Source organism: Streptomyces sp. NPDC001663, from assembly GCF_042893105.1.
Taxonomy (GTDB): domain Bacteria; phylum Actinomycetota; class Actinomycetes; order Streptomycetales; family Streptomycetaceae; genus Streptomyces.
On the sequence record NZ_JBIAUR010000013.1, the window covers coordinates 56,621 to 111,443 of the forward strand.

67 protein-coding genes and 1 pseudogene (2 of these 68 cut by a window edge) are annotated in these 54,823 nt (G+C 70.6%); 25 read left to right on the forward strand and 43 right to left on the reverse strand.

What is annotated here, in order from left to right:
- From ACFY1L_RS36095 to ACFY1L_RS36185, 19 genes are all read right to left on the reverse strand, one after another.
- A protein-coding gene (locus tag ACFY1L_RS36095; protein WP_388833831.1) for a hypothetical protein crosses the window boundary here: on the reverse strand, nt 1–368 show its 5' end (the start). The gene continues 415 nt to the left of window position 1, outside the view; the window shows 368 of its 783 coding nt (coding positions 1–368); the start codon lies at nt 366–368; its stop codon lies beyond the left edge, outside the window.
- Between the two features lie 11 nt (nt 369–379).
- The gene (locus ACFY1L_RS36100; RefSeq protein WP_388833834.1) at nt 380–760 is read right to left on the reverse strand and encodes a hypothetical protein; all 381 of its coding nucleotides are present in this window, start codon (nt 758–760) and stop codon (nt 380–382) included.
- 23 nt (nt 761–783) lie between these two features.
- Nucleotides 784–1,302, reverse strand: a complete 519-nt coding sequence (locus ACFY1L_RS36105) for a hypothetical protein (RefSeq protein ID WP_388833837.1) — start codon at nt 1,300–1,302, stop codon at nt 784–786.
- The gene (locus ACFY1L_RS36110; RefSeq protein WP_388834732.1) at nt 1,302–1,991 is read right to left on the reverse strand and encodes a glycosyltransferase; all 690 of its coding nucleotides are present in this window, start codon (nt 1,989–1,991) and stop codon (nt 1,302–1,304) included. The genes ACFY1L_RS36105 and ACFY1L_RS36110 overlap by 1 nt, the downstream gene beginning before the upstream one ends.
- Before the next feature lie 131 nt (nt 1,992–2,122).
- Entirely contained in the window at nt 2,123–2,665 is a 543-nt protein-coding gene (locus tag ACFY1L_RS36115; protein WP_388833840.1) for a hypothetical protein, read from the reverse strand.
- Nucleotides 2,662–3,417, reverse strand: coding sequence for a hypothetical protein (locus tag ACFY1L_RS36120; RefSeq protein WP_388833843.1), 756 nt, complete (start codon nt 3,415–3,417; stop codon nt 2,662–2,664). Before ACFY1L_RS36120 ends, ACFY1L_RS36115 begins: the two co-directional genes overlap by 4 nt.
- On the reverse strand, nt 3,410–4,399 hold the full coding sequence (locus tag ACFY1L_RS36125; protein WP_388833846.1) for a hypothetical protein: 990 nt from the start codon (nt 4,397–4,399) through the stop codon (nt 3,410–3,412). Before ACFY1L_RS36125 ends, ACFY1L_RS36120 begins: the two co-directional genes overlap by 8 nt.
- A gap of 69 nt (nt 4,400–4,468) precedes the next feature.
- The gene (locus tag ACFY1L_RS36130) at nt 4,469–5,104 is read right to left on the reverse strand and encodes a hypothetical protein (protein WP_388833849.1); all 636 of its coding nucleotides are present in this window, start codon (nt 5,102–5,104) and stop codon (nt 4,469–4,471) included.
- Nucleotides 5,044–5,826 carry a hypothetical protein gene (locus ACFY1L_RS36135; RefSeq protein ID WP_388833852.1) on the reverse strand — a complete coding sequence of 261 codons (783 nt, stop codon included), beginning with the start codon at nt 5,824–5,826 and terminating at the stop codon, nt 5,044–5,046. Before ACFY1L_RS36135 ends, ACFY1L_RS36130 begins: the two co-directional genes overlap by 61 nt.
- A 670-nt stretch (nt 5,827–6,496) precedes the next feature.
- The gene (locus ACFY1L_RS36140) at nt 6,497–7,105 is read right to left on the reverse strand and encodes a hypothetical protein (protein ID WP_388833855.1); all 609 of its coding nucleotides are present in this window, start codon (nt 7,103–7,105) and stop codon (nt 6,497–6,499) included.
- A gap of 43 nt (nt 7,106–7,148) precedes the next feature.
- On the reverse strand, nt 7,149–8,663 hold the full coding sequence (locus ACFY1L_RS36145) for an ATP-binding protein (protein WP_388833858.1): 1,515 nt from the start codon (nt 8,661–8,663) through the stop codon (nt 7,149–7,151).
- 46 nt (nt 8,664–8,709) lie between these two features.
- Entirely contained in the window at nt 8,710–9,249 is a 540-nt protein-coding gene (locus tag ACFY1L_RS36150; RefSeq protein WP_388833860.1) for a hypothetical protein, read from the reverse strand.
- A 26-nt stretch (nt 9,250–9,275) separates the two neighbouring features.
- On the reverse strand, nt 9,276–9,746 hold the full coding sequence (locus tag ACFY1L_RS36155; protein ID WP_388833863.1) for a DUF6238 family protein: 471 nt from the start codon (nt 9,744–9,746) through the stop codon (nt 9,276–9,278).
- 58 nt (nt 9,747–9,804) lie between these two features.
- The gene (locus ACFY1L_RS36160) at nt 9,805–11,274 is read right to left on the reverse strand and encodes an SCO6880 family protein (RefSeq protein ID WP_388833866.1); all 1,470 of its coding nucleotides are present in this window, start codon (nt 11,272–11,274) and stop codon (nt 9,805–9,807) included.
- A gap of 85 nt (nt 11,275–11,359) precedes the next feature.
- Nucleotides 11,360–12,721: an ATP-binding protein gene (locus ACFY1L_RS36165; RefSeq protein WP_388833869.1), complete on the reverse strand. Its 1,362-nt coding sequence runs from the start codon at nt 12,719–12,721 to the stop codon at nt 11,360–11,362.
- 33 nt (nt 12,722–12,754) lie between these two features.
- Nucleotides 12,755–13,441, reverse strand: a complete 687-nt coding sequence (locus ACFY1L_RS36170) for a hypothetical protein (protein ID WP_388833872.1) — start codon at nt 13,439–13,441, stop codon at nt 12,755–12,757.
- Nucleotides 13,441–13,749: a DUF6112 family protein gene (locus ACFY1L_RS36175; RefSeq protein WP_171143247.1), complete on the reverse strand. Its 309-nt coding sequence runs from the start codon at nt 13,747–13,749 to the stop codon at nt 13,441–13,443. The genes ACFY1L_RS36170 and ACFY1L_RS36175 overlap by 1 nt, the downstream gene beginning before the upstream one ends.
- A gap of 243 nt (nt 13,750–13,992) precedes the next feature.
- Nucleotides 13,993–14,358: a hypothetical protein gene (locus ACFY1L_RS36180; RefSeq protein ID WP_388833875.1), complete on the reverse strand. Its 366-nt coding sequence runs from the start codon at nt 14,356–14,358 to the stop codon at nt 13,993–13,995.
- A gap of 128 nt (nt 14,359–14,486) precedes the next feature.
- On the reverse strand, nt 14,487–15,602 hold the full coding sequence (locus ACFY1L_RS36185) for a C40 family peptidase (RefSeq protein WP_388833877.1): 1,116 nt from the start codon (nt 15,600–15,602) through the stop codon (nt 14,487–14,489).
- Nucleotides 15,603–16,132: 530 nt separating this feature from the next.
- Between ACFY1L_RS36185 and ACFY1L_RS36190 the strand changes: the two genes are divergently transcribed.
- The 23 genes and pseudogenes from ACFY1L_RS36190 (at nt 16,133) to ACFY1L_RS36300 (ending at nt 32,792) form a co-directional block, all read left to right on the forward strand.
- Complete coding sequence (locus ACFY1L_RS36190; protein WP_388833880.1) at nt 16,133–16,888, forward strand: DNA-methyltransferase; 756 nt, start codon at nt 16,133–16,135, stop codon at nt 16,886–16,888.
- A gap of 249 nt (nt 16,889–17,137) precedes the next feature.
- Nucleotides 17,138–17,692, forward strand: a complete 555-nt coding sequence (locus ACFY1L_RS36195; RefSeq protein WP_388834740.1) for a DUF4913 domain-containing protein — start codon at nt 17,138–17,140, stop codon at nt 17,690–17,692.
- Nucleotides 17,689–18,171: a hypothetical protein gene (locus ACFY1L_RS36200; protein WP_388833883.1), complete on the forward strand. Its 483-nt coding sequence runs from the start codon at nt 17,689–17,691 to the stop codon at nt 18,169–18,171. The genes ACFY1L_RS36195 and ACFY1L_RS36200 overlap by 4 nt, the downstream gene beginning before the upstream one ends.
- A 20-nt stretch (nt 18,172–18,191) precedes the next feature.
- Entirely contained in the window at nt 18,192–18,893 is a 702-nt protein-coding gene (locus ACFY1L_RS36205) for a hypothetical protein (protein ID WP_388833892.1), read from the forward strand.
- Between the two features lie 56 nt (nt 18,894–18,949).
- A complete protein-coding gene (locus ACFY1L_RS36210) occupies nt 18,950–19,660 on the forward strand; it encodes a hypothetical protein (RefSeq protein WP_388833895.1) in 711 nt (236 codons plus the stop codon).
- A gap of 152 nt (nt 19,661–19,812) precedes the next feature.
- Nucleotides 19,813–20,172 (forward strand): SH3 domain-containing protein, encoded by a 360-nt coding sequence (locus ACFY1L_RS36215; RefSeq protein ID WP_388833898.1) that lies wholly within the window; start codon nt 19,813–19,815, stop codon nt 20,170–20,172.
- 106 nt (nt 20,173–20,278) lie between these two features.
- On the forward strand, nt 20,279–20,749 hold the full coding sequence (locus ACFY1L_RS36220) for a hypothetical protein (RefSeq protein WP_388833901.1): 471 nt from the start codon (nt 20,279–20,281) through the stop codon (nt 20,747–20,749).
- On the forward strand, nt 20,746–21,174 hold the full coding sequence (locus ACFY1L_RS36225; protein WP_388833904.1) for a hypothetical protein: 429 nt from the start codon (nt 20,746–20,748) through the stop codon (nt 21,172–21,174). Before ACFY1L_RS36220 ends, ACFY1L_RS36225 begins: the two co-directional genes overlap by 4 nt.
- 16 nt (nt 21,175–21,190) lie before the next feature.
- Nucleotides 21,191–21,601, forward strand: a complete 411-nt coding sequence (locus ACFY1L_RS36230; RefSeq protein ID WP_388833907.1) for a hypothetical protein — start codon at nt 21,191–21,193, stop codon at nt 21,599–21,601.
- A gap of 51 nt (nt 21,602–21,652) precedes the next feature.
- Complete coding sequence (locus ACFY1L_RS36235) at nt 21,653–22,504, forward strand: winged helix-turn-helix transcriptional regulator (RefSeq protein ID WP_388833910.1); 852 nt, start codon at nt 21,653–21,655, stop codon at nt 22,502–22,504.
- Nucleotides 22,501–23,016, forward strand: a complete 516-nt coding sequence (locus ACFY1L_RS36240; protein ID WP_388833913.1) for a hypothetical protein — start codon at nt 22,501–22,503, stop codon at nt 23,014–23,016. The genes ACFY1L_RS36235 and ACFY1L_RS36240 overlap by 4 nt, the downstream gene beginning before the upstream one ends.
- Nucleotides 23,013–24,236, forward strand: a complete 1,224-nt coding sequence (locus ACFY1L_RS36245; protein WP_388833916.1) for an MFS transporter — start codon at nt 23,013–23,015, stop codon at nt 24,234–24,236. The genes ACFY1L_RS36240 and ACFY1L_RS36245 overlap by 4 nt, the downstream gene beginning before the upstream one ends.
- A 200-nt stretch (nt 24,237–24,436) precedes the next feature.
- Complete coding sequence (locus ACFY1L_RS36250) at nt 24,437–24,589, forward strand: hypothetical protein (protein ID WP_388833919.1); 153 nt, start codon at nt 24,437–24,439, stop codon at nt 24,587–24,589.
- Between the two features lie 51 nt (nt 24,590–24,640).
- Nucleotides 24,641–25,903: an ATP-grasp domain-containing protein gene (locus tag ACFY1L_RS36255; RefSeq protein WP_388833923.1), complete on the forward strand. Its 1,263-nt coding sequence runs from the start codon at nt 24,641–24,643 to the stop codon at nt 25,901–25,903.
- Entirely contained in the window at nt 25,900–27,057 is a 1,158-nt protein-coding gene (locus tag ACFY1L_RS36260; protein WP_388833926.1) for an MFS transporter, read from the forward strand. The genes ACFY1L_RS36255 and ACFY1L_RS36260 overlap by 4 nt, the downstream gene beginning before the upstream one ends.
- Complete coding sequence (locus tag ACFY1L_RS36265) at nt 27,054–27,686, forward strand: HAD-IA family hydrolase (protein WP_388833932.1); 633 nt, start codon at nt 27,054–27,056, stop codon at nt 27,684–27,686. The genes ACFY1L_RS36260 and ACFY1L_RS36265 overlap by 4 nt, the downstream gene beginning before the upstream one ends.
- A gap of 36 nt (nt 27,687–27,722) precedes the next feature.
- Nucleotides 27,723–28,559 (forward strand): DUF317 domain-containing protein, encoded by an 837-nt coding sequence (locus ACFY1L_RS36270; protein ID WP_388833935.1) that lies wholly within the window; start codon nt 27,723–27,725, stop codon nt 28,557–28,559.
- 33 nt (nt 28,560–28,592) lie between these two features.
- Nucleotides 28,593–29,081, forward strand: a complete 489-nt coding sequence (locus ACFY1L_RS36275) for a hypothetical protein (protein WP_388834746.1) — start codon at nt 28,593–28,595, stop codon at nt 29,079–29,081.
- 188 nt (nt 29,082–29,269) lie between these two features.
- The gene (locus ACFY1L_RS36280; RefSeq protein WP_388834749.1) at nt 29,270–29,926 is read left to right on the forward strand and encodes a DUF317 domain-containing protein; all 657 of its coding nucleotides are present in this window, start codon (nt 29,270–29,272) and stop codon (nt 29,924–29,926) included.
- Nucleotides 29,927–29,960: 34 nt separating this feature from the next.
- Complete coding sequence (locus tag ACFY1L_RS36285; protein ID WP_388833938.1) at nt 29,961–30,980, forward strand: SpaA isopeptide-forming pilin-related protein; 1,020 nt, start codon at nt 29,961–29,963, stop codon at nt 30,978–30,980.
- 273 nt (nt 30,981–31,253) lie between these two features.
- Nucleotides 31,254–31,605: pseudogene (locus ACFY1L_RS36290) on the forward strand (DUF317 domain-containing protein).
- 59 nt (nt 31,606–31,664) lie between these two features.
- Nucleotides 31,665–31,955 carry a hypothetical protein gene (locus ACFY1L_RS36295; protein ID WP_388833941.1) on the forward strand — a complete coding sequence of 97 codons (291 nt, stop codon included), beginning with the start codon at nt 31,665–31,667 and terminating at the stop codon, nt 31,953–31,955.
- Between the two features lie 15 nt (nt 31,956–31,970).
- The gene (locus ACFY1L_RS36300) at nt 31,971–32,792 is read left to right on the forward strand and encodes a DUF317 domain-containing protein (protein WP_388833943.1); all 822 of its coding nucleotides are present in this window, start codon (nt 31,971–31,973) and stop codon (nt 32,790–32,792) included.
- A 1,104-nt stretch (nt 32,793–33,896) separates the two neighbouring features.
- On the opposite strand, the gene ACFY1L_RS36305 is transcribed toward ACFY1L_RS36300, so the two are convergent.
- From ACFY1L_RS36305 to ACFY1L_RS36320, 4 genes are all read right to left on the reverse strand, one after another.
- Nucleotides 33,897–34,601, reverse strand: a complete 705-nt coding sequence (locus ACFY1L_RS36305; protein ID WP_388833945.1) for a hypothetical protein — start codon at nt 34,599–34,601, stop codon at nt 33,897–33,899.
- 78 nt (nt 34,602–34,679) lie between these two features.
- On the reverse strand, nt 34,680–35,126 hold the full coding sequence (locus ACFY1L_RS36310) for a hypothetical protein (RefSeq protein WP_388834752.1): 447 nt from the start codon (nt 35,124–35,126) through the stop codon (nt 34,680–34,682).
- Nucleotides 35,127–35,209: 83 nt separating this feature from the next.
- Nucleotides 35,210–36,931 (reverse strand): mobilization protein, encoded by a 1,722-nt coding sequence (locus ACFY1L_RS36315; RefSeq protein WP_388833948.1) that lies wholly within the window; start codon nt 36,929–36,931, stop codon nt 35,210–35,212.
- Nucleotides 36,928–37,554, reverse strand: a complete 627-nt coding sequence (locus tag ACFY1L_RS36320; protein ID WP_388833951.1) for a plasmid mobilization protein — start codon at nt 37,552–37,554, stop codon at nt 36,928–36,930. Before ACFY1L_RS36320 ends, ACFY1L_RS36315 begins: the two co-directional genes overlap by 4 nt.
- A gap of 29 nt (nt 37,555–37,583) precedes the next feature.
- Here ACFY1L_RS36320 and ACFY1L_RS36325 point away from each other — a divergent pair, with 29 nt between their 5' ends.
- A complete protein-coding gene (locus ACFY1L_RS36325) occupies nt 37,584–37,766 on the forward strand; it encodes a hypothetical protein (protein ID WP_388833954.1) in 183 nt (60 codons plus the stop codon).
- A gap of 109 nt (nt 37,767–37,875) precedes the next feature.
- On the opposite strand, the gene ACFY1L_RS36330 is transcribed toward ACFY1L_RS36325, so the two are convergent.
- The 7 genes from ACFY1L_RS36330 to fabG all read right to left on the reverse strand — a co-directional run bounded on the left by ACFY1L_RS36330 (nt 37,876) and on the right by fabG (nt 43,054).
- Nucleotides 37,876–38,067: a hypothetical protein gene (locus tag ACFY1L_RS36330; RefSeq protein WP_388833957.1), complete on the reverse strand. Its 192-nt coding sequence runs from the start codon at nt 38,065–38,067 to the stop codon at nt 37,876–37,878.
- Complete coding sequence (locus ACFY1L_RS36335; RefSeq protein ID WP_388833960.1) at nt 38,067–39,404, reverse strand: DUF2637 domain-containing protein; 1,338 nt, start codon at nt 39,402–39,404, stop codon at nt 38,067–38,069. Before ACFY1L_RS36335 ends, ACFY1L_RS36330 begins: the two co-directional genes overlap by 1 nt.
- Nucleotides 39,401–40,042, reverse strand: coding sequence for a WhiB family transcriptional regulator (locus ACFY1L_RS36340; protein ID WP_388833963.1), 642 nt, complete (start codon nt 40,040–40,042; stop codon nt 39,401–39,403). The genes ACFY1L_RS36335 and ACFY1L_RS36340 overlap by 4 nt, the downstream gene beginning before the upstream one ends.
- A 158-nt stretch (nt 40,043–40,200) precedes the next feature.
- The gene (locus ACFY1L_RS36345) at nt 40,201–40,917 is read right to left on the reverse strand and encodes a hypothetical protein (RefSeq protein WP_388833966.1); all 717 of its coding nucleotides are present in this window, start codon (nt 40,915–40,917) and stop codon (nt 40,201–40,203) included.
- Nucleotides 40,918–40,919: 2 nt separating this feature from the next.
- Complete coding sequence (locus tag ACFY1L_RS36350; RefSeq protein ID WP_388833969.1) at nt 40,920–41,804, reverse strand: helix-turn-helix domain-containing protein; 885 nt, start codon at nt 41,802–41,804, stop codon at nt 40,920–40,922.
- Nucleotides 41,801–41,947 (reverse strand): hypothetical protein, encoded by a 147-nt coding sequence (locus ACFY1L_RS36355; RefSeq protein ID WP_388833972.1) that lies wholly within the window; start codon nt 41,945–41,947, stop codon nt 41,801–41,803. The genes ACFY1L_RS36350 and ACFY1L_RS36355 overlap by 4 nt, the downstream gene beginning before the upstream one ends.
- 384 nt (nt 41,948–42,331) lie before the next feature.
- Nucleotides 42,332–43,054: a 3-oxoacyl-ACP reductase FabG gene (gene fabG / locus ACFY1L_RS36360; RefSeq protein WP_388833975.1), complete on the reverse strand. Its 723-nt coding sequence runs from the start codon at nt 43,052–43,054 to the stop codon at nt 42,332–42,334.
- Nucleotides 43,055–43,296: 242 nt separating this feature from the next.
- Between fabG and ACFY1L_RS36365 the strand changes: the two genes are divergently transcribed.
- Nucleotides 43,297–44,178: a helix-turn-helix domain-containing protein gene (locus ACFY1L_RS36365; protein ID WP_388833978.1), complete on the forward strand. Its 882-nt coding sequence runs from the start codon at nt 43,297–43,299 to the stop codon at nt 44,176–44,178.
- A 342-nt stretch (nt 44,179–44,520) separates the two neighbouring features.
- Here ACFY1L_RS36365 and ACFY1L_RS36370 read toward each other — a convergent pair whose 3' ends face one another.
- The 13 genes from ACFY1L_RS36370 to ACFY1L_RS36430 form a co-directional block, all read right to left on the reverse strand.
- Nucleotides 44,521–44,967, reverse strand: coding sequence for an NUDIX domain-containing protein (locus ACFY1L_RS36370; RefSeq protein WP_388833981.1), 447 nt, complete (start codon nt 44,965–44,967; stop codon nt 44,521–44,523).
- Nucleotides 44,964–45,617, reverse strand: a complete 654-nt coding sequence (tmk, locus tag ACFY1L_RS36375) for a dTMP kinase (RefSeq protein ID WP_388833983.1) — start codon at nt 45,615–45,617, stop codon at nt 44,964–44,966. The genes ACFY1L_RS36370 and tmk overlap by 4 nt, the downstream gene beginning before the upstream one ends.
- A complete protein-coding gene (locus tag ACFY1L_RS36380) occupies nt 45,614–47,140 on the reverse strand; it encodes a B12-binding domain-containing radical SAM protein (RefSeq protein WP_388833986.1) in 1,527 nt (508 codons plus the stop codon). The genes tmk and ACFY1L_RS36380 overlap by 4 nt, the downstream gene beginning before the upstream one ends.
- 12 nt (nt 47,141–47,152) lie before the next feature.
- Entirely contained in the window at nt 47,153–47,956 is an 804-nt protein-coding gene (locus ACFY1L_RS36385) for a hypothetical protein (RefSeq protein ID WP_388833990.1), read from the reverse strand.
- Between the two features lie 92 nt (nt 47,957–48,048).
- Nucleotides 48,049–48,711: a hypothetical protein gene (locus ACFY1L_RS36390; RefSeq protein ID WP_388833993.1), complete on the reverse strand. Its 663-nt coding sequence runs from the start codon at nt 48,709–48,711 to the stop codon at nt 48,049–48,051.
- Nucleotides 48,708–49,286, reverse strand: a complete 579-nt coding sequence (locus ACFY1L_RS36395) for a hypothetical protein (protein ID WP_388833996.1) — start codon at nt 49,284–49,286, stop codon at nt 48,708–48,710. Before ACFY1L_RS36395 ends, ACFY1L_RS36390 begins: the two co-directional genes overlap by 4 nt.
- A 206-nt stretch (nt 49,287–49,492) precedes the next feature.
- Nucleotides 49,493–50,440, reverse strand: coding sequence for an endonuclease/exonuclease/phosphatase family protein (locus ACFY1L_RS36400; RefSeq protein ID WP_388833999.1), 948 nt, complete (start codon nt 50,438–50,440; stop codon nt 49,493–49,495).
- Between the two features lie 133 nt (nt 50,441–50,573).
- Entirely contained in the window at nt 50,574–51,830 is a 1,257-nt protein-coding gene (locus ACFY1L_RS36405) for an acyl-CoA dehydrogenase family protein (RefSeq protein WP_388834002.1), read from the reverse strand.
- Nucleotides 51,831–51,917: 87 nt separating this feature from the next.
- The gene (locus ACFY1L_RS36410; RefSeq protein WP_388834009.1) at nt 51,918–52,508 is read right to left on the reverse strand and encodes a GAF domain-containing protein; all 591 of its coding nucleotides are present in this window, start codon (nt 52,506–52,508) and stop codon (nt 51,918–51,920) included.
- Nucleotides 52,505–53,101: an ATP/GTP-binding protein gene (locus ACFY1L_RS36415; RefSeq protein ID WP_388834012.1), complete on the reverse strand. Its 597-nt coding sequence runs from the start codon at nt 53,099–53,101 to the stop codon at nt 52,505–52,507. Before ACFY1L_RS36415 ends, ACFY1L_RS36410 begins: the two co-directional genes overlap by 4 nt.
- 7 nt (nt 53,102–53,108) lie before the next feature.
- Nucleotides 53,109–53,504, reverse strand: coding sequence for a DUF742 domain-containing protein (locus ACFY1L_RS36420; protein ID WP_388834019.1), 396 nt, complete (start codon nt 53,502–53,504; stop codon nt 53,109–53,111).
- Complete coding sequence (locus ACFY1L_RS36425; RefSeq protein ID WP_388834023.1) at nt 53,501–53,983, reverse strand: roadblock/LC7 domain-containing protein; 483 nt, start codon at nt 53,981–53,983, stop codon at nt 53,501–53,503. The genes ACFY1L_RS36420 and ACFY1L_RS36425 overlap by 4 nt, the downstream gene beginning before the upstream one ends.
- 19 nt (nt 53,984–54,002) lie before the next feature.
- On the reverse strand, nt 54,003–54,823 hold the 3' portion of the coding sequence (locus ACFY1L_RS36430; RefSeq protein WP_388834025.1) for an ATP-binding protein. It continues 652 nt past the right edge of the window; 821 of the gene's 1,473 nt are visible here — the last part of the coding sequence; its start codon lies off the right edge, out of view — the gene reads right to left on this strand; its stop codon occupies nt 54,003–54,005.

Here is a 54,823-nt window from a genome sequence, read left to right on the forward strand (position 1 = left end):
GCCTCCGTCAGCGCCGTGGGAGAGCGCAGGGGCACGCCGTCGCTGATGCGCCCGGAATCACGCATCGCCTGGAGGATGTCGTACTCGGCGCGGATCGCGTCGAGGGCCGCCAGGACGGCGCCCGTACGGCGTTCGTGGAGGGCGCGGTGGTAGGCGGGCAGGAGCGTGTCCCTGATGACCTGCGCGGCCGGGCCCGGCTCTGCGGGAAGGGTGATGCTGGCGGGCGCGTGGGGGTTGTCGTAGCTGTCCTCGAACTCCTCGTAGGAGGCGAACGCCCCGATCAGATAGCCGCGTTCGGGATCCGGGCCGTGCTCGGCGAGCAGCAGCTCGATGCCCGTGTCGCTGTCGAGCTTCGCCGCGTACGGCACGCGCCGATCCGTCACGGCTCGGGCGAGGTCGCCCCGGTCCCACAGGTAGGGCAGGAGGTCTTCCTGCCAGAGGGGATTGCTGTAGATCTCGATCTGAGCGGTCCACCGTCCGGGCGCCGTGCGGCGATCTGGTCGGCGATATCGCCGAGGTACGGACGGCCGCTCACCCGGACGGTGGCCCGGTGACGGCGGGCGATCGGCAGCAGCGTCGCCATCGCCACCGGCACGCTGTCGCCGGGAGTGTGGAAGCTGCCATCGTCCCGCTTGGTGAAGCCGGCCTGCTCCAGGGCGGTGTGCGCCCATGGCCACTGATCGCCGTGGGCGATGGCGATCAGACCGTCGAAGTGGCGGCCGAAGGCCACGGTGATCTGGGCGGGAGGGTTCGGCGACAACGCGGCTTTCCTCGAAGGGGAGTTCAGGAACGGGTCCGCTGCGGTGCGGCGGTGGTCCGGGCGACCGGGCGGGTCGCGCGTGGCGCGGGAGTACCGGCCGGGGGCGAGGCGGTGCGCAGGTCGGCGGCGGTATTCCGGAGCCGGGCTCGGGCCGCGACGTACTTCTCGGCCGTCAGCATCCGCAGAACCTGGGGGTCGTTGCGCAGATGCGTGTGGCCAAGGTCGCGTACGGCCGCGCGCTGGAAGCCGGTCGTGGCGTAGGTGAGTGCCTCGGCCAGGGTGTCCAGAGCGTGCGCCATGCCCGCGGTCGCCTGGGCAAGCCGGACCAGGACGAGACGTTCCGGTGCGTGGACCGTGGCCGGGGCGGCGAACCGTTCCCGGGCGCGTTCAACGGCGTGTTGCAGATAGTGGGAGAGCGTGGCGATGTCGTCGGCGAGCGTGACCAGGTTGACGGCCTCGGGCCGGGTGGGGAATTCGGCGGCCAGTTCGTCCAGACGCCGGGCCAGGTGATCGAGCGTGGTCTGGGAGACGGCGGAGGCCATCACACCACCCCGGCCGCATCGCTCGTCGCCGGGGCGGAGAGGGCGGCTCGCAGGCTGCGCCCGTAGTTCCACGCATGCCGGCGGGGGGCTGGCTCCAGGACGTCGTAGGTGTCCTGGCGGGTCATCTGGCCTGGGTGTTTGCGGTAGCGGTAGACCGGCACGGGCAGCAGGACGCCGGACGCGAGGCAGGTGACGCCGATCGCGGCCATGTAGTCCTCGCCCTGGACCAGGCCGCCCATCGGTGCAGCGCGCACCAGATCGGTGCGCGCGAGGATCGTGGTCGGCCCGACCGGGATGGTGGCGCACGGGTCCTTCCAGTACGTCCACACGTCGCCGGCCGCGTGCCGGCCGGGCGGAGCCGGGCAGCGCCACAAGGAAGTCGTGCCGTCCGGGTAGAGGTTCTCGCCGTAGCCCGCGCACCAGCCCAGGCCGGTGGCCTCCAGCACGCACAGCCGTACGGCCATCGCGTCGTCGGTGAACAGGTCGTCGTCGTCCGCCCAGTTCACGTAGGCGGTGCGTACCTCGTTCAGCGCGAGGTTGCGAGCGCAGGCTGCTCCCACCCGGGGCAGCGGCAGGACGCGTACGCGGGCATCGTCGGCGAGCGAGGCCGGCAGCCGCCGCGGATCGGCGCCGTCGAGGGCGATCACCGCTTCCCAGGGCACGCTCTGCCGGTCGAGGCTGGCGTGCATGGCCCCCAGGCGGCCGATCCGGTCTTCGCTGAGACGAGTGGCGATGACGACCGTGACCGGGGGCAGGTGGGGCATGGACAGGAGATTCCTTCGGGAGTTGAAGAGACAGCGGTTAGGTGATGCCGGTGCCGTCAGGGCCGTCGGCGGGTGGGCTGGATGCTGCCGGTGTCAGTGGCCCGGCTGTGCTGCCCGACGACGGGTGCCGAGGAGGGGCCCGAGCTCTGCTCCGGCCCGGCGAGCGGGCGGGTGACGGCCTCAAGCGCGCGGTGGAGGCTGCGCAGGGCGGCGGCGTGACCGAGGGTGACGGCCAGCTGGCTCTCGGCGGGGGCGGCGGTGCCCGGGCGGGGCGTGAGGCGATGGGTGTCGGTAAGCCCGATCACCGTCGTACTCAGGTGGGCGGCGGCACGGTTGGTGTGGGCGAGGGCGGCGGCGAGCTGGGCGAGGTAGTCGCGTCCCGCCCTGGTAGCACCGAGGGAGCTGTCCGTGGTTTGCCGCAGATCCGCGACGAGCACATGGGAGAGGTCGTTCACCGTGATCAGCTGCTCCAGCATGGGCGCGAGTGCGGCCAGCGCGCTGCCGGTCTGTGGTGGAACCAGGCGGGTGGCGGACTCGCTGATGTGGCGCTGCCAGCTGGCCAGGCGGGCGCGGACGACGGCGTCGTTGGCCAGGCTCATCGGCGCTGCCCCCTGCGCGGTGCGGCGGGCGCATGGGGCGGATAGGTGCGCGGGCCGTCGGGTGAGGGGATGGCGATGTGGAAGCCCTTCAGCCGGAGGCGGTGCACGCTGATGGTCAGCTGGCGCCGGGCCGCCGTGTCGGTGAGAGAGTCCGGCAAGTGGCATTCGCCGGTGGCCGGGTCGAGGAGGAATCCGCCGCGGGCGAGCAGTTCGCTGACGGCGCCGAGGTAACCGGTGCGGATCCGCGGACGGCGGCGTTCGTCGAGGGCGACGTGGACCTGGAGGTGGCCCAGGCTGCTGCGCCGGATCGGGGTGGGCGAGGCGAGGCGGTAGTCGGTCAGCAGCCGCCGGTGCAGCCGCGCCGCGGCGCGGACGGGGTCGGCTGGGACGGCGATCCCGCGTGGGGCGCGCAGGCCCGTCACGTGCTGGTGGCTGGTGTTGGCGGGCAGCATCGGCAGCGCCAGGTACTCGCCGGTGCGGTGGGGGCGGGGCATGACGTACAGCTGCAGGCCCCAGTGGTGGGTGAGCACGCTGCGCTGGATGTTGTCCGTCTGGAACGCGGCGTACGGCAGGGGGCCGCTGTCCCAGATCCGGTCGCTGGCCGGGTCGGTGGCGATGGGCACCGCAGTCGGGTCGGCCTGCCAGCCGGGCAGGCGGTCGGCGAGCGCTCGGGTGAACTCCGATATGGGCAAGGCCGGTTCCTCGACCGGCGAGGCGCCGGGGCGGCCGGTCACGACGGGGCGCTCAGGCATGGGCGTCGGTTTGCTGGCAGGTGTAGCCGATCAGCGTCGACTGGCCCGGCGTGGTCGGGACGGTGGCGGCGTCGGAGCAGGTGAACGTGTAGGTGAAGGAGGGGGAGCGGGTGGTGCCGAGCCAGGCACGGTCGTCCTTGCCCGGGATGATCTCGTAGCCGGCGAAGACCATGTCGCGCTGGGTGTGCGTGTGGGAGAAGACGACGAGGGCCTGGCCGTCGGTGGTCTTGAGCGCGTAGCTGTCGGCGTACTGGGTGGCGGCCAGGGAGAAGCGGGTGGTGCCGCGGGTGCCGAACTTGGTGCCGGTCTCGTCGTGGACCTTGATCTGACGGGCCGATGCCTTGGAGGAGGCGAAGACCCTCTTGCCGGACAGACCGCCGCCGGTGGCGAAGTTGTCGCCGATGGCGGTGCGCAGCACGTCGACGGGGGCGGCCACGTTCTGGGTGGAGGTGGCGTCCACGGCGGTGGCGTAGCCCTGGGCGTCCAGGGCGATCTTCGGCAGCTTCCTGGGGTCGGTGAGGTCGACGGTGGCGACCATCTCCCACCGCTTCGTCTTCGCCTGCTCGGCCATGACCAGCACGCGGGTGTACTGCTTCTTCTTGCCGCTGAGGCTGACGGCGGCGAACCACTTCTGCTGGCCGGCGGCGATCCGGGGGATGTAGACGTCGGTGGCGTCCAGGTCGTACGACCACGGCTTGTACGTCTCGCGGTCGGCCTTGGGCAGGCCCTCGTTCTCCTTGTAGTCCGCGACCGACTGCGCGTACAACGCGCCGTCCTCGACGGTGTCGAGGATGCTGCGGCTGGAGTGCGCATTGGCCTCGTTGTTGATCTTGGAGTAGCGGGAGATCTGGGAGAGGGCCTCGTTCTTCGTCAGCGCCGGCTCTGGGGTCGGGGTCGGCGAGGCGGCGCGGGTGGCCTTGGCCGGGGTGCTCGTGCCGGAGGAGGTGGTGCTGCATGCGGACGCGGTGAGCGCGATGGACACAGCGGTGAGCAGGAGGGCGGCCTGGCGGGCGGTGGTGTGCGACGGGATGTGAGTGCTCCGGGGGCGGGATCAGCGGGAACGGGACGGGGAGGCGGCTGCAGCGGCCGACGGCACGGTCGCGGCCGGTGGTGTGCGGGTGTCGGCGGCTGTGCGCAGTTGCTTGGCGGCGCGGGCGAGGTGGATGCGGCTGTCGCCGAGGCGGTCCACGAGCCGTTGCTGCTCGATGGCGATCGCCCGGGTGCGGGCAGGGCCGGGTGCCTGGTGAGCGAGGTCGGCGAGCTGGCCGAGGTGGCGGACGGCGGCACCGAGGGCGGCGAGCGCGAGCCCGGCGGGTTCGGCGGCACTCGCGAGCGCGAGGGTCGTACGGCGCACCGTGGCCGTGGCCGTGGCCGTGGGCCGGGCCGGGTAGCGGGTGGCGGCCCGGTGACGGAAGGCGCTCTCCCCGGCCAGGAATGCCAGCAGGCGGGCCAGGTGGCGGACTTCGTCGTCCAGGATCTCGCTCAGCGCCGGATCCAGGCGGATCTGGTCGGGAAGCGGAAGCTGGTCGGAGACGGCGTTGAACTTGTCGGCCATGTCGTGCAGCAGCATCCGCTGGTCGGGATCGGACGCGGACAGCGGTAACTCCTTGATGCCGAGGCGGTGTTCTACCGCCGGGAGGGGGACGTCGCCCCCGTGGCCACCGGCGTCCTGCTGGCGGCTGCCCATGCTGCGACGGGAGGCGGGAGGGGTGCGGCACGGCGGAAGTTGACCCCGATGCCCTCGGCCATCAGTCGCTGGGCGGCGAGCTGGACCAGCAGGGCACGCTCCTTGGCGCTGTAGGAGGCCGGCAGTACGAAGGCGAACTCGTTCGAGCGGTACTGGAAGCGGCAGCCGAACAGCGTCATGCGCGCCTGCTCGGGCACCGCGTCGTACGGTGCCCCCACCACGCCGTCCGGGTACCAGACCAGCGTGAGGGTCTGCGCGACCTCGGGCGCGGGCCGGCGGTACGGCGGCTCGGGCTGGACCAGGACGTTGTCGCGGACCGTGTCCAGGGCGGCCCGGTAACGGGGCAGCAGGCGGCGGGTGACTGCCGCGGCGGCGCGCACCGGGTCGCTGGGGACGGCGATGCCGTTCGGCTCGCGCACCGGGGAGATCTGATGTGTCTTGAAGCCCTCGGGCTCCAGGGCCGCCACCACGAACTGGTGGCGGTAGCGGGGCCGGTCGACGAGGTAGAGCTGTTGTCCGTCGGGGCCGTTCAGGACGGCGCCATGGTCTGTGCCCTGGCTGACGATGTAGTCGACATGTCCGGCATCCCAGAGCCGTTCGATGATCGGGAGCTGGTCCTCGTAGGTGGGGTGACGGTGGTACTCGCTCGACCACGTGCCGGGCAGACGTTCGGCGAGCGCGGCGGCGAAGGCGGACAAGAAGGTCGTGCGGGGCGTGGGCATCGGGTCCTGAGGTGCTGCGGCGGGTGGTGGGGCCATGGGAGATCAGCGCCGTGGTCCTGGGGACCCGGGCTGCGGACCGGGCGGGGCCGGGGGGACGCCCGGTGTGGTGCCGGTCTTCAGGAGCGTGTCGAGGTTCGGGGGCGGGTCGTAGTGCGCGCGGAGGATCTGGAGATCCGCTTCGGTGGCCATGGCGAGCGCAGACGCTATGCTGCTGGCGGCGCCGCGCAGCAGCCAGGGCGGTGATCCGGGTTCGCCTCCGCGGTTTTGGCCCTTCCACTGGGCGGTGACGGCCAGGTGGTCGATGACCTCGTTCAGGAACGGCTCGACCGCGTCCAGGAAGGTGTTGAGCGCGGCGTGGAACTCGGCCGGGGTCTCGGCCGCCTCCAGAGCTGTCCGGTAGGGGCTCAGGTCCGGGGCAGGGAAGGGCTCGGGCGGCAGGGGGTGCCGGACGCGGAAGGGCTCGGCGTCGCGATCGGCCCAGCGGTGCAGGTCCGCCTTCGTGGCGGAGCGGGTGTGGTAGGCGTGGATCTGCTCGGCGGTGCGGCCGACGTTGTCGTACAGCTCGAAGTCCGGGTTGCTCAGGGGTGCTCCAGGTCTCGCGCGTCAGAGGTGTCGTCGAGCGTGCTGCCGGGTGTAACGGGGTTGGTCCGGCCGTGAGTTGGTCCACTCTTCACCGGGCAGGCCCGGCGTGCCCGGCAGTTGCGGGTGCTTGCGGCAGGCGGGGTTGAGTGTCCGATCCGCGCCTGCGGGGAGGGGTATCGGGAGCCGCCGCAGACGGCGTACCGGACGTGAACCGCGCAGTACGGGTCCGGGAGAGTTCCTCGGAGGCGGTGCGCAGTTGCCCGGCCCCAGCGCGCACCAGCTCGGCGACCTGGTAGAGATGGCCCTGGAGCGGCTCACGCACGGAGGCCGGAATCGGAGTCCGTGGGCCGTTGGCCGGCTGGAGGACGTGCTGGTGGAGGAAGCCGAGCCGCTCGACGACCTGCCCGAGGTGGCCGAGGGAAGCGCCCAGAGACGGCGCGCACTGGGCGAGTGCGAAGGTCCCGTAGCGCTCGGCGGGGCCGTGCGCCGGCCGGTCGTACACCTCGTGCCGGTAACTGGTCTCCAGCTCCTCGCTGATTTCCGTCAGGATGAAGCCGAGGTCGCTGATCAGGGTGCGGATGGCCGGGCTGATGTCGTCACCGCGCCGTAGCTGTTCAGCCCTCGGCAGCTCCGCGGTGATCCGGTCGAGAGTGCGGGCCAGTTGTTGGAAGTAGCGGGGGTCGGCAATGTCGGGCATCAGGAAGTGACGGTCTTTCAGTCGGAGTGAACCCGCAGGGGTTTCAGTGCATGCGGGCGTCGGTGTCGAAGAGCGCCAGCTCGTGCGGGTGGAGTTGATGCTGGACGATGAAAGATCGTCCGGCGACCCGCCAGAGCCCCCGTCCCCGGTTGAGGTGGGAGACCGCGCCGGTCTCCACCGTGGTCAGCCCCAGGAGGGCTGCGGCGGCGTGGAGTTGGTCGGTCTCCTGGCGGTAGATGATGCGGGTGGAACAGTCGGCGAGGAGGCCCTCGGCGAGCGCGCGCCCGCGGGATCCGGCGTCGCCGGCGGTGAGCAGGTCGGACAGCCGGTGGATCACCATCAGGTTGGCGATGCCCAGGCCGCGGCTCAGCTTCCACTGGGACTGCATGCGCTGCAGGAGGCCGGGGTGGCGCATCAGGCGCCAGGCTTCGTCGTAGACGATCCAGCGCCTGCCGCCGTTCGGGTCGGTGAGCGCGGATTCCATCCAGGCGGAGGCGCAGGTCATGGCGAGGACGAGGGCGGTGTCGTCGCCGGAGCCGCCCAGGCGGGACAGGTCGATGGTGAGCATTGGTGAGTGGGGGTCGAATGTGACGGTGCTGGGGGCGTCGAACATGCCGGCGAGGTCGCCGTGGACGAGGCGGCGCATGGCGTGGGCGAGGTCGCGGGAGGCGTCGCCGAGGCGTCCGGACATCAGGTCGGCGGCCCGGTCGAGTTCGTCGGGGTTGTTGAGGGTGGCGGCGATGTCGCCGAGCAGCGGGGTGCGTCCGGTGGCGGTGGCGCGGGTGACGACGGCGTCCAGGGCGACGTCGAGGCCGGTGTGTTCCATCGGCAGCAGGTCCCGCCCGAGCACGGTGCGGGCCAGTGAGCCGAGCAGCAGCAGGCGGCGTTTGCGGATCTCGCCCGCCCAGTCGGCCTCCGAGACGCCGGTGGGCCGGGGAGCTGCGTCCAGGGGGTTCAGCTTGCCGGGCAGGCCCGGCCCGAGCGCGATGGAGGTGCCGCCCAGCGCCTGGGCCACCGGCGTCCACTCCCCCTTCGGGTCGCAGGGGACGTAGACCCGGTAGCCGAAGGCGATCGACCGCAGCGCGAAGGACTTGGCCAGCGCCGACTTGCCCTGGCCGATCACCCCGGCCAGCAGGATGTTCGGGTTGGTGAAGCCCTCGATCTTGCCGTACAGGGTGAACGGGTCGAAGCAGAAGCTGGCTTCGGCGTGGACGTCGCGGCCGATGTAGATGCCCTCGGCGCCGAGGCCGCCTTCGGCGAGGAACGGGTAGGCCCCGCTCGCGGTGGCGGTGGTCATACGGTGGGCGGGGAGCTTGAGCCTGCTGTGGCGGGCGGACGCGGGGCCGGGCCGACCGGCGGGCGGGAAGAGGGGCGCCGGCATGGCCTGTTCTTCCACGTCGGGGCCGCTGGTGTGGGCGGCGGCCTCGGCGCGCGCTTTCGCGGCGGCCTCGGCGAGCTGCCGACGGGCGGCCTTGCGGGAAGCACGGTCGGCGTGGTGTGGGGTGAACAGGGGGCTGGCGCTGGCGCGGCGGGCTCGGCGCGCAGGCCGGTGACTCATGGCGGGGCGGCTTTCACGTGACGGCGGTGGGACGGCGGAGCGGCGGTCAGACGGCCGGCGAGGCGGTGAAGAGAATCGGAGCCCGGTAGCTCTTGCCGTCGCCCGACCAGTCCAGCTGGATGTAGCCGTCGGCGAGGTAACGCCCGGAGCCCGCCTTGTACTTGAGGGTGCCGGTCGAGTACGAGCCGTTGCCGTTGCTGCTGCTGTGTTCGAGCGCGTGCTCAAGTCCGGTGTAGGCGCCCGACTTCACGACCGGGTCCGTGCCCTTGACGCTCTTCTTGGTCTGGAGGACGAACCGGGCCTTGTTGAAGGTCAGGGTCGAGCGGTTCTTCGCCGTGTACGGGCCGTCCCAGTAGACGGTGGCGGTGGTGTAGATGTAGCCGCCGGAGCGCATGGCGCACAGCGTGACGTCGAAGTCCCAGTTGTCCGAGTCGGGACCGGTGTAGCTCGGGTCGTCGACCGAGTGGCTGCTGGTCTTGCAGTGGTAGCTGGCGGCGGATGCCGGAGTGGCGGTGGCCAGGGCGGCGGTGCCGGCGAGCGTGGCGAGGGCGATGGCGGCGGAGGTGGAGCGCTTCAGGGCGCGCAAGTGCGGGGCCTTTCGGTGGTACGGGGTTATCGGCTGCAGGCGGTGGTGTGGCCGTGCAGCGGGGTGTTGAGGTCGCTCGGGGTGGTCTTGCGGCGGACGATGTGACCGGCGGCGAGGTGGCGCTGGCAGATGGTCAGGACGGGTGGTCCCTCGGGCAGCCGCTCGGGGTGGCATTCCGTGTCCGTCGGCGTCGTGTCCGCGACGGGCAGGAGGTGGAAGGCGTCGTGTACCGCGGCGGCGGCCTGGAACAGCCGGGTGTGCGCGGTGGCCAGATGCCGTCCGGCGGCCGGGTACGGGGGCCGTGTGGTTGCGGCGAGCTGGTCGAGCAGGTGGTGCAGCGCGGTCAGGTGGGCGTGCAGCACGTCGAGGTGCACGCGGTTGGCGGGTGCAGTGGTGTGCTGGGTGCGTGGGGCGAGGGCGCGGGCGTGGTGGCGGATGCCGGCGCTGGCGGCCCGCAGATACGGGTACGCGTCGTCGACGGGAAGAGCAGAGGTCAAAGGGGAAGAGTTCCTTCCTGCCGCGGCGGCAGGACGTCGGCCGGCACGGGGGCGGGGGTCACAGGGCCGAGCGGGCGAGCGGAAGGGCGCCGAGCGTGAAGGCGTCGGGCTGCTGGTAGTAGAGCCGTCTCAGGTCGACCTGGGCGGTGACGGCGGCGGTCTCGATCTGCGCGCACGCGGCATCCAGGAGCGCGTCGGTTGCAGCGGACACGGTGAGCAGCCCGGTCAGCGCCACGTCGGCGTGCCCGGCGATCAGCTGCCGTTCCCGCATCTTGACGTCGGCGTATTCGACGGAGTCTGCTTCGGAGTCGACCTGTCCGCGGCGCGAGCGTTCGGTGGCGTCCGCGATGATCGCCGCCTTCGTGCGCTGCACGTCGCGCATCGCGGACTCGAGCCCCTGCGGCACGTAGATAAGGGAGAGGGCACGGCGGACCCCGGCGGTGAACATCAGGCCGTGCAGAAAGCCCGCCGAGGTTTCGGTGCGGGGCCAGTCCTCGACCCAGTAGGTGGCGTGCCGGGCTGTATCGGTGGCGAGCCGGTCGTACTCCTCGACCTGGACCACGGGCCCGGCGGCGGCCGGATCGGCTTCCGCCCGGCCGGCGGGAGACCACTGCTGCAGCGCGGACAGCGCCGCCGGGTCGTAGGCGGTGCGGATGACGGCGGCGATCTCCCGCGCGGTCAGCCAGCCGGTCACCATCAGTCCGGCGCTGCGCGCGGCCTGGGCGATGGCTGAGGTGGTCTGCTCCATCACGGTGAAGCTGCCGGGCAGTCCGCCTCCTGCCTGGGAGATCAGGCGCTTGGCGGCCTTGAGGTCGAGAGAGATCGCCAGGTACGTCTCGTGTGGGGCGGCGGCCGGTCCCGCGGAGGCGACCAGGTCGCTGTAGACCTGTCCGGCGACCGGGGTTTCGGGGCGGCCATAGTGGGTCCAGTGGCGGGCGAGGGTGTCGCCGCTGTCGGGGACGGTGCGCTCCAGGACCTGCACGGTGGCGACGTGCCCGGTGCGGGCGATGCCCGCCAGGGCCCGCCCCCATCCGGCGACGTTGTGGTTCTGGCTGGCCGGGTCCAAGAGCGCGAACGCGCGTGAGGTGACGCGGGCGACGGCGGTGAGGGTCTGGCTGTGGGGGTCGTGCACGGCGGCGGCTCCGTTGGCGGAGTCGCCGGGCGTGACCACCTTCAACGAGGCGGCGGTGCCGGGCAGGTGCAGGATGCCGTCCTGGCGGGGCCGGGTGACGGGCCGGGCCAGCCACAGGGTCTGGCCGGTGCGGCGGCGGTGGGCGTAGCGGGTGACGATCGGCGCCCAGTCGATCAGGGAGCGGCCGTTGCGGCGCACCGCCACCAGGGCGGCGGCGACGGCCCAGACGGGGGTCAGGACGAGCGCGCCGAGCAGCCCGCTGGTCACCACCGTAATCAGGAGTAGCGCCAACGCCGTGGAGACGAGCATGAGTTGGGGGAGGGAGAGGCCCAGGAGAATGCCGCGCCGGGATCGGTGCGGGAATTTGACCGTGATCGGGGAAGCGAGTTCAGACAAGGAGCCGGTTTCCGATGGAGCGCGGGGCCGGGACGGCACCCCCACGGGTGCGGGTGCGCGGTGCCGCCCCGGCGCGAAGGGCAGGTCAGAGGCCGGTAGGCGAAGGCGGTGGCGTGCCGTTCCCGGTCGAACTGCTGGAGTTCGGGGACGGCGGGGCGCCCTGCGGCGGCGGAGCCGTGGTCGGCGGAGAGGACTGCCATCCACCAGCCGGGCCGGCCGCGGTGCCGGACCCCGAGCCGCCTGGGCTGGGGGTTCCGCCCATCTGGCTGCTGGTGTCGTCGGCGACATGAGTCGGCGGGGGCTGCACGGCCTTGTCCGGACCGCTCTTGGTCTCCTCGCTGCCGGACGACGAGGTTCCTGAGTTGCTGCCTTCGGTGCCGGCGCTCGGGGTGGGGTGGGAGGCGATATCGCCCGGGAAGCCGCCGGGGACGGCGTCTGGACCCTGGGGTGCGCCTCCTGCTGCTGCGGCGGCTCCGCCGGTTCCGGCGGTGGCGACCGCGGCACCGGCCTTGCGTCCGGCACGTTCGGCGTGCTGGCGGGCCATCTGCGCGCCGGCCCCGCCGGAGCGGTGCAACGTTTCCGCGTCGGAGCCTTCGGAGGCGGCCCAGTGCACGAACTTGAACGTGGCGTACGGGCACAGCAGGACCAGGGCCATGATGACGATGCCGGCCATGACGTCGGCGAGGGCGGCGATACCGTCCTTGGCCTCGGTCTTGCCCATCGCCGCGATGCCGAGCACGAAGATCACGGTCATGAGGAGCTTGCTGACCACGAGGGTGGCGGTGGCTTCGATCCAGCCCTTGCGCCAGCGTCGGGCGGCTTCCCAGCCGCCGCCGGCTCCGGCGAAGACGGCGAGGGTGACCATGACGAGGATGCCGACCTTGCGGACCATCATCACGCACCAGTAGAGCATGGCGCCGATCGCGGCGCCGATGCCGACGAAGACGGTGACGAGCCAGCCCAGGCCGGACAACTCGGCGATCTGTCCTACCTTGACGATGCGCCGTACTGCCGTGGCGATGTCGAGGTTGGCGGCTTTGAGGAGGCCGTCGGAGAGGGCGTCGACGACTTCGATGGCGACGGTGGTGAAGGCAATCGCGGTGAACGCGAAGATCACGCCGGTGGCGGTGCCGGTGAATGCCTGGGTGAGCGCTTGGCCGTCGCGGCGGATCGCGGCGCGTACGAGCTGGGCGCAGAACGTGGCGACGAGGCAGATCAGGCCGATCGGCAGGATCATCTCGTAGTTGTCTCGGAACCACCCGGCATTCAGGTCGACCTTGGTGGTGGTGTTGACCGCCTCGGCGGCCAAGTCGGCTGCGGCGGCGGCGAGTTCGCCTGTGCTCTTGGCCATCCAGTTGCCGATGGCCGTGCCGGGGTCGGAGGCGAAGTCCACGGCGTCGCCGACGGCACAGAGCTGGGACGCGACGGGCAGGTCGCAGAAGCCCAAAGGGGAGTCCCTCCTTTCTCAGGTGAGGGTGTGTCAGGGCACGACGCTCGGGGCGATGGAGACCAGGGAGCAGCTCGCGTTGGGGCGGCACTGCACGGCGAGGGTGATGGAGCGGTCCTCGGCGCCGGCTCCGCCCTTCGTCCAGGCGATCTGCTGCTTGCCGGTGACGGTGACGGCGTAGATGTACGCCTCGGTGATCGCCGACGGGTCGTCCGCCAGTGCTTCCTTGAAGGCCGAGGGGTAGTGGGCCTCGGTGACGGTGGCGGTGGCGTACTGGTCCTGGTCGGCCATCCGCGACCACAGCACCGGATCCGGCACCTGCGCGGCGGTCGAGGACCAGTCGGCGTACTTCGTCTCCGACGTCAGCCACGCCCGCATCCCGGCGAGCTGCTCATCGCGGCTGGTGGTGCGGGTGTCGTACGACCAGAGCATCGCGGCGGCGGTCTTGGCGAAGGCGACCGGGTCTGACAGCTGCGGAGGCTTCGCCACCGAACCGGTCCCGGCCGACGCCGACGGGCCGGCGGACGTGGCGGTGCTGCTGCTCGGCCCGGTGGACGGAGCGGCGGTCTGGTTGTCGCTGGCTGTGGTGCGCCCGGTGAGCAGGGCGACGACGGCGGCGAGGACCAGCAGGACGGCCAGGCCGATCGCGATGACGCTGACCCGTTGCCGGGTCGACCAGCCGAGGCCGTAGCCGGACAGGGAGAGGGGTTGTTTCGGCATCAGTGGACTTGCGACCCCAGGGCGGAGAAGAACGCCACGATCCCGTTGGCGGCGCCGAGGCCGAGGGCGGCGCCCGCCGAGACGACGGCGCCCTTCTTGCCGTTGGCCTCGGCCTGGTGGCCGCCGGTGTGGTGGCCCCAGGCCCACACACCGAGGGAGACGGCGAGCGCGCCGACGACGGCGACGATTGCGAACAGGTTGATCGAGTTGACGACGTTCTTCAGCACCGCGAGGCCGGGAAGCCCGCCGCCGGAGGGCGTGATGCCGGGGTCGTAGGCCAGGTACTGCACAGTTGAAAGCAGGTGCAACAAGGCTCCTTGGGCACGCCGAAACCGGCGCGCGGGGGATCACGGAATGAGAGGAAGGGCGGGGCGACTGCCTCGGAGACGGATGGCCGGCCAGCGGGGCGGCAGGCAGCCGGCCCGGCCTGGGCCGCGAGGGGGCGGAGCGGACACGGAAGGCGTCGCGCCGAAGCTGGTGGCGGGGCCGCGTATCGGGCACTGCTGCCGGCGGCGCTGCGGCTCAGACTCCGAACAGGCCGCCGGGGCGCGTTACTTCGGGATCGACGGGGTGGGCGCGCCGTTGGTGCCGTACGGGTTGGCGCACTTGTAGATCACGTAGCCGCGCAGCTTCTTTCCGTCGGACTTGCGGGTCACGGTGCCCCGGGTCCACCAGGTCTTGGTGGCCTTGCGGTAGACCCACTGGTCGTAGGTGATCTTGTCGCCTCGGTAGGCGACGCCGACGGCGGTGGCCGTCGTCGACGGCGACTTGCGGACCTTGACCGCGCTGCACGAGATCTTGGTTGTGTCGGTGTCGTACGCCTGCGCGGTGGAGGCGGTGGCCAGGCCGCCGGCGGCGACGGCCAGACCCACAGAGGCTGCCGCGAGGGCACGCTGGGCGCGGTGACGGGATATCAAAGAGGTGCTCCGTGGTGTCAGGGGAAAGTGGGCGGGCAGGACGCCGGGTCCCGCGGGCCCCGCCCGCGGGGGCGGTCGGGGTCCCGGTCAGGAGTGGTGGGCCCGGGCTGCCGCGCCCGGAACAGGGATCAGATGACGCGGCGCGCGGCGAGGATGGACCAGTCCGCGAGGGGCGTTATTCGAACTGGTTTTCCAGTCCTTGGTGCCTCGATCGCGAGTCCAGAGCCGATGTACATGCCGACGTGTTCGGGGCGGGCGGCGCTGCCGCGGGAGAAGATCAGGTCGCCCGGCTCAAGTGCCTTGGGCGAGACGGCCTTGCCCTGGTTGATCTGCGTGTACGTGGTGCGGGTGAGGGTGATGCCGGCGTGCTTGTACGCCTGCTGGGTCAGGGAGCTGCAGTCGCAGCGGCCCATCGGGTCGGGGCCGTGCGGCGCGGTGCAGGTGCCGCCCCACTGGTACATCGTGCCGAGCTGTGCCATCGCCCAGGCGATGGCCTTGCGCGCCGTGGGATCGGCGTCCTTGGGGATCGAGTAGCCCTTGGGCACGGACCCTTCCGGGATGGTGCCGTACCCGGAGCCGTCTTCGGTCGCCGAGCAGGACGTGGTGCCGGAGGCGGTGTCCGTCTCGCTGGTGTCCTGGTCGGCGTCGGGGAACGTCGCGGCGATCGCCTTCTGGAGGGCGGTCGCCAGGTCCTCCCAGTCGGCGTATGCGTCGGGGTATGCCGAGCGTTGGACCTTCTGGGCGGCCTGGGTGACGGTCAGCTGCTGCCAGCCGGCCACCGCGAGCAGGTGCTTGTAGAACTGGGTGGAGGCGTAAACGGGGTCGCGGATCTGGGTAGGGGTGCCCCAGCCCTGGCTCGGCCGTTGCTGGAACAGCCCGAGGCTGTCGCGGTCGCCGGAGTTCAGGTTGCGCAGCCGGGATTCCTGCATCGCGGTGGCGAGCGCGATGATCTGCCCCTTCTTCGGCACGTTCAGACTGATCCCGGTGGCCACGATGGTGCGGGCGTTGGGGATCTGCTCCTCGGGCAGGGACAGACCGTCGACATGGACGGTCTTGGCGTCCGCGCCGTTGAGGATCTTGGTGACCTGCTCCACGACGGCGTCGGTGTCGACGTCGCCCACACAGCCGAACGATGAGTAGGTGGTCTGGGCGGCCTCGCTGCTGGTGGCCATCAGCATGGCCGTGCCGGCGAGGAGGAGAGGGGAGAGGACGAAGACGCCGATGCCGGCGGCCAGGCCCTTCAACCGGAGGAGCCTCCCCGGTGGCGGTCGCGGTCCGGGGGCCTGGGCAGGGGCGGGTAACGAGGCGTCATCAAGGGGCCTTTGGATGCGGTGTCCGGCGTGCCGCGTGCGCGTGGCGTCGTGGAAGGAGGCGCGGCGGCCGGGGTGGGCGATCGGGTGCGTCGGCCGGCCGTGGGCGAGTTACCGCTCGCTCGACGGGGCCGAAAGGCGCTAGGTGTGCCGTGGCAGAGGGAACCTCCAGGAGGCAAAGAGGGGAGAAAGCCAGCGGCGGTGTGCGCCGGGCGGTTCAAAAACAGTAGGCCCGAATCGGCCGTTGACCAAAAAGTCGGCGGGAGGTGCCGGATTCCGGTACCCAGGACGAGTACTTCTTGGTCGTCGGCCGATTCGGGCCTACAGTTTTAGGACTCCCTCGCCCTCCCCGGTCTGCGGCCTCGGGCTTCTGCATGCCCATTTTCGGTTCCGCGGGGACGCCATTGTGCGAGGCGGTCATTCCCTGCGCATGCGCATTCACCGACCCGAATCGGGGTTCCTCTTTGCCTTTTTCCCTGCATCAGGGCGACGCCTTGAGCATCCTTTCCAAGCTTCCGGACGACTGCGTCGATTCCGTGATCACCGATCCGCCCTACAACTCGGGCGGCCGGACCGCGAAGGAACGCACGAGCCGGTCGGCCAAGCAGAAGTACACCTCCGCCGACGCCCAGCACACGTTGCCGGACTTCACCGGCGAGAACATGGACCAGCGCTCGTACGGCTTCTGGCTCACCCAGATCATGACCGAGGCGCACCGTCTCACCAAGACCGGCGGCACCGCGCTGCTGTTCACCGACTGGCGCCAGCTGCCCGTCACCACGGACGCGATCCAGGCGGCCGGCTGGCTGTGGCGCGGCGTGCTGGCCTGGCACAAGCCGCAGGCCCGCCCGCAGAAGGGGCGCTTCACACAGAACTGCGAGTTCGTCGTCTGGGCCTCCAATGGGGCGATCGACGGCTCGGCCAACCCGGTCTACCTGCCGGGCATGTACTCCGCCTCGCAGCCGTCCGGTTCGGCCCGGCGGCACATCACGCAAAAGCCCGTCGAGGTGATGCGCGAGCTGGTCAAGATCTGCCCGGACGGCGGCACGGTGCTCGACTTCTGCGCCGGTTCGGGCTCGACCGGTGTCGCCGCACTTCTCGAAGGCCGTGACTTTATCGGCGTGGAGAAGACCGAGCAGTACGCCGCCGTCGCGGCCGACCGGCTCACCGAGACCCTCCGCGCAACCCTCGCCCAGGACGACCTGATCCTCACCGCCTGACTCACCAACAGGGTTCATTCCAGCGAGAGTTGGCACCTTTCGCAATCCAAGCCGGTATCCCGGGCGGACCTCGCCCTTCCTACGAGTCGGCCTGTTCGCCACCGCTTCGCGTGTCCTGCCATTCCCACGGCTGAGGAGGCCATTGCTTTCATGCCTGAATCCGTAGAACCCCCGGATGAGGGGGAGTTGGAACCGGTCCGTCTCCCCGATGCCCAATTGGAGGGGATCGAGGCCAGTGTGCGTCGGCTGATGGAGGAGTCGGCGCAGCAGGCCCGCCAGCTCGACCATCTGGCCGCTGCCCCGGCACTCGGCGGATCGCCGTTCGCCGCCTTTGGTCTGCCAGGTTTCGGAGGACCGTCCCCGGCACCGCCCCCGGAGCCGCGGCCGATCCTGGAGTTGGAGGGCGAGGCGTACGAGGACGAACTCGACGCGTTGTCGGACTGGGTGGACGACTGGCTCCTTCCCGTTTACGGGGCCGAGGTCACCACAGCGGCGCCCTGGTGCCCGCAGTGGCAGGAGCACCAGGACGTGGTCGCCTGGCTGCACGCCCTGTGGATGGCCTACCAGCAGCACAAGGATCCCGAGGCGGGCCTGTCCGGTATGGCGGTGTGGCACCGGGACTTCCTCACCCACACGATCGCCGCCGTCCGCGCGCCAGGCGGTCCGCTGTCGGCCTGCATGACCTCCCCGGAGCGGCCCGCGCACCGGATCCTGCCCGGTCCGCCCCCGTCCGCGCGCCCGCAGAAGACGGCCACGCCGCCCGAGTCGCCGGACTCCGGTGGACCGTACGAGCTGACGGCATGAGCGGGGGACGGCCACGGTCGGCCTTCGGCTTGAGTTTTGATCCCCGCGCCCTGACCGACCTGCTTCAGGCCCCCGGCGACATCCGTGACCTCACCTTGGCCTGCCTGCAGGACGTCGTGAACGGCCGGCGCTTCGGGCTGCGGCTGACGGGCGACCTGGAGGGCTATCGCAAGTTGGTCGTGGACGCCCGCAAGGAGTGGCGGGTCGTCTACGGCCTACGGCCGGCCCCGGAGAACGCGGTGCACCAGCGGGAGATCTACGTGGTGGCCGTCCGGCCCCGGGCCGGCAACGACGTGTACGACGAGGTCGGGCGGCGCCTGGGCATGTCGCGCCGCCCGCTGAGCGCGCGCACGCACGCGGCGCGCTCGGCGCCGCCGCAGCTCGCGGCCCGAGGCCCGGCACCGAGGCCCGGCCCTCTGCCCTCCGCGATGCCCGGCCTGCCCCGCGCCGCGCAGAGCCCCTCGCGTCACACCCTTTGAGTACACGGAAGTCCCCGCTCATGTCCCGTGATTCCGCGTCGGCAGCAGCCCGGCGCGCGTTGTCCTCGCTCGACTCCCGGATCGAGGCCGCCACCGGTCACGACGTCGACACCCTGTGGGCCCACCGCGACCGCGGCGTCCTCGACGCACCGCACACCGGCCTGGTCGACCGGCACCGTGAGCTGGTCCAGGCCGAGACGGGCGTGACCTTCTACCGCACCCTGCTGAACCGCCTGTCCAGCGGCGAGTTCCCGATCGATACCGCCCTGTTCAGCCGGATCGAGCGCACCGTGAAGCAGCTGCGGGACGCCGCCGATGTCCGGGACGCCGCCGTACGACAGGTGCTCACCGCCCTGGAACCGATCGAGGCCACCGCCCGCACGGCTCCCGGAGCGGCGGCCGAGGAGATCTCCATTGCCGATCAGGCGGCTCTGCTTGCCATCGCTGGTGGCGCCAAGCTCTACGAGCACCTGATGACCGGCCGTCTCGCGGTCACCGCGGCCTCCGGCACCCGCATCCCCTACGCCGAACTGCAGTGCCTGGTATCCGGCGGGCTCGTGTCCGTCGACACCAGCCACCCGGTCCACGCCGGACAACCCGTCAGCCTCACCGACGCCGGCCGGGCTGCACTCGCCGCCGGACGCCGTCCCCCGTCGGCCGGGGCACAGACGGTGGCGGCGCGGCCCGGAGCGTGGCCGTCCACCCCAGCACCCCGGCGCTGACCGCCCCCGAAAGGCTCTTGTTGCCCTCCTCTGCACCACCGCCCGCCCCGGACGGCATGCCTGAAGTCGACTTCGGCGTTGATGAACTCGACGCCGATGAGCAGATCTCCCGTGACTTCTACCGGCAGGTCCAAGTCAACGAGGACATGCTCGTCCCGCTCGCCGAGCACCACACCGCCGGCCGTGGGCACAGCTACTACGTCCTGTTCGACCGCACCGCCACCTTGGGCCACCCCGGCGTCCCCCGGTACATCGCCGTCCACCTGCACCGGCACCACGAGAAGCGGACGTTCGACTTCGAGAAGGCCACCCTGCCGCTGCCCTCGATGGCCCAGTCCTGGCTGATCCACCGCGGCTGTCCCGCCGACGCCATCACCCTCGACCTCGAGCAGGGGCCGCCGGCGGCGGACGAGACGACGCGGGCGCTGGAACAACGCCTCGCGGGCGACGGCGACCACTACGCCCTCGGCTACTCCTACACCTGCGACGACCCGGACGACATGGTCACCGTGGTGGCCCTGCGCGCCCTGGACGAGCGGGCCACCTCGCCGTTCCGCGTCGTGGTCGAGGAGGTCGACACCGTCGCGTGGACGCACACCCTGCGCGAGGGCGGCTTCGCCACGGTCGAAGAGGCCCTGGCGTGGTGCGACGACCGGCTCACCGGCACGGCCAGCCCCCTCCCGCCGGTCCGGCCGGTCACGTCAGCGACCCGCCCGGCACTCCCGCCAACAGCGTCCATTCCGCGCCCGCCTGGCAAATCACGCTGAGCAACAACGCCGACGGGCGCGGCGCAACATAGCCGACGATCGCCGGTTGGCCAAACCGGCGATTCTCCGGACTCTATTTACGGCCGACGGGACAACAACCCCGGCCGATTCTCCTCACCCTCTTTCTTTTCCTGCATGGAGGTTTCTTCCGCATGCGTTCCACCCGAATAGCGATATCCGCAGCCGTGCTCGGGGCGCTCGCGCTGCCGGTTGCGTCGGCTTCGGCGGCCACCGCGGCCCCGGTATCCGCCGCCATGGTGCTGCCCGCATCGTCGTGCACCAGCAACCCGTACTTGCCGTGGGCGGTGCACGGCACCAGCGCTGTGACCATCCGCTCGAAGGCCACGACCGCGTCCACGGCCGTCGGCATCCTCTACAAGTCGCACCGGTTCACGGTGCACAAGACCACCAAGGGCGCGAAGTGGGTGTACATCACCGACAAGACCACCAAGGTCACCGGCTGGGTATCCGGCACGTACGTCTACCGCGACGTACGCATGTGCCTCGACTGACGAGCACGCGGCACCAACCGGCCGCCTTTTAAGCCGAGTTGGCCACTCTTTCGCATTCTCACGCCCATGGGGGCCGATAGGCCCCTTGCCGCCAAGGAGTTCTTTCTTGTCCGACGAGATATCCGACGGCACGGTCGATGTCGTGGACGTGCTCACCGAACAGATCGAAGCCCGTTTCGGACTCAGCATGGAGCAGTTGAAGGTCGCCGTCGCCGCGGCGCCGGACGCCAATCCGGACGCCACCGACATCGTCCGCTGGCACGGGCTTCTCCTGGAGTCCCAGACGGTCCTCGACCGTGCGGAGCACGACCTGATGGTGGTGCTGGAGACCCAGCCCGACCCTGTCGCCGACCGGACACATGCCCTGGTCCGCCGTGTCGAGGCAGCCGTGGTCGGGCGCGACGGGCGGGCCCAGACGCTGCGGTGGTATCTGGATCCGACGGCCCCGGGCAAGCAGGGCCTTGCCGCCGAACGGCTGGCCCGCCTCCGCGCCACCCGCCCGGGTCCGGCGGTGCCGACCAGCGCCCCGTCCCGGCCGGCCAGCGCGCCGCAGGCCGCACAGGGCGTGACACGGTGAGCACCCGGCGCAAGCCCAGTTCCGTGGACGCCCGACTGCACCAGGTCTTCGAGGCTCCGATCGATGAGCTGTACGTGCTGGCGGTGCTGCCCGATGCCTCCCCGGCCCTGACCCGCGTGTTGGAGTTGCGGTCCTTCCTCGCCCTGGCCGAGGAGCAGGTCGCCCGGGTCCGTGACCGCGTGCACGCCGCCACGGCGGCCGACCTCGACATGGGCGAACTGTCATCTGACGTCCTTCGGTTTGACGCCGAGTGGCTTGAGGCGGCACTCGATGCCCGCAACGGGTACCTCGCCGCGGTCGACAAGCTGTTGCGCAGGATGCCGCCGACTGGCCACCGCACGGCGCAAGCCCAGGTCACCACCGCTCGCCCGACGGCCGTCGCCGCCCCGGCACCGCAGCGTGCCGGGGCGGCCCGGGCCCGGTAACCGTGAAAGCCCCTGAATGCCCCACCTGACGTCCACCGTCATCGCCGGACGCATCGAGGACCTCTACGGCGCCCCGCTCGCCGATCTCGCCACCCATGCGCAGGACCTGCCGCCTGGCATGCTCTCCGCTCTCTTCGGCCTGTACCACGGCCTCGCTCTTGCCGAGCAGAGCATCGCTTCGAACCGCGACCGGCTCGCCCAACTCGCCGATGGAGAAGGGCAGATCGGACCGCACGAGGTGTCGCACATTCTCGACTGCGCCCGACGGCTCGCCGAAGCGGTCGCCGTCCGCGACGTCCAGGCCACCACGGGACTCGCCGTACTCCAGAGCCTGGGGCGCGTCGCCGCCCCCGAGCCGTCCCCGGCGCCCGCGTCCGCCGTGCCCGCGCCTCCCGTGGCGGCGGCGAGCGCCGCTCCGAGCCGCTGACCCCTCGCGGGCATCCCCCTTCTTTTCTTCCTTCACTCAGGAGTTGCTCCCTTGGCCCTCACCGGTCTGCCTCCCGACGCCGGCACCGATATCGCCCGGGTCTCCCAGGCCCTCGCCATGATCACTCCGCGCTGGAACGCGAGGATCCTGCTCGCCCTCGACGGGAAGCCGCTGCGCTACAAGGAGATCGCGCGCAAGGTGTCCTGGCTGCTCAATGGTCAACTGCACCTGAAGCTGAAGCAGTTGTGCGATGCCGGCCTTGTCCAGCGCACCGAGCACACGATCCGGCACGTCACCTACGGCCACACCGACCGCGCCGCCGCTCTGCTGCCGGTTCTGCCGCTGATCGTCACCTGGGCGGAGAAGAACCTGGAGACGCCGGAGAGGCCGCTGCCCGCGATCGAGCAGATCGAGGACGGTCTCACCCTCCTGACCCGGCGGCACGCCGTCGCACTTTTGTGGGTGTTGAAGGTCCGCGGGGAGAGCAGCGGCCGGACGCTGGCCCGGATGGTCATGCCCGACTGTGACTGGACCAACGTCTACCCGCCGTTGCGCCAGCTCGTGGCCGACGGCCTGGTCGACACCGACGGCGTCGGGCACCCCTACCGGCTGTCCGCCGCCGGCGACGCTCTCGGGTCCGTCCTGGGCGCGCTGTCCGCATGGTCCGCGGGACAGCCCGTGCGGCAGGCCGCCCACCACCCGGTCTGGGGACGGCCGGACGCCCTGCCCGCGCCACAGAAGTGGGTCAGCAACCCGGCGCGGCTTCCCGCCCCGATCGCCACGCCCGCGCCGGCCAACACCCGCACGAACGCGTCCCCGGCCTGGCAGCACGGCGGACTCTTCTCCCACGCCACCCCCGCCCGCCCGACGGCGGTCCTTCCGGCGGGAGGACCGCGCCGATGACCACCCTCTCCACCACCGGCGTCCAGCGCGCCCAGGCGCTCCTGTCCTCGCCGGCCTTGATCCGCCTGGTCACCGAGATCGACGACAACGGCCCCATCCCGCCCCGCGCGCTGACCCGCACCCTCACCGACGTCCCCGCGGACCACCTGCGCCACAGCGCCGACCAGGCCCGCGTGCTCGGCCTTGTCCACGTGCAGCCCGGCGCCGGCCTGAGCCTGACCACGGCCGGCGTGGAGCTGGCCGACGTGTACGACGCGCTGGCCCGCTGGGCTCGCCGCCACGAGCGTCCGGCGCCGGTCTGCGCCTTCACCGGCCGGATCCAGCACACCCTCGCGCTCCTGGCCCAGCCACCGGTACGCCCCTCGCCCGGCGGACCCCGGCGACGTGCCGACGTTGCCCCGGCGGACCCGGAGGCCGACACGGAGTTCGCCCGGCTGCGCCGCCTCCTTCAGGAGTGGCTGCACACCAATCCACAGGTCGTCGGGGTCGCCGATCCCGAGATCGCCGCGTGAGGGCAGGCTCCGCCTGGCATGCCCGCCGCCCCGGCTCGTCCCTCGTGCGCGGCGTCTACCTGCCCCGTACTGCCGACGGTGCCGCGTTCGCCATGGCCACCTACGGCATCCCGCTCATCGTGGTGGCGACGACGGGGTCGGCGACGCTGACCGGACTGGCCTTCGCGCTGGAGTGGCTGCCCCGGCTGGGTGCGTTCACGGTGGCAGGCACCCTCGTCGACCGTCACGGGATCGCCCGTGTCTTCCGCACCGCGTGTGCCCTGCGGGCCCTGGTCGTTGTGGTGGCCGCGCTCCTGCTGACCGTGCACGGTACGGGAGTTGGGGCGGTGGTGACGGTGATGACGCTCGCCCCGCTGACCGGCTTCCTCACCGAGTTTAGCTATGTCGCGGCGGAGACCGCGGGCGGCGAGGCGAGCCGGGCGGCCGGAGCCGGGGCGCACCGGGTGCAGTCCGTGCTGCTGGGGATCGACCAGACAGCCATGCTCGCCGGACCCCTGGTGGCGGGCCTGCTGCTGGAACACGGCGGACCGGCCGTCATGCTCGGCACGCTCGCCGCGTTCTCCGTCCTCGCCGCCGTCCTCGCCCCCGGTCACCGGACCGCGGCGAGGGCCGTGGTGAGCAGCAAGGGCGGATTGCGCACCGGGTGGCGCACGCTGCGGGGACTTCCCGCGCTCGCCTGGCTGGTGGGCGGCCTGGTCGTCTCCAACGCGGCCGTCGCCCTGCTCCAGGCGGCCCTGCCGGTCATCGTGGTCGGCGAACTGGGCCGCTCCAGCGCCCAGGCCGGACTCGTCTGGTCCGCTGCGGCCCTCGTCTCCCTGCTCGCGATCACCATCGCCCGCCGGGCGATCGATCGGTGGGGCCTGTGGCCAGTCGGCGCCACCGCCGCCGCGATCGCCGCCTCAGCGACCCTCGCGGTCGCCCACACCCACACCTACGGCGGATACCTCCTGCTCATCGCCGTCCTGATGGCCGGCGAAGGCGGCCTCACCGTCGTCCTGCGCACCCTGCGCTCCCACCTCATCCCAGCCGACGTGTTCGCCAGCACCCTCGCCGTGACGATCCTGCTGCTCCTGCTGCCCTACCCCGTCGCGGGACTGCTCGTCGCCGCCGTCCCGGTCGCTCAGCTCGGGCACGCCCTCACCGCCGCCGCCCTCCTGCAGGCCCTCGGCCTGGCGACCGCCTTCGCCCGGCTGCGCACCCTGACCGCCCGATCCGCCTGACCTTCCGGTACGAGAGGACCCCTCGCCGCACATGCCCACCATCACCCAGGACGGACTTCCCGGCCTCGGCCTCCCGCACCGGGGACGGCCCCTCCATCACCGACCATTTCCGCGCGTTCAACGCACAGCACCCCTGGGTCTACCGCGCCGTGGAGTAGCTCGTCACCGAACGCCTCGGGCAGGGAGCGACCCAGGTCGGGATGAAGGCACTGTTCGAGGCCCTGCGCTGGCGCCACCCCCACGGCGTCAAGGGCCTCAACAACAACTACACGGCCCTGTACGCACGCCAGTTGATCGCCGCGCACCCGCACGGGGCCTCCGCGATTGAGACGCGCCGCCGACGCAGCCCGTGAACCGGGCACCGTTCCGCCGACCGTCCTTTCAGATCATCGAGGAGCCTGTTCTTGTCCGACCGCCCCATCGTCCTGGTCGTCGCAGCCGATCGGGAAGCCGAGGGATACCGCGGAACCTGCCTTAAGGCCGTGGCCGCCGCCTACGACGTCGTCCTCATCACCGGCGAGGAGCCCTTGTGGGAGGTGCCCTACATCCGCGACTGCGTGGTCGTCGCCGACCCGACCGACCAGGCAGCGCTGTCCGCCGCGGGCCGGGTGCTGGCCGAGCGCCACCGGCTGGCCGGGGCGTTCACCTGGACCGAGTGGTGTCTCGTCCCGGTCGCCCGCCTCGCCCGCCAGCTAGGCCTGCCCACCACAGGGCCGGAAGTGATGCAGGCGTGCCGCAACAAGGCCACCGCACGCACCCTGTTCGCCTGGCACGGCGTCCCTTCCGCCGCCTCCGTCAGCGTCCGCAGCCTGTCGGAGGCGCAGGACGCCGCCAGGCGGATCGGCTACCCGGTCGTCCTCAAGCCCGCCGCACACGCAGCCAGCATCGGCGTCATCCGGGCCGACACCCCCGAACAGCTCGGCGCGGCCTACGCGTTCACGAACCGGGCGGCTGGGCTGGGACGCGAGAGCCGCAGCGTCCTGGTCGAGGAGTACCTCGATGGGCCCGAGGTCTCCGTCGAGTGCGTCACGCACCGAGGCGAGACCACCGTGGTCGCCCTCACCCGCAAGACGGTTGGGATGCCGCCGTACTTCGAAGAGACGGCGCACTCGGTCGACGCGTCCGACCCCCTGCTCGCCACGGTGGCACCCGCCGCGCGAGCGGCGATCCGCGCGCTCGGTATCACCGACGGCGTCAGCCACGTCGAACTCCGCCTGGTCAACGGCCGCCCCCGCCTCATCGAGGTCAACGGCCGCATCGCCGGCGACATGATCAGCCACCTGGTGAGCCTCGCCACCGGCATCGATCTGCCGCGCGCCGCCGCCGACATCGCCTGCGACCGCGCCCCCGATCTCACCCCCACCCGCGCCTCGGCCGCCGCGATCCGCCTCCTTTACCCGACCACCTCCGGCACCCTCGACCGCCTGGCGTACGAGGGCGAGAGGCCGTCGTGGCTGGAGCGGATCCACTTCCAGCACCACGTCGGCGACGACCTGCTGCTGCCCGCCGACGGGGGCGACATGTTCACCGCCCGCATCGGCTACCTGATCACCACCGCGCCCACCTCCGCCGTGGCGCAGGCTCGCGCCGAACAGGCCCTGGGCAGCCTCGACATCCACATCACACCCCGCACCCCCCATGCGCTCGCCGACGGCAGGGTCGCATGAGCCATCTGCTCGCCTCCGCCCGCCGCGAGCGGGTCGTGCTGACCGGCTACTTCCTGGGACTCGGCGCGGTGATGGCCCTCTGGGGTGCACGGATGCCCGCGGTCCAGCACGCCGCCCACCTGAGCACCGGACGCCTGTCGTTGGTGCTGCTGGCCGCCGCCCTCGGCATGGTCGCCGGACTCACCACCGGCGGCCGGCTCGCCCGGCCCGAGCTGCTGCCCGCCCTCACCATTAGCGGCGGGGCCGGACTCGCCGGATGTCTCGCCGTCCTGGGCCAGTGCACCACCCTCGCCTCGCTGCTTGTGGCCGCGCTGCTCTTCGGGGCTGCGCACGGAATCCTGGATGTCGCCCTCAACACGGCGGCCGTGCGCTGCCAGAACGCCGTCGGCCGGCCCATCATGGCGTCCCTGCACGCCGCTTACTCCGGCGGCGCCCTCGCCGGCGCCGGCCTCGCCGCCGCGACAGCCCGTATGCCGCACACCGCCATCTTCCTGGTGACCGGCCTGGCCCTGGTCGTCCTCGTGGTCGCCAACGCATCACGCACCCTCGCCCTGACGGGGACCGGGCAACCGGCAGCGTTCACTGGGCCCGGGGCCGACCAGGGCGGCCGGGCGTTGTCGGCAGCGAAGCTGTGGCTGCTGGGCGCCCTGGCCGCCGCGATCCTGCTCGGAGAGGGTGCCGCCGCCGACTGGGCCGCCGTCCACCTGCACAGCCTGCACGCCACAACGGCCGTCAGCGCCACAGCGTTTGCCCTCTATAGCGGCGCCATGATGACGGGACGGTTGATCGGCGACAAGCTCACCGCCGCCGTCGGCGCCCCCACCGTGGTCCGGGCCGGCGCGCTGCTGGCCGCGGCCGGGCTGGCCATCGGCGCGTCGGCCGACAGCGTGCCGCTCGCCCTGGCCGGGTGGGCGGTCTTCGGCCTCGGGCTGTCCACCACCATCCCCTCGCTCATCACCGCCGCCGGGGCCGGCGGACCCACCGCGGTGGCCACGGTCTCCGTCACCGGCTACCTCGGCCTGCTCGCCGGACCCGCCCTCATCGGCGCCTTCGCCAGCGCCACCTCCTTGTCCACGGCTCTGCTGCTGCCCGCCCTGCTCGCAGCCGCCGTCGCCGCCCTCGCCCACCGAGCCCTGGAGAACACCGCCCCTTGACCCGCACCATCACCGCACACCCCGGCCTCGACGCCGCGATCCTCGACTACAACGGCGTCATCGGCCGCCAGCCCCACCTTGATCAGTGGCAGCACCTCGCCCGCACCGCCCACTGGCCCGAGCACGGTCTCGCGGGATTCCAGGAGGCCGTCTGGAGCGCCCGACCGGCGTACGACGCAGGCCAGTTGAGCGATATGGCGTACTGGGCGAAGGTCCTCGGCGCCCACCCGGGGCCCCGCCAACTGCGTCAACTGCGCGCCGCCGACACCGACATGTGGACCACCACGGACGACCGCGTCCTCACGGTCTTGGAGCGCGCCCACTCCAGCGGGCTGCCGCTGTTCCTGCTGTCGAACGCGCCCGCCCACCTCAGCGACGTCCTCGACGCCACCGACTGGTGCCGCCGGCTCATGACCGGCGCCTTCTACTCAGCCCGTCTCCAGACGAACAAGCCCGACCCCGCCGCCTACCAGCAGGCCGTGGCCGCGACCGGAGCCCGGGACCCGCGGCGGGTGCTGTTCGTCGACGACCGGGCGGAGAACTGCCAGGCCGCCGAGCGCCTGGGCCTGTACACCCTGCACTACACCGGCCGGGTCTCCGACCTCGAAGCCGCACTGCTCCCCGGCTGATCCACCCTGCCCATCCCCTCACTCCTCAGGATCTTTGTGCCTTCGAACGACATCGGCGGGGACGTCTACGTCTCTCCCCGCTACCTCGCCGGGCTGCCGGGTCACGCCGACCCCAGCTTCCACCCGGTGGCCCACTGGCCCCATCACCGCCTCGACGCCGGCCCGTGCCAGCTGGTGGTCACCTCGCCGGACCACCGCATCCGCATCGGATGGCTCGGCGACGACCACGACACGTGGCTGATCAGCGCCGCCGAGGACCCCATCTCTGCTGCCCGCTGGACGGCGCGCATCAACCAGAACACGCCACCCGAGATCGTCGAAGGACTCACCCGCGCCCTGGCCGCCGAGTGGGACGAAGACAGCGACTCCTTCCTCACCTCGCGGTCGTACTTCTGGAGCGACGCGCTGCGGCCGTTGCTCGACGCGGGCTGGGAGAAGGGACCCCTCGCACGCGGCAGGGTGGAGGTCGTCTCCCCGGACGGCCTGGCCGGAGCGAGCATCGATGTCGTCACCGCCAGCCCCGACGCCGAGACCGTGACTTTGTGGGCCGGACCGCAGGGATGGGCAACCCGCGCCGAGGCGACCTTCACCGCACGCACGCCCAAGCACCTGATCGCTGCCACCGCCGCCGCCCTCGCCGACCCCACCCCCGTCCTGCGCTACAGGGACTCACTCGACCCGCGACTCGCCCAGCTGGCCCGGCTCACCCCCGTCACACCGCCCCGGCCAACTGCGCCGACCCCGCTCGACATCCAGCGGGCCGCCGCAGCCCGCCGCCCAGCCGCCGCACCGGCCCGCAGTGTGCGCCGGTGGACCACCGCCACACCCCCGCCCGCACCGGCCCTGAGCCCCAGCCCGGGCCTTCGCCGCTGATCCACACGACCCATCCACGCGGGAAGGAGCGATATAGCCCTGCAGGCCCCCGAGTTCTTCGCCGAACTGTGCCTCCCCTTCCACGACAGCACCGTCGTGGGCAACACCTACTTCGCCGCCCCCATCCCGGACACACCGCTGCGGCTGCGGATCGACTTCACCAAGACCATCCACGCGGACACCTACGGCGGCCTGCGCCTGGCACTCGTCCACCCGGACCGCGGTGAGATCGACGCGGTGACCCTCAGCTTCGTGGATCACGGCACCTTCCACCGCCGCGACGAAGCCCACAACACCCGGGTGAACACCAAGCAGTACGGCACGTTCAGCACCTACCACCGCCCCGGCCGGCCGCCGTGGGAAGGCGCCGTCACGACCGGACTGCGCGACGCGATCGAGCAGTACACCGCCGTGTGGTTCCCCGGCGCGTGGGCCGCGTCCCCACCGAGCCGCCCTGCTTGCCGTACCACTCACCCGGCGCCCGCCCGGCCGAGCGCACGGGCCAGTGGCCGCGCCCGCTGAATCCCAGTCCTCCCAGGCCCTTTCCCCCGCGTGGCCTTTCCCGGCAGGAGCCCCCCTTCGTGTCGCCCGACCCCTTCAAAGACCTCGACCCCACCCAGCCCGTAAGGGTTCTCCCGCGCCACCTGGCCGGCCCCGGCCCGGTGGACCTCCACACGGCCTGACCGTTCCCCTTCGACGAGGACTGGTCACTGCACCAGCCCGACGAAGGAACGGCCTACGCCACCAGCCCCTGCCTTCGCCTGTGGACCAGCTTCACCCCCGAACCCGAAAAGCGGGGCAAGGGGACATGGACCATCGGCGCCAACCGTGCCCCGTTCGGGCAGACCGACTGGAAGATCACGTTCGACGCCACCACCCCCGTCGAACTGCTCCACGACGTCCACGCCGAACTCCTCGACGTCCACCGGGACGACCGCACCAGCGACCAGGACCGGCTCTTCGACGACCCCACTGCACCGTACGAGGGGTACGCACACCTGTTCGCCCGGGGCTGGAGCCACGACGTCAAGACCGACGGCACGCAGACCTTCTTCGCCCCGGACAGGCTCGGCGGCGTACGGCACCGGTACGCCACCAAGGACTTCGGCACAGCGGCCTGGCGAGCCTGGGGCGGCTACCCGAGCGAACCGTACTGGCAGGCGCACTTCTCGTTCGGTACGCCCACCACCCTCGTCGCGGCCTTCACCGCCTCACTGATCTCCACCGAGCCGCTGCACCGCACCGTCCAGGACGTCCCCTTCCACACCCGTCGCCACCTCTACGTCGCCACAACGGCAACCAAACCGCCGCCCAGGTACTCACCTGCCGCCCCGCCACCGGCGACGGCCTCTGGCCGGACCCGATGACCTCCCCACCACTCGATCAAGGAGCCCCCTTCTCGTGCATGCCCGCTTCGCCCGTGGCGCCAGCAGATCCGCTGCCCTCGCCGCCGCGCTGACCGCCGCCCTCACCTGCGCCACGGCCGCAACCGCCCAGGCGTCCGAGCCGACGCCCTCGGCCTCCGCTGCTCCCGCCGAGACGTCGGCAGCGGATGCGGGCAGCGTCGCGATCACCACGAAGGACACGGCCGGAGACGTCCTTCCCGGCGCCTCGTTCCTCCTGCTCGACTCCACCGGCCAGGAGACCGGACGAGGGAGGACCGACGCACAGGGGAAGCTGACCTTCCCCGACCTTGCTCCCGGCGTCTACCGACTGAAGGAGACGGACTCCGGCAGCCCGCTCCACGACGTCGCCGCCGACCAGGACGTCATCGTCGCCCCCGGCGCGACCGCCCCCGTGACGGTCATCGACCCCTTCAAGCCCGCCCATCTCATCCTGAAGGCCAAGGACAACAAGAACGGCAAGCTGCTGCCCGGCTCCACCGTCAACATCGGCACCGGTGGCACGACCCTCCTCACCCTCACGACGGGCCCGAAGGGCACGGCCTCCGGGGACCTGCCGATCTCCAGCCGTACGACGCAGTTCTGGGTCAAGCAGACCAAGGCGCCCTCCGGCTACGCCCTGTACAAGCCCACGAAGACGTTCACCGCCGGGCCCGGCGCCCCGGTCACCGTGACCGTCACCAACTCCAAGACCGCGACTGGCTCGAGCCCTGCTCCGACCGAGAAGGCGACGGACCAGCCGAGCAACACGGCGACCACGCAGGGCGACAAGGCGGTCGGCGGCACGTCGGCGCGTCCGGCGGACTCCGCGATGACGGACACCGACTCCTCGCCGGCGTCCGATGCGTCCGACGAGACCACGTCGACGACCCCGTCCGGCTCCCTCGCCCACACCGGAGCCGATGCCAGCCCCTGGCTCGTCGGGGGCGCAGGACTCCTTGTCGCCAGCGGTATCGGAATTCTCGTGACCGCGCGCGCTCGCCGCACCGACGCGAACACTCCATCCGGTGAAGACTGACACCACTGCACGCACCCTGACACCAGGGCCCGGGAGTCCAAGACGACTCTTGGGCCCTTCGTGCTTTCAGAAGGTCAGAGATCGTGGAAGCTGGCGATCAGGTAGTTGCCCTCGGCGCGCGGAGGGCGCTGCGACCTGTGGGTCTATCTGTTGACCTGGCAAGTTCGCCGGGGGCAGACAGGAAAGACGCGCGAAGGACTGGCCAACGAGTGCGCCAGCATGTCAACGTAGATCATCTTCCAGGAAATCCCCAGGTCAGGAAGGTGATTGCCCGTGACCGCGGCTCCTATGAGCCCTGGATTCTCCACCACTGCCGAGGCCCTAAGACTGCGGGAGTGGCAGCTTGGTCCCGGCCAGCCGACCCTTGTCATGGATCAGTTCACCGCCGAGGCTTTCCACCTGGTCGTGGACGACCGGGCGGACGCGCATGTCAACTCGGCGGACGGCCGCTTCTCTCGGTTGGTTTCCCCTTGGCCGACCCGGCACCAATGGCGAGGGGTGGAAGATCGCCGTCACTGGTACGGCGAAGGTCGCCGGTTACAGCGTCTCGTTCGACGTGGAGACGCCAGCAGCCGTCGTAGCTGCGGCCGTGGCGCGCATCCTGGAGACCTCTCGGTGCGTATGACGCCAGCGTTCCAGGGCCTGCGTCCCTCACTCGTGTTCTGTCACCCAAGGAGGCCGTCCGTGCGCCGTTCCGAGATCACCGTCGGCGAACTCATCGACCTGCTGTCCGCCCGCGACCCCGGTACTCCGGTGCGTCTGGCGATGAATCCCTTCGTCCCGATGGAGCACGGCCTGGAACAAGTGGTTCAGGCGACGGACGTAACCGGACGAAAGGTTGTCTATCTCGCGGAGGGCCGGGACGCGGACGCGCAGCTCGGACATCTGCCGCCCGAGGTCGCCATCCTGCTGGTCTGGCAGGGCCCCGTCCGGGCGCCCACGCGCCGTCCCCGCCGCACTGCTGGCGGGCAGTAGATTCCCCACTAGCCGTTGGAGGCGCCTCTGAATCCCGACTTCCCGTTCGACCCGCCTGCCCCGAACAAGGCCCAGGGCGCGTACTGGGTCGGTCCCCGCCACCTGGCCGGCGACGACGGACGGCTCTACGACGCCGTCGCCGATACGCTCACCGGCCTCGGCTGGACGAGCCTGACGATCCTGCGCGGACGTCGGGAGCTGGATGAGGCGCCGGAGGACCGGCAGGTCCTGCGCTCTACCGTATTGCACTTCAGTCCCGACGCCTTGCGCTGGGCCCAGTGGGTCCTCGCGGACGAGCCGTTCTACCTCGGCGAGCTACCGATCGCCTGGCACGTGTCCGCCCGCGCGGACACCGCCAGCCCGCTCGCCCAGTGGTCCGCCTACTTCACCCCCGACGTCCCCGGCGAGGTCATCGTCGACTTCCTCTTCGCGCTCGACGCCCGCGAGCAGCCCGCCGAGCAGTTCGCCGCGCCCGAGCTCGTCCTCGACGCCGTCACCGCACAGGGCTGGCTCCGCGACATCGACCAGCCCGATGCCAGCGCAATGGACCCGACGTTCACCTCGCACCTCACCCTCGGCGAGATGCCGCCCCTCATCCAGGACGCTGACCCGCGCACTCTGGGTACCGCAGGAGATGAGACGGGCCTGGCTGGATGGCAGGCGTGGGCCGAGCCGATGCTCGGTGCTCCCTGCCTGTGGGCGGCGTCGTTCAGCGGCAGCGTGCCGCACGACCTTGTCGCAGCGTTCGCTGGCTCCCTGAGCTGCACAGCCCCTGTCCTGCGCCGCGTGCTGCCCGAGAGCACCCGGGACCGGCTTCTCCGAGCCCCGGCCAGCTGAGTGCCCACGGCACCCCATCGGCGTGCAAGGGCCCTGCCTCCCGGGCAGGGAGGCAGGGCCCTTGCACGTTCCGCTCGCCAGCAAGCCCCGTCAGCGGCTACGACAACCCGAGTTCAAGCTCAGTAACACAATCAGGCGGATCGGCGCTGACAGCCGTTGATACGTCCAGCAGAGGATGCCCTCCCTCCTGCCAAGACAACCTATTCTTTCCCGGCGCCCGGGATCGAATTTCCGTTGGAAGATGCAGAAGCGACACGACGAAGTGGGCATAAACGGTAAATTCCCAGCGCTCGCAAGGAATTGATGCCTGCAGATGCGGCGGCTTGCGCCAAGGGGCATCATGGAAGTAGCAACGGTGTATAGCGAGGACGAACGGAACCTTGATGCAGGAGGCGTTCGACGCTCAAGGAAATGTTCCGCTCGCTCCTGATCGCTCGCTGCTCTGACACAGTCCCAGCCGTCCATCCGTCGAGGCGGAGGTTGCCATGCGGTCGATGAGTAGAAGTGCAGCGACAGTTGGACTCTTGGCCGCAACTCTCGTCGGCCCGACACTGATTGCGCCCGCCGCTCAATCCGCGCCGAAAAGTTCGGCCTACGGCTGTACCTGGCCTACCGTCTGCATTTATAGAGACGCCACTGTCGGCTCTCCCGTAGTGCAGCGACTTTCGGGTCACGAGAACCAATGGCAATACCCGCGACGAGAAAACGACTTCGCTGTATTCAACACGCGGAACGACGACATCGTCAGGATCAGAACAAGCTTCGGGCGGCAGTATTGCATCGCGCCGAACGATGACATGGCTGCACCGTACGGCTTGTTCGGCACACTGACCGCACTCCAGATCAACACCAAATCCTACTGCCCCTGACTCAGGATTAGCGGGGCAGTAGCGGTGGCAGCATGTCATCACCAGGTTGGCGGCAGATCCTGGGGACCTGGCGTCCAGCGAGACCTGGCGGAGCAAGATCCAGAGGTCCAGTGCGGTTCGCTGCGCGGCTGACGACGGTACGGACATGGGCCGCTGCGTCGTTCCCGCTGCGACTACGCCGTATGAAGGGGCGCCGACCACCGCGATGGTGGTCGGCGCCCCTTCATACGGCGTGTCAGCGGGTCGCTGCGGCCTTGGTGAGGGCCTGGTCGAGGTGTCGGTCAACGAGGGCTGGTGAGCCGGAGACGATCAGCAACAGGCTCCCCTCGCGGATCGCGGTCTGCTTCACCACGGTGTCCCTTCCTCCGGTGGAGAAGGTCAGCAGCTGACTCCACCGCTCCTGGCCGAGACGCGGGGCGATAACCGCTTGCGTGGTCACGTCTATCGCCGTGCCGCCGACGAGGACCTGGTACTCGGGGCAGTCGGCCATGGCGTCGAAGATCCGCGCGGTGCCGACCGACAACTTGCCGGGGGCGTCGCTGTACAGCTCCTCGGCGACCTCCGAGTTGCCGCTGCCGGCGTAGACGAAGGCGGCCTTCGCCCGGTGGGGGAAGTCGAGCAACCCTCCGGTGACCGCGTCGCCGCCCAGGTTGCTGAGGGCCGGGCAGCCCAGGACGGTCACGTCGTCATGCTGGGCGGAGGCGCTTTCCGGCTTGGTGGTGTAGCCGCTGCCGAGATCCTGCTCGCTGAGCAGGCGTGCGGCCAGCGCCACCGACGACAGAGGGGTCTCGGACGCCGTGCTGTCGTCCGCCGGTGTCCCGGTGCGAGCGGAGGACGGGGTGGTGGGCTTCGGCTCACTGGTGTCGGTGGAGCAGGCGTACAGGCCGAGAGCGGTGGCGGCGACGAGGCCGAGGGCGGTGGTGGTGACGCGAACGCGCATGCGGAACTGACCCCTTGGTGCTGGGCGACGGGTGGTCAGTACGGGCCCGCGGGCCCGGTGGGGTCGTAGGAGTGGGAGTCAGTGCCCGAGGTGGCGCAGGCAGTCCTCGAACGTGGCGTGCGTCGCGTCCGCCGGCGCGGCGTGCCGGTTGTACCAGGCGGTGTCGAGGCGTGTTTCGTGCTGCTGGTGGCCTGCCCGGCAGCGCAGCCAGATCTCGTCGCGGGTCGAGAGGACGAGCCAGTCCCGGTATGCCCCGCAGGTCGCGCACGTGGCCATCTCGCCGTCGATGACGAGCGGCTGGGTCCAGGGCATCATCCGCCCGTCCAGCTGATCGTGGCTCGCGACCTGCAGGTCCGGGGGAAGGAAGTCGTCCACCACCGCGGCCGTCTCCTCCGCTGCGATCGCGGCCCGGATCCGTTCCGCCTCGGGCGGCACCCAGCTCTCCAGTCCTGCCCACATCCGCTCGTGGACACGGCGCAATTCTTCGGTGTCCGCTCCACGACGGCGGCGTATCCGCTCAAACAATCCGGTGTTCCCCTTCGTCTCGCCCAGCACGCGTCATGATCGTGCCCCACGTCCCGGCCTGCTTCAATTCACACATTCCACAGTCACCTCCGTCCGCGCCGGGACCCGGACCTCCGTGACGCGTTCCGCCCCGTACGGTGTCCCGACTCATCCGGCTGAACGGTGCTGGTGGCCATGGTGCTGGTGCCGGCGGGCAGGCCCGCGGCCCTGCGCAGGCGCCAGACCAGGACGTCGCTGACGGACTCTGCCGTGCCCAGTTCCCGCCGTGCGGCGGCGTCGGCCAGGAGGCCGGCGGGATCGTGGCCGGCGGTTTCGGCGTCGGTGAGGGTGGCGGCGAGCGCGTACCAGCCGGGCTCTGCGAGGATCTGCTCCGCTAGCTGGGGCAGCGCCTCGCGCAGGACTGTCGTCTGCCGCTGGAGGAGAGGCCGTCCCAGGTGCCGGCCGCGCTGGTAGAGGGCGCCGAGCGGCTGGGCGGCGGCCAACTGGTAGGCGGCGCGCAGATGTTCGGCGGCCTGGTGGGCGGCGGCGGCCTGCTGGGCGTGGCCCTTCTTCGCATGCCAGTGGCCGGCGGCGGTGATGAGGAAGAACAGCATGTCGATCGCCATCGCGGTCGTGGTGCCGTCCTCGCCCCGGCCGAGGGCCGGGCCGCTGCGGACGAGGTCGCGAGCGGCCTGGCGCAGCGCCCGGTCGTGCCCGCGCTCGGCCCGGACGTGGGAACGGGAGGCACGCTCGAAGACGAAGGCGGCCTCGCGCAGTTGGGTCCGGGTGTGGGCGGCGGACGTCTTGGCCAGGGCGTCTAGGACCTCGCCGGCGGAGGCGATGTGGGCGGCGGCGACCGCGTCGGCGCCGTACTCGATGAGGAGTACGGCCTGCCATGCCGCTGCTGCCGTACGACGGCGGGCCGCAGACGGGCCGCCCGGCGCCGTACGGTCTTTCGGTCCGGTGGGTACGGCGTCCTGGACGTGGCGGTCGGCGGACCAGCGTTCCCGGATCCGGGGCCAGGACAGGTCCGGTGCGAGGCGCGCGCCGGGGTAGAAGACGGCTTCGCCGTCCTTGTTGCGGTCGTCGGGCAGCGCGACCTTGTAGCCGAGCAGGTCCCCGGAGGGGGCGAACCGCTTGCGGATCAGCAGGCCCGCGGCGGCCAGCCGGTCGAAGACCTCCTCCTCGCCCGTCGCGCCGGCCACCGCCCGCCGCACGGTCTCGCGCAGTTCTTCTCGCGCGGTGCGCTCGCGGCCCTGGAGCTCGGCCTTGTGGCGTTCGGCGCTGGTGGGCCGCTGGGCGGCGGTGCCGTCACCGGCATTGACCTGGTGGAGGCCGAGTTCTTCTTCGATGAGGCGGCACTCGGCCTGGGCGCGTTTGCCGGAGCGGAAGTCGTCGGGGCGGGAGCCGTCCTCGCACACCAGGGTGGCGACGATGTGGATGTGGTCGTCGGCGTGACGTACGGCGGCCCAGCGGCAGCCGGGCTGCCCGTCGCCGGGGTCGATGCCGGCGGCGGCCACGATCCGCCGGGCGATCTCACCCCATTCCTCGTCGGACAGGATCCGGTCGTCCGCCGTCGCACGGACGGAGGTGTGCCAGACGTGCTTGGCCGGACGCGCGTGCTTCGGCAGCGCCATCACGGGCTGGTCCAGGAGCTGCTGGAGGTCTTCGAGGGTGGCGTTCGGGTTGCGGCCGGGGTCGGGGGCCATGCCATCGAAGGAGGCGACGAGATGGGGGTCAGTGTGGTCCTCGTACTTACCGGTCTCGTAGAGGTATTTGAGGAGACCGAAGGTCTTCGATCCGGTGTCGTTGACGCTGGGGATCACGCGGCACGCTGTTCGATCAGGCGGGCGGAGGCATCGCGGACGGTCTCGGCCGCGAGGTGGACCGCAGCGATCGCCGCTTCCAGCTGGGGTGCTGCTGCACCGGAGTTGAGGGCCTTCACGGCCTGGTTGAGGTTGCTGCCGGCCCAGCCGAGCTTGCGGCGGCTGTCGAACAGCGCGGTGATCACTTCGCGTTCGTCGGCGATCTCGGCGCTCGTGCGGTCGAGGTCACGGGCTGCGGCGAGCGCGGCGCGGGCGAGGAACCCGGCGACGGACAGGTTGCACCGGGCGGCGGCGGACTTGATCAGCGCGAACTCTTCTTCGTTGAAACGGGTGTTGGGCTGGTGCAGGCGCTTCGTGGCGCGCGGCTGACGAGGACGCTGACGAGCGCGGGCAGCGCGCTCACGGCGGTCGCGACGTGGGGTCGGCTTCTCTTCCTGCCCCGGCTTCGATCCGCCCCCGGTCGAAGCCTGATGGACCTGCGCCCCCCGGTGCAGGTCCTCCCCGCCCCCCTTGGGGGCGGGGTTGGCGGAAGCTACGCTTCCGCCCCAACTTGCTCCGCATGAGACCGAGTTGGAGTCGGGAGCAGGTTCCGGGGGGGTGCCGTTTTGAGCGGGGTTCGTCATCGGGATTCGGGCCTCGTGGAGCGAGTGCGGTGCTGGATGGTCGCGGTCAGCGCGAGGAGATCGGCCGGTCCCGCAAGGATGCGGACAGGTCCGTCGAGGTGCTCCTGGACGAGCCACTGGCCGGTGGGCGTGAGCACAGCGGCATGCAGAAGTCGCCGACGGACCAACACGTCCGCCCAGGCGCCGGCCTCGGCGACGGTGGGCTCGGATGAACGAGGGGGACGCGGAATCACAGTGTGTCTCCGTAAGCGGGGGCGGTGGGCCGGCACGAGGCCGGGCCACCCTTGGCGGATAGGGGAGTTGAGCTGGTGTCTTGCCGGGTCATCCGCACTCGGGGCAGCGCCCGACGTGGCTGGACAGCGCCCGGGCCATCCGCTTCTTCGTCGAGGCAGCCCGCGTTGCGCTGGACTTCGCCGCCGGCCTGTCCTCGTTCCGCTGGGAGTGGGCGAGCATGAAGCCGATCTCCCGCTCGTACTCCGCGCGGACGGTGTCGAACTGATGGCAGGTCTTCATCACGGCTTCCTCGTCGTGCGGGGCAGGTGCGCGAGCTTCGGGTCTGCGTAGAGCTGAGCCTGGAGCTTGCTGAAGCCCTCGTTGCTGATGGTGATGTTGTGGCGCCGCAGGTGGGGTCGTAGGACCGAGCGGGTCATACGACCTGCTTCGAGAGCGGCTTGGCGGGCGACCTCGACCTTCGTCTCCCACGGGACCTCGTCGTTCTGGTCCGCAGACGTGGTCCGCGGTGCGTGCGAGGTTCCGTGGTCCGCGGTCCGCGCCCCTTGCGGTGCGCCCGATGACCCGTCCTCGTTGTGGTCCGCCGGACGGTCCGCGGGCTGGTCCGTGTGGTCCGGGGTGTTGCCGTCCGCGGTGGCGGACTCGGTGGATCGGTCCGTGGTCCGAGGGTGCTCGTGGTCCGGCATGTGGTCCGCCGGGGCGCCCTGTTCCGCACCAGCCGGACCAAGGTCATGGGCCGGTCCGGGCCCCTGGTCCGCTCGGTCGTGCTCCGCCGGGCCATGGGAGCCTTGGGCCCCTTGACCTGTGGTCTTCCTGGTCCGCCCGCCGCCTTCGACGCCCTGCGGACCATCGCCGGTCTGCTGGTCCGCAGCAGCCGTGTCGTGGCCCGCAGCCTGGTCCGGGGTTGGGTTGGTCCGTTGGTCCATGGCCGGGGCATCGTGGTCCGTCGGGACGGTCTCGGTGGCCTGGTCCGCGGTCCGCGAGTGGCCTTGGCCCGTCGCGCCGCGGTGGTCCGCGCTCTCAGGCCCCCCTTGCGATGCTGGTCCCTGCCCGCGGTCCGAAGGGTCTGCCGGACGGTCCGCCGGGCCGGTCCGCTCCGGTGCAGGGATAGAGGCGGGAGCGTGGTCCGTGATCCGTTCGGTGGACATCTCCTCTGTCTGGTCCGCCGTGTATCCGGCACCCGGGTGGTGGCGGGTGATGAGGATGTAGAGGTGGACCGCGCCGGCCAGGGCCAGAGGGGCGAGGGTGGAAAGGATGGCGACGACCGTGTCGCCCAGGCGCAGACCCGAGTGCGTGGTCTGCTGGTTGAGGCGGACCGCGTGCAGGGCGTTGGCCCAGATGCTTGCGGCGGTGGCGGTACCGAAGAGCACCCAGACGTAGAGCCGGGCCCGCAGCGGGGCCTGGGAGAGGACCAGCAGGGCGCGTACCCCGTAGGCGATGAAGCCGTCGATCACGAGGGGGAAGAGGTAGGTGAGCAATCCGCGGATGTGGATGGCGACGGCCATCTGCTGCAGGGCGTCGTAGCTGAGCGCGCATCCGGCGAGGCCGAGGACCACGATGGCGAGGCGGTCCCAGAACCCGACGGGCGTGACGGCGGGGGGTGCAGCGGTGGGGGTCATGCGGCCTTTCCGAGAGGGGCGGGTGCCGGAGTCGGCGTCGCCGGGCGTGTTGCGGGTTGCTGTGCACCGGGCCTGGCGGGCGCGGGACTGTCCCCTGTCGGGGAGGTCTTCTTGCGCTTCTTCTTGGGGCGGGGAACGCCGTACGTGCGGTCGCGGTCGAAGACCTTGTTGGCGGACTGCCGCAGCAGGTCGCGGGCGTGCTTGTGGCTGATCTGCAGGGCGGCGGCGAGCTGGTAGGGCCGCCAGCCCCGGACGTAGGCGTGGTCGATGACGACCTGCCGCTCGGCCTCGGTCAGGTGCACGTCGCGTCCCTGGAAGAAGGCGGTCACGCGCCGGTAGTCGAGGCGCTGGTGCAGGTTGTCGTGCAGCGGGCGCCGCTCGGCTTCGGTGAGGCCGCCCCAGACGCCCTCCTTGAGAACGTTCTCCAGGGCGAAGTCGAGGCAGTCGCGGCGGACCGGGCACCAGCCGCACAGCTCCTTCGCCTCCGCGATCTCTTCGTGGTCCCGGGGCCCGGGGAAGAACACGGCGTCGGCGTCCTCGACGTCCATGCCGTAGCACGCTCCGCGGGTGTGCCAGCTGGTGTCTCCGATGCCGCGCAGGCCGGTGGTCGGCGCGTCGTGCGTGGTGATGAGGCGCAAGGCGGGTCTCCGATGTGCTGCCGCACTGGCCGACCGGGGCGGGGCCGGCAGATGCGGCGTCGGGTACTTGCCGCGGCGCGCGGGCGTGCGCCGCAGCCGGTGCGGAACGGGGATGTCGGGCGGCGGTGCGCGGCGGGGTGCACGGGCCCATGCGCCGGTCAGGCGATGGCGGGCTGCCCGGCCTGCTCGGTGCGTCGGGCCTGGGCGGCGGCGAGGTCGAGTCGGCCGGGGTGCGGGGTGGCGCGCGGGGCGGTTGCGCGTACCCCGTCGTCGGGGCCGATCCGGCGGCGGCGGCGGCAGGGCTCGCCGGGCTGGGCCTTGCACCACTGGCAGCGCACGCTCAGGGCGTCGGGCTGACCCTGGGCGATGGCCGCCTCGCGGGCTGCCCGGGCGGGCCGGTAGGGCGCGAGGGCGGCTCGGGCGGCGGGCGGGATGCAGGAGCCGACCCGCTCCAGCATCGCTTCCAGCGTCGGGTCGGTCACGTCGCGACCGCTGGTGATCGCCCGTGCCTGTGCGGGCTCCGCGATGCCGGCGGCGACGGCGCGGCGCATGCCGACCAGCTCGGCGGTCCAGGCGGCCTGGTCGTCCGGATCGGCGGACGGCGTCGGGTCGGAGTGCCGGGCCAGGCGGTCGCGCCGGTAGCTCTCCCAGGGATGGACCACGTCCGCGGGCAGGATCTGGTACGGCGAGGTGCGGATGTGCTGGCGGGCGGCGACGCGCACGTCCCAGCCGTACGGGGTGGCCAGCGGCACGTCGCCGAGCAGCTCGTGCCACTGGGCGATCTGATCGCGGGCTTCGCCCTGGTCGGTGCGGATGGTGCGGGGGTCGAGTCGGCCGATGTAGGCCAGCAGGGCGGCGGTTTCGCGGCGGTCCACGGTCAGCCCTCCGTTCCGGTCGGCTCGTCGAGGGCGGCGAGAAGGGCAGCGGTGTGGGCCTCGGTCAGCGTCATGCCGCTCGGCGCGGAGGAGCTTTTGCTGTGCCCGGCGGGGCGGTTCGGGCGGTGGGGGGCGTGCTCCCGGGCGATCCAGGAGCGCCAGTCGGCAGCCCAGGCTTCCGCCGGCCTCGGCTTGAAGCCGGCGCGGTGGGCACGCCACTTCGCGTCGGCTGCCTGCAGGCCCTGATCGCCGAGGCGGTCGAGGTGTCCCTGCTGGCGGGCCCAGGTGTGGGTGGCTGGGTCGACCTTCCACTCGGCAGCCGAGGTGACGGCAGCACCACTGCTGTACCTACGGTTCAAATCCGGTTCACTACGGTTCTGTGTGCCGGTTTCCGGTACACCGGGGTGCCGGTTTCCGGTACTGCGACGTGCCGGTTTCCGTCGGGACCTGCCGGTTTCCGGTCCTGCCGGTTTTCGGGACCTCGCGGGGGATTCCGGCACCTCACGCGGGCGGATTCCGCACCGCCGCAGGGCCGAGATCTGCAGCGCCGGGGCGGCCTCAGATCTCTCCGCCAGCGCCTGGTCGGCTTCCTCGTCCTCGGCGGTCTGCACCGCGGCCTCGGCGGCGAGGGGGAGGCGGTAGACGGTGCTGCGCTGCGGGCCGGTGAGGTCGTCGAGCTGCTCCAGCTCACCGGCGTGGACCAGGCGGTCGATGGCTTCGCGTACCGTGGAGACCGAAGCGTGGGTGCGCTTGGCCAGGCTCGACAGCGAGGCCCAGGAGACGCACTGCTCATCGGCCACCCGGTCGGCGATCGACAGCAGGACCAGACGCGCGGTCCCCCGGCTGGTGCTGTGCTCCCACACCCACTCGCGGGCTTCGCTGCTCATCGGCCGCTCCCGATGAGCAGGCCGAGGTGGTGATGGGTCGGGACCGGGACGGTGTGCTCCGGCTCGGGGCGCTGAGGCGCCGAGGCGGAGGTGGCTGCCGCGCAGGCCAGGCGGAAGGGCCTTTTGCGCAGGGCAGGAGGCATGCGATACTCCCCGTTGCAGTGTTGCCACGCTGAAGCGCCCCTTGGAAGGACTCAGCGTGGTGATGGTGGGCAATCTCCGCCCTTGCCGGGGCGAGTTGCCGTTTGAGCGTCCGGCGTCCGGGAGTTAGCCGCTCCCGGGCGCCGTCGCTGTATGTGCGGACCTACACGTCTGGTCGGTCCTCGCCGCGCTCCTCACGTTCATGGACCCGGGCGCGTGCCCGGACGACGACGAACATACGCACGGACCCGTGTCAAGATCCAGAGTTGATTCTCAATCTCTGTACTAGTTGCAGATCGTGATGTCTGGAGCGCGATTCGTGGCACCCCGCAACGGGCGGTATGGCCCCGAGCGAAGGCGGCAGAATGATTGGTAACCGGGGAATGTCAGTGCCCCATGGAGATGCCACCGTCGACCGGTACCACGGCACCGGTGATGTAGGAGGCTTCCTCGCTGCCCAGGAAGGCGATGGTCGCGGCGATCTCCTCCGGCCTTCCGATGCGGCCGAGCGGAACGTCCCCGATGATCTTGTTGACACGTGTCTCTGGCAGGGCTGCGGCCATGGCGGTGTCGGTCAGGCCGGGGGTGACGATGTTGACGGTGATGCCGCGTGAGCCGACCTCTCGGGCCAGCGAGCGGCCGAAGCCGATCAGTCCCGCCTTGGAGGCCGCGTAGTTGGTCTGTCCGGCTTCACCCTTGAGCGCGGCAGCGGAGGACACGAGGATGATGCGGCCGCCCTGCTTGGCCTTCACCATGCTCCAGGTGGCTCGCTTGGCCAGACGGTAGGAGGCGATGAGGTTGGTCTCCAGGACCGTGGTGAAGTCCTCCTCCGACATGCGCAACAGCAGCTTGTCCCGCGTGATGCCGGCGTTGGCCACGAGCACCTCGACCGGGCCCTGGTCGGCCTCCACCTCCTTGAAGGCGCTCTCGACCTGTTCGGGGTCGGTGATGTCGCAGAGCACGGGCAGGGCGCCGAGGTAGGCGAGGTCGGGATCCGCCCCGGCAGTGCGGTGCGTGAAGGCGACCTTGTCGCCCCGTTCGAGAAACGCCCGGACGGTGGCGTGCCCGATTCCACGGTTTCCGCCGATGATCAAAACAGAGCGCGACATGAAGATCCCTTACACGAGCGAGTGCACCGAATCCGCTGCGGTGGAGAATGCGCTTTCGGTGATGTTGTCGGTGACCTTAGATCGGCAACCTGCGTGGCACAGGAAGTCAAAGCATTCGCTTATGCTGCTGATGAGAACTGGCAGTTCTCATTTCTCTGCGACAGGCGATCGGCGTAGGAATGCCGCACGCGCCGGCGTTCGTCAACTCCCCTGAAAACTGTGACGATTGAAGGAATCGGAAGATGGGCGAGTTGGTGCGGGCCGACTGTCAATGTGATCTGAATCTCACCCTCGGCCGTTATGTGAACGTTATGAATAGTAATGAGACCCAGGCTTCGATCGTCCCCCGCATACTGCGGCAAGCGCGGGCGCGCCGTAATGCATCGGACATTCCGGGCTTCACGGCCACGTTCGGGGACAGGACGGCCCCCGGGATCACCCAGGCTGAGACGGCGCAACTGGCCGGCGTCAGTCGCCGCTGGTACAACGCCCTGGAGTCCGGGCGGTCGGCAAACTACTCAGAGGGCTTGCTGCAGGCGATCAGGCGGATCCTGGATCTGACTGTCGATGAATGGCGCGTCGTCTACCGCGTCACCCACGGGAGCACCCCGGCCGAAGCCCCGGTTAGCCCTCTCACGGACCTGCTTCCTGCGGCAATCCGCACCCTCGTCGAGGAGAGCCCGACCTGGGGCCTCTACATGAGCGACCTCCGCTGGGACATGCTCGCCTACAACGCCAAGACCCTGGAATACTTCCCGTGGATGATGTACGGCCTGAACGTCATGGAATGGGCTCTCACCTGGCCCGAGGCTCGCACTCAGCTCATCAACTGGCAGGATGAATGGGCGCTGCCCATGATGGCCCAGCTCCGCGTGCATGCCGAGCAGTACCGCCACGACAAGCGCCTTCAGGAGGTCATCGAGACCGTCCGGGGTGATGCGGTTGCGCGCAAACTGTGGGATTCCCCGAATCTGCCCAGCATGACCCACCCGGCATCGCACCGGCCGCGCCGCCTCTACCTTCCCCGGCAGGGCGGCACGGAATTTGCCATGCACCTACTCGCCTTTGCCCCCCTGGAGCTACCGTCCTGCCGACTGATGGCGATCATGCCGACGGAAAGCTAGTCGGGCGGCCGGGGGATTCCACGGCTCGCCAGGACGATTTTCGGGAGTGTGCTCGTGTGTCATTGTCTAATGGAGAGTGATGTGTCGTCAGATTCTGGCAGGATCCCTTAAACGATGCGATGGTGACGGATACTCAGTTATCCACCTTTGCGATCGAGCTCTTCTGGGGCGTCAACTTCCTTCATTGACGCCAGCGATACCTTGAGTCCTGCGGCTTCCCCCCCCGCCCCCTATGGTGGCGCCAAGGAAAGTGACTCAGCCATCCGAGATCCCCGACAGAGCCGCTCAGCGGATGGTTCCGTGGCGTCAGCTTCCGCGCTATTTCCTTGGACGCGCGGGGGCTTACTGCTTCCAGCCGTGCTCAGTGAGGGGGCTGGCACCTTCTACGGCGCCGACTAGACCCGCCTTGGGGTACTCGATGACGTCGGGCAGATCGTGAATGCTGAACCATTCGAGGGCAAGGCACTTCTCCTCCCCCTCCTTGTTCACCGGGTCCCCCGACCATTCGGTGGCCTCGAAGAAGAAGCCCAGGCGGGTGGTGGTCGGATCCTGATTGTGGTGCACGACGTGGACCAGGCGGAGGCGGGTCGGGTCTACAGTGATACCGGTCTCCTCGTACAACTCCCGGGCGGCGCCGACGCTCAAGGGCTCCCCGACGTCGAGCTTGCCCGAAGGCATGTGCCACCGGTTGCGACCGTAGGGGCCGCCGCGCTGTGACAAGAGGATCTTGTCACCGTTGCGGAGGATGACGTGGGTGTCGATGACGGGGTCAGCTGGCGTTCCGGTCATGGTCCTTGGGGGGTTGGAGAGGTGGTGGAGGGGACCGAGGCTATCGGGAGGTCCGGTATGGCGTCGGCGATTCGCTGAGCTACGTCCGATGGGGTGTAGGCGCCGTTGTCGAGAAGCAGCACTTCGACACCGCGGCTCATCAGGTAGACCGCGGCTTCCCCGTACAGGTCGACTTCCCGGCGCGGGCCGGTGGGGTCGAGGTGCCATCGGTGCGTAATGCCGCGCTCGGCGATGCGTGCGGCGATCAGGCCCGGTTCGGCGGTGAGGATCACGGCCAGGTCCGGCATGGGGGCGTGCTGGTTGACGTCGATCAGGAACTCGACAGGGACGCCGTCGAGTTGCTGGAGGACCAGGGTGGACGGAAGGTAGCGGTCGCTGATGACGAGTTCGCCGGCCTTCAGCGCTGGGTCGATCACCGTCTCGATGTGCTCGTACCGGGTGGCGGCCACGAGGCAGGCCAGTGCCAGGCCGTGAATCGTGTTCGCGTTCGAGCGAGTGAACTTTCCCAGTGCGGTGTCGGTCGGCTCGACGGTGTGACGGGCAGGGCGGCCTTGCTGGGTCAGCAGGTCGTGCAGGGCCTGCACGGTGGTGGACTTGCCCACGCCGCTCGGCCCGTCGACGCTGACGAACCAGCCCCTCCGGTCGGTCACGCGGCTGCCTCCGGGATCTTCTGGTTGCGACCGTGCTGTTCGCGGGTGAGCTGGGCGAGCGTCGCGCGGATACGTTTCAGCGGCACGTCTCCGAACTGGATGCCGACGGAGAAGTTGAACTCGTCGCGCTGGCGCATCGACTCGTGTGCTCCGTCGCCCGTCAGGTCGACGTCGCCGTACGCGAGGAGGGCGTCGGCGCTGTGGCCGACGTCGATGAGGGTCTGCCACACGGGGGTGCCCGGGTAGGGCCTGAATTCGAAGACGCTGGCGCGGACGTCACCGGCGTGCTGGTCGGAGATGTCCCAGAGGTTGTGTATGTGCCGGACGGTGGCGTCGAGGTCCTCTGCGGTCTCGCCGGGGAAGCCGAGGATGAAGTAGCCCTTGACGCCGATGCCGCGGGCGACCAGGCGACGGGCGACGCGTTCGGTCATCTCGGCGTCGATCCGCTTGTCCATCGCCGCCAGGATGCGGTCGCTGCCGGACTCGATGCCGAGGGCCACCTCGCGCAGTCCGTTGGCGACCAGGCGCTCCAGGTCGGAGTCTGACAGCCGGTTGAGGACGTTGATACGGCCGGTGGCGTCCCAGACGTACCGGTCACCGATCCGCTCGCGGGTGAAGGCGTCCATCTGCTCGTCGATGACGCGGCCGACACCGAGGAAGAGGTCGTCGACGAAGCGGAACGCGGTCACTCCGTACTCGTCGTGCAACTGGTCGAGCTCACCGATGATGTTCTCGGGGGAGCGCACCCGGATGGCGACGTCCGGGTTGGCGGAGACGGCGGCGCCGCAGAAGGTGCAGTTGTAGGGGCAGCCGCGGCTTCCGACGATGTTGGCCTCCCAGTGGCCCCGGGAACTGATCCAGGGCCGCGCAGCGGCCAGGCGGCGGTCTGCGGCGGTGGCGGGGGCCTGGTAGGGGTCCTGGGGCAGGAACGCCCGGTTGACGTACGGCAGGGCGTTGATGTCGGGCCCGAGCATTTTGGCGCTGGTCTTGGGGTCGGCGATGCCGACGGCCCGGGTGCCGAGCAGGGGATCGCGCCACAGGACGCCCGGCAAGGTGCGGCGGTTGTGGACGTCGTCCAGGAGGGCGGCGACGCGGAGTTCACCCTCGCCCAGGACGAGGGCACGCAGGTGTTCCATCCGGGGGTCATTGAGGATGCGGTCCGGCATGGCCTTGGCGTGGTGCCCGCCGACCATCAGGTCGATGCCCGGGTCGAGCCGGGCGGCGATCTGCGCGGACATCTCGTACGTGGGCGCCAGGAGGTTCATGGCGGCCCAGCGGGGCGTGGCCTCGTTGACGAGCTGGGCGGCCTCTTCGACGCCCAGGCCGTGGGCTTCGGCGTCGAGGACACCGACGTTGAAGCCCTGTTGCTGGGCGTAGGTGGCGATGTACGCCATGCCGAGCACGGGGAGGGTGTAGTCGTTGGTGCGGGGCCGCAGGGTGTAGTCACGCAGCGGTGCGTTGACGAACAGTGCGTCGAGTGTGCGGGTGGTGTCGGCGCCTGCGATCAGCGTTAACTGCCGCATGGTTCCTCCAGGTCATCGTGCGTGCGCCCCCCAGGTGAGGGTGGCGAGGGTGAGGGTGTGCAGGGCGGTGCGGTCTTCACCGGCCCAGCCGGTCCACAGCGGACCGAAGGCCTTGTTCTTCTTGTCGGGCCAGGAGTAGGCGGGAGCGATCTGCGCGGCCCAGGTCCGCACGGCGAGGTCGTCGTGCGGGTAGATGCTGAAGTCCCCGGTGAAGTCGGCGGCGGCCGCGCGGGCGGTCCACGGCCCGATGCGGGGGATCGTGGTCAGCGCGTCGGCCAGCGCGGAGGCGTCCAGGTGCTGCCACGTCTCGTGATGCTCGTCGTACTGTTCGGCCGCGGCCTGCAGCGCGGTGCGGTGGAACTTTGCGCCGACAGCGGCGAAGCTGCTCTCGGCCAGCTTGAGCACCTTCGTGTGCGTGGGGGCCACGGCCAGGCGCCCGAAGGGGCCATCGATGTCGGTGCCGTACTTGCTGCACCAGGTGCGGTAGAGCTTGCGGGCCTGGTCCGCGCGGACGACCTGCCGCAGGATGGCGGTGGTGATCGCGTCCCACAACCAGGGGTTGGCCAGACGCTGGGAGACGCCGAGTTCGACCAGCCCGTCCCGCAGAGCGGCGGGTGTGGCCGCGGGCAGGTCCGCGGGGTCGGTGACGCAGAACGACGGCTTGATGTCCTCGTTGCCGTCCACGCAATCAATGCGCAGGCCGCTGTTTTCGTGGGACATGACCCACAGCCCGGAGCCGGCCCGCACGGCGCGGGCGCGGGCGCCGTTGTCGTAGTGGTGCCAGGCGGGGTGATCGGTTGTCAGTACGCCGGCCATCACAAACTCCTCGTGTCGTTCGGGGGTGTTCGCCGTAGCCTCTCGCGTCACAGGCGGGCGGCACGCCGTAGGGGCTGCGGAATCCCGTGGGGTCAGTTGATGATTCGGCGGTCTCGCAGGTAGCGGTGCATGGTCAGGTACTCGTCGACGGTGGCGGAGCGCGACTGTTCGGGCTGGTTGCCGGGCGCGGCCGCCTCGGGCCAGGACTGCGCGGGGGGCATGAGCTCTTCGGCGGCGTGGGAGGCCGCCTTTCGGCGGGGGCCGCGGATGAAGAGGGTGACGGTGTCGGGCGCCATCACGGCCTGGTGCACCATTGAGTGGTCAAGCGCGTACGCGCTGCCGGGGCGTTCGACCGTCACGATGGCCGGCTGGAGGTCGGCGCCGGTGAACGGGCCCTCCCAGCCGTTGGTGCGGCGCCGGACGACGTGGACGTAGCCGCCGGTCAGGATGTGGGTGGCGAACGCGTAGCAGTGGTCGTGCGGGACGAGTTGGTTCTCGGGCCGCGGGTTCATGTTGAGGCGGATCTCGAAGCTGTGGTCGGGGGCCTCCCACAGCGACAGCCGGTTCAGCAGGAGCGTGACGCGGCTTGCTGCAAGGCGGGAGGGGTGGTTCACGACCTCGTCGACGAGCGTGGTGAGCAGATTCCGGTCTGTGGCCAGCCGGTCGAGAATGCTGCGCATGACGTGCTGCACGTAGTCCAGGTCGGACACATCCAGACACAGTTCCTGCGTCAGCCAGGAGTCTGCGGTCTTCACGGACGCCTCCCTGCCGTACCGGCCAGCGAGACGCCTTCGAGGACCTCGCGCGCCCGGTGCGCGGCACGGGAGTATTCGTCGGGAGTGAGCGGCGACCCGCCAAGTTTCGCAGGCAGCGCGACGGCCAGCAGGTGCAGGGCATCGGCGCTGCTTCGGGTGGCGCAGCGCGTCCCCGCGTGCACGGCGAACCCCGCCTCCGGTCCGAAGACGCGTTCGTAGCGCGGCCATTGGGCGAGGGACTCAGCCTCCTCCTGGTACATCTCCAGCTCCATCGAGCCGGAGAGCGTCAGCACTACGGATGTCGCGAGTACTGGCCAGGGCACCAGGCCGGACTGTGTCGTCACCCGAAGGTAGGTCAGGGGGCCGTCCGGCAGCTCAACGGGCAGATGGGCGTACCCGTGGGCGAGGAACGAGCCCTCCGCCCGGTAGGTGCCCGTGTCGGACACGCTGAGGATCCTCGACGCGAGCATGCCGAGCCAGCCTTCGGCGTGCGAAGGGTCGATCTGAGGAATCTCCGCGGGGTCTTTGCTCTGGTCGAGTAACTGCAGGACGAAGGCGGGCAGGACGGCGGTCACGAGGCATTCCCTGTGCGGTCGGCGGGATGGTGGTGGCGCCCGGCGCGGGGGCGGAGGTGGCGCCTTCATAGGGGGAGGAGAAGCCGCACCGTCTTCCCCGCGCCGGGCTGGTGTCTCGCGCTCGGCCACGGGGGGTGCCGAGCGTGAGACGCGGGACCCGCGCACGGTCCTTGGAAATCACGGGGTGACCGTGCGCGGGAGCTGAGTCAGGCCACGGCCTGGTCCAGGGGGACGGGTGGGTGTATGCGGCGCAAGGCATCGGCCAGACCACGGCGGGACAGCACGACTTCAACGCCGTGGTGGTCACTGATGCCGGTGGTGTCCAGGACGTTGACGGCCAGCACGGCCCGCGCGATCCGACTGTCCGAATAGACGATGTCGATCCGGCGCGGGCCGCCTTGATCGGGCTTGGCGTGACCCGCCGTCGGGCCGATGGCGTCGGGTTGCGCAAGAGTGTGGGCGGCGTAGCGCGCCGCATCCTGCAAGCCGCTCGTCAGCAGGGCTCTGTGCAGGTACGTACAGCTGACGCGCGACCCGTCCGGGGCGAGGTTGGTCCGGTGATGGATGTGCGCCCGGTCGGTGACGGTCGACCAGTCGATGGGCGGGATGCTCTCGCCGTCCTCGACCGGGTACTCGTTGCCGTCGCCCCCGCCGATGAAGGCTCCGCGCCGCTCCATCCGGTCGACCAAGGCCGTGATCTCGTCGGCCTCGCGCTCGCGGCCTCGGGGACTGTTGAACGCGGCGTGCCACGACATCAGTAGCAGCTCGGCCTCGGGGACGTCGGCGAAGCGGGCCGACACGATGGTCGGCGGAGTCCGCCAGAACATCGCGTTGTACGTCATGCGCTCGAAGACCGGGAAGGTCTCCGGCCGGATGAACAGGGCGGTTGGGTTGCGGCCGGCACCGTTGCCCGACAGGAAGCCCTTCATCCCCAGCAGTTCCCCGGCGGCCTTGAGACGCCGGTCGTCGTCCAGGTGGCTATAGGTGGCCTCTTGTCGCAGGATGACGTCGGCTTCCAAGGGCTTGAGGATCTGGTGGTGGGCGTCCAGCCAGCGCTGCGGGAGGCTCCCGTCGAGGTTGTCCGGGCCTCCGTCCTTCTCCAGGTTCAGGCACGCGATCGTTACGACGGGCTCACCGTAGGTTGAGGTCCGCACTGATCTTCTCCTTCCGGTTCTGTCGGGATGGACCTGGCGCCCGCCGCCGAGCGACGACCGCCCACGTGCTCGGCGGCGGGCTGGTCCCGTGCACGGCAATGCGGATGGAAAGGGGTGCCGTGCACGGGAGTTCTTAGACGCCGACCGGCTGGTCGACGATGGGGGGCTGTGAGCGGCCGGCATGCAACACGGACCACGGGGTGCGCGTGCTGGCCTCCTCCTGCTGGAGGAGGTTCTCCGCGAGGCGCCGGCGCTGGACCTCGCCGGTCCCGGCGGGTGCGTAGGTGGTCTGCATGTCCCGCCAGATGCGCTCGATGGCGAAGTCCTCGTCCAAGCCGTTGGCGGCATGCAAGCGCATCGCGTCGTCGCCTGTCTCGCAGGCAAGATCGTGGCCGAGGGCCTTGGCGGCGAGGAGTTCGTCATCACAGGGCAGGCCACGATCAAGCATGTCGACCGCGTGATACGCCACGATCCTGGCCGCGAGCAGCCGGGTGGACATCCCACCGAGCCGGTCCTGTATGACGCTGAGGTCGGCGAGCTTGCCCTTGTAGCGGGGGCGCTCACTGACGTACCGAGCAGTCAGGGCGACGGCCGTCTCGTGCAGCCCCAGGGAGACCGCGGTCAGGTTGGGCCGGCCGTACAGGATGCTGCTGGACTGGGCTACTTCGAAGCCCTGGCCGACATCTCCCAGTACGTCGTTCGGGGAGATGCGCACACGGTCGAAGGTGATCTGACCGTAGCTGAAGCCGTGCAGCCCCAGCTTGCCGCTGTACGGAACGCGGTCCACCCCACGCTGATCGCCCCGGACGAGGAACGCCGTCAAGGCGCGCGAGGTGCGCGTACCGGTGGGGGCGGTGCGGGCGACGACGACGTGGAGGTCCGCGATGTGGCTGTTGCCGACGTGGGCCTTGACCCCGGTGAGCACCCAGGACCGTCCGTCCCACTCGGCTGCGGTCGTCATGCCGCCGATGTGGCCGCCCTGGTCCGGCTCGGTCACGGCGATCGACATCAGCACGCTGCCGTCGGCCACCCTTTTCAGCAAGGCGGCGTGCTGCTCGGCGGTGCCGTAGTGCAGGAGAGCGGCAACGGGGATCAGGCTGGCCTGAAGGGTCGCGGCTGTTGCACCGGAGACGCGGGCCAGGCGGTGGATCAGGATCGTCTTGGCGACGTGCCCGGCCTCCATGCCACCGAAGGCCTCGGGGACGGTGACGCCGAACCAGCGGCGGCCGGCCAGCAGCCGGGCGATCTTCCGGTCCACGCGGTGCGGGGCACCTTCCATGCGCTCCACCCGGGGCTGGATCTCCTGGGTGGCGAAGTCGTCGACGGCTTCCCAGAGTGCCCGGTGGGCAGGCGTGAGGAACCTGTCGAGGCTGTGGGGTGGGGTGGGCATGGGCATGGACGGTCCCTCTCCCTGAAGGGGCTCACATGACGGCGGCGGCCGGAACCGCGTGTGGGGGGTTCCAGCGCAGGGCGTACGTCAGGAGGCCGGCAGCATGGGGATCTTGAGGACGCCGGCGGCCTCGCGGGTGGTGTTCCGGACGATGGACTGCACCCGGGCCGCATCGCGAAGGGTCCGCGGTTCCGGGTCGATGATGCAGACGGTGAGCAGAGCGAGGCCGGTCACCTCGTCGACGATGGGCTCGCCAAAGTAGGACTGGATACCGATGGCGTCGACGACGTGGTTGCTCTGGAACCGAGGGGAAGCGGCCACGTCCGGCAGCGGCAGACCACGTCTGCGCTGGACGACCTCGGGACACCAGCCGTGGTTGCGGCTCATCGTGCGGCCGACGATGGGAAACCCGGCCTCCCGCGGGGGGTTGTGCAGGCCCAGGAACGTCTGCTCCTCACCGAAGGCGTTCACCATGGCGTAGAGGAAGCCGCTCTTGGCGGCCATGTCGGCGGCAAGGTCGTCGAGCACCTCCTGCCCCTCCATCGAGATGCCCAGCTCGGTGAAGCGGGTGAATCGCGTGCCCATCTCGGCCAGTTCGGTGGCCGGGTCGTCCGTGAAGGCCTGGACCTGGCGGTGCGTGATGTGCGATGCGCCCGGGGTGTAGGGAAGAGTCATCATGCGTCCAAGAGGGAGGAGTGGGCGGAGCGGGTCTGTACGACGTGCTGGATCAGGGCGAGGAGGACCGAGGCCACCGAGTCGGGGTTGCGCGCGTCGCAGAACATCAGTGGCACGTCGCGGTCGACGTCGAAGGCCTCGCGGATTTCCAGCAGCGTGCGCGGGGTGGTGCCGGGGAAGCGGTTGACCGCGATGATGAAGGGCAGGCCGAGCTGTTCGAAGAAGTCGGCCGCGTGGAAGCTGGAGTCGATCCTGCGGGTGTCGGCCAGGACCACCGCGCCGAAGGCGCCTTCGGACAGGTCGTGCCAGAAGTCCCAGAAGCGAGGCTGTCCTGGCGTGCCGAACAGGTACAGCTCGATGGGGTCGGGATCGTCCCAGCCGACCCGGCCGAAGTCGAAGGCGACCGTGGTGGTCCTCTTCCGCTCGACCCCGTGCAGGCTGTCCGTCGCCGCACTCTGCTCGGTGAGAACCTCCTCGGTCCGCAGCGGCTCGATGTCGCTGATGGAGCCGATCGCGGTGGTTTTGCCCACCCCGAACCCTCCGGCGACGACCACCTTGACGATCGCACGCTCGGCCGCCTGCGATGGCTGCGTCATGTCGCCGTCACCCGGCCTTCGCCGTTGCCTGCGGCCACTGGCGCCTGAGCGCGGCGCTCAGCGCGAGCAACTGCTGCCTGTCGCGATCCTTGCCGGGTGCCTCCGGGATGGGCAGGCTCAAGGCGCCGGCGTCGATCAGGTCGGACACCAGGACCGACACCGCAGTGACGTGTAGTTCGAGCATGCCGGCCAACTCGACGAGCGGGCGCGAGCGCTCCCGGCACAACGCGATGATCCGCACGCTCTCGTCGGGCACGCCCTGCGGGGAGCGGGGACCCGCCCCGAGGACGGTGCTCATGCTGAGGGTGTGACGGGGCCGCGTACGCCCGTCGGTCAACGCGTACAGCCGCGCGATGCTGTCCGTGTCGCCCACCGGGACGTCCGGACTGGGGCGGGAGGTCATTCGACACCGGCGTCCTGACCATCACGCACGCGGACGGGGGTGGTCATGAACGGGGCGAACCGCTGCACGAGGCGGCCAGCGGCGAAGGCGACCGTTCCGATGTTCGCGTCCGTCCGGGTGAGTACGACCAGGATGGTGGCGACGGTATTTCCGTCGGAGTGGAAGGCGCTTCCCTCACCGGCCTCGGTTGCCATGAAGAGCGTGTCATCCCGCTCGATGAGCACTTGGCTCGCCGGCATCTTCTTGTTCGTCGGCCCGGTGACTCCCCTGGCCAGACTCATCACCCCGGAGAAGGCCGCGGCCACATCGTCCGCCCAGTCTTCGTCCATGTGGGAGACGACCGCCTGCTTCAGGCCGTCCCGGGCGACCAGCAACGCGTGGGTGACACCGGTGGTGTCCTTGACGAATTCGTCCAGCAGTCGTGTCATCTGCTCCTGGACGTCCTTGGGGGAGGTCACGGTGGGCGAGTCGTAGGTCATGACGGAAGGCTCCAGGGGGTCAGGGCTGGGTGGGGGGCTGCTCGGGTTGAAGTCCGGCCTGGAGGCCGGAGCGCCAGTCGGCGCCCGCTTGGGGGTTCGCGGCTGGGGGAGGCGCGGAAGGCCCCTGCTCGGGCATGGGTCGTGGCTCTCGCCTCCGTCGCGGTAGGGGGTTCACGCCGTTGGCGTCGGGCCGGGGCGAGGGGGCTACGGCGCGGGGGCCAGGGGGTGGCGGTTGTCCGGGTGCACCTGCGGGTGCCATCTCGCGGACGGGCGGCGGCGGTTCGGTCGACACCGAGATCGTTCCGATGACCGGGGTGGTCGGGACGAGGAGGTGGTTGGGGACGACAACGTTGGCCGTGGTGCCCCCGGTCGGGTTCAGCGCCAGCCAGACCTTGAGGCCGTACTTCTCGGCGATCTTGCCGGCTGTGATGAGGCCGAGGCTGCCGTGGCGGACCTGATCTGCGATGACGGCGTGGCCCGGGGCGCGCAACAGCGCATTGAACCTGTCGCGCTTGGCGGGGTCCATGATGAGTAGCGCGCGGTCCTCGACCTCGAAGACCAAGCCGTGGGCCACCTTCTGCGCCCGGACGACGACCTTGGAATCCGGATCCGAGTTGTCCAGTCCGTTGTCGATGAGCTCGGCCAGCAGGTGTGTGACGTCAGGGTGTACGTGGGCGGGCAGCGCGAACGCGGCGCCGACCTCACCGCCCGCGGTCTGGACGCGGGCGTACTTCACAGTCTCCGACTTCGCACCGCGCAGGACAGTGGCGACCGGGACGGGGGCCCGAGTCTCCCGCAGGGACTTGCCGCCCAGGACGACGGAGACGCTTTCGACCATGC

Bases quoted from the DNA above. Each gene is read 5' to 3' on its own strand.
- ACFY1L_RS36405 (WP_388834002.1), bottom strand. From the start codon at position 51,830: ATGCCCACCCCACCCCACAGCCTCGACAGGTTCCTCACGCCTGCCCAC.
- ACFY1L_RS36205 (WP_388833892.1), top strand. From the start codon at position 18,192: ATGTCCCGTGATTCCGCGTCGGCAGCAGCCCGGCGCGCGTTGTCCTCG.
- ACFY1L_RS36425 (WP_388834023.1), bottom strand. From the start codon at position 53,983: ATGACCTACGACTCGCCCACCGTGACCTCCCCCAAGGACGTCCAGGAG.
- ACFY1L_RS36170 (WP_388833872.1), bottom strand. From the start codon at position 13,441: ATGCCGAAACAACCCCTCTCCCTGTCCGGCTACGGCCTCGGCTGGTCG.
- ACFY1L_RS36105 (WP_388833837.1), bottom strand. From the start codon at position 1,302: ATGGCCTCCGCCGTCTCCCAGACCACGCTCGATCACCTGGCCCGGCGT.
- ACFY1L_RS36370 (WP_388833981.1), bottom strand. From the start codon at position 44,967: ATGACCGGAACGCCAGCTGACCCCGTCATCGACACCCACGTCATCCTC.
- ACFY1L_RS36130 (WP_388833849.1), bottom strand. From the start codon at position 5,104: ATGGGCAGCCGCCAGCAGGACGCCGGTGGCCACGGGGGCGACGTCCCC.
- ACFY1L_RS36115 (WP_388833840.1), bottom strand. From the start codon at position 2,665: ATGAGCCTGGCCAACGACGCCGTCGTCCGCGCCCGCCTGGCCAGCTGG.
- ACFY1L_RS36410 (WP_388834009.1), bottom strand. From the start codon at position 52,508: ATGATGACTCTTCCCTACACCCCGGGCGCATCGCACATCACGCACCGC.
- ACFY1L_RS36335 (WP_388833960.1), bottom strand. From the start codon at position 39,404: ATGACCCCCACCGCTGCACCCCCCGCCGTCACGCCCGTCGGGTTCTGG.
- ACFY1L_RS36145 (WP_388833858.1), bottom strand. From the start codon at position 8,663: ATGAGTCACCGGCCTGCGCGCCGAGCCCGCCGCGCCAGCGCCAGCCCC.
- ACFY1L_RS36240 (WP_388833913.1), top strand. From the start codon at position 22,501: ATGACCACCCTCTCCACCACCGGCGTCCAGCGCGCCCAGGCGCTCCTG.
- ACFY1L_RS36330 (WP_388833957.1), bottom strand. From the start codon at position 38,067: ATGAAGACCTGCCATCAGTTCGACACCGTCCGCGCGGAGTACGAGCGG.
- ACFY1L_RS36140 (WP_388833855.1), bottom strand. From the start codon at position 7,105: ATGCCCGACATTGCCGACCCCCGCTACTTCCAACAACTGGCCCGCACT.
- ACFY1L_RS36250 (WP_388833919.1), top strand. From the start codon at position 24,437: ATGAAGGCACTGTTCGAGGCCCTGCGCTGGCGCCACCCCCACGGCGTC.
- ACFY1L_RS36365 (WP_388833978.1), top strand. From the start codon at position 43,297: ATGGGCGAGTTGGTGCGGGCCGACTGTCAATGTGATCTGAATCTCACC.
- ACFY1L_RS36355 (WP_388833972.1), bottom strand. From the start codon at position 41,947: ATGCCTCCTGCCCTGCGCAAAAGGCCCTTCCGCCTGGCCTGCGCGGCA.
- fabG (WP_388833975.1), bottom strand. From the start codon at position 43,054: ATGTCGCGCTCTGTTTTGATCATCGGCGGAAACCGTGGAATCGGGCAC.
- ACFY1L_RS36210 (WP_388833895.1), top strand. From the start codon at position 18,950: ATGCCTGAAGTCGACTTCGGCGTTGATGAACTCGACGCCGATGAGCAG.
- ACFY1L_RS36385 (WP_388833990.1), bottom strand. From the start codon at position 47,956: ATGGCCGGCGTACTGACAACCGATCACCCCGCCTGGCACCACTACGAC.
- ACFY1L_RS36380 (WP_388833986.1), bottom strand. From the start codon at position 47,140: ATGCGGCAGTTAACGCTGATCGCAGGCGCCGACACCACCCGCACACTC.
- ACFY1L_RS36320 (WP_388833951.1), bottom strand. From the start codon at position 37,554: ATGACGAACCCCGCTCAAAACGGCACCCCCCCGGAACCTGCTCCCGAC.
- ACFY1L_RS36305 (WP_388833945.1), bottom strand. From the start codon at position 34,601: ATGCGCGTTCGCGTCACCACCACCGCCCTCGGCCTCGTCGCCGCCACC.
- ACFY1L_RS36260 (WP_388833926.1), top strand. From the start codon at position 25,900: ATGAGCCATCTGCTCGCCTCCGCCCGCCGCGAGCGGGTCGTGCTGACC.
- ACFY1L_RS36350 (WP_388833969.1), bottom strand. From the start codon at position 41,804: ATGAGCAGCGAAGCCCGCGAGTGGGTGTGGGAGCACAGCACCAGCCGG.
- ACFY1L_RS36200 (WP_388833883.1), top strand. From the start codon at position 17,689: ATGAGCGGGGGACGGCCACGGTCGGCCTTCGGCTTGAGTTTTGATCCC.
- ACFY1L_RS36215 (WP_388833898.1), top strand. From the start codon at position 19,813: ATGCGTTCCACCCGAATAGCGATATCCGCAGCCGTGCTCGGGGCGCTC.
- ACFY1L_RS36110 (WP_388834732.1), bottom strand. From the start codon at position 1,991: ATGCACGCCAGCCTCGACCGGCAGAGCGTGCCCTGGGAAGCGGTGATC.
- ACFY1L_RS36230 (WP_388833907.1), top strand. From the start codon at position 21,191: ATGCCCCACCTGACGTCCACCGTCATCGCCGGACGCATCGAGGACCTC.
- ACFY1L_RS36135 (WP_388833852.1), bottom strand. From the start codon at position 5,826: ATGCCCACGCCCCGCACGACCTTCTTGTCCGCCTTCGCCGCCGCGCTC.
- ACFY1L_RS36120 (WP_388833843.1), bottom strand. From the start codon at position 3,417: ATGCCTGAGCGCCCCGTCGTGACCGGCCGCCCCGGCGCCTCGCCGGTC.
- ACFY1L_RS36420 (WP_388834019.1), bottom strand. From the start codon at position 53,504: ATGACCTCCCGCCCCAGTCCGGACGTCCCGGTGGGCGACACGGACAGC.
- ACFY1L_RS36195 (WP_388834740.1), top strand. From the start codon at position 17,138: ATGGAGGAGTCGGCGCAGCAGGCCCGCCAGCTCGACCATCTGGCCGCT.
- ACFY1L_RS36415 (WP_388834012.1), bottom strand. From the start codon at position 53,101: ATGACGCAGCCATCGCAGGCGGCCGAGCGTGCGATCGTCAAGGTGGTC.